57 protein-coding genes and 1 riboswitch (2 of these 58 cut by a window edge) are annotated in these 55,179 nt (G+C 72.1%); of the genes, 30 read left to right on the forward strand and 27 right to left on the reverse strand.

Annotated features, from left to right (window positions below; genetic code table 11):
- The 9 genes from allB to purM all read left to right on the forward strand — a co-directional run.
- Positions 1–187, forward strand: the 3' portion of a protein-coding gene (gene allB / locus J2W20_RS04810) for an allantoinase AllB (RefSeq protein ID WP_307005073.1). It extends 1,157 nt beyond the left edge of the window; the window shows 187 of its 1,344 coding nt (coding positions 1,158–1,344); its start codon lies beyond the left edge, outside the window; it ends in the stop codon at positions 185–187.
- 32 nt (positions 188–219) lie between these two features.
- Complete coding sequence (bcp, locus tag J2W20_RS04815) at positions 220–693, forward strand: thioredoxin-dependent thiol peroxidase (RefSeq protein ID WP_307005075.1); 474 nt, start codon at positions 220–222, stop codon at positions 691–693.
- 409 nt (positions 694–1,102) lie between these two features.
- Positions 1,103–1,645, forward strand: a complete 543-nt coding sequence (gene uraD / locus J2W20_RS04820; RefSeq protein ID WP_307005076.1) for a 2-oxo-4-hydroxy-4-carboxy-5-ureidoimidazoline decarboxylase — start codon at positions 1,103–1,105, stop codon at positions 1,643–1,645.
- Positions 1,642–1,983, forward strand: a complete 342-nt coding sequence (gene uraH, locus J2W20_RS04825) for a hydroxyisourate hydrolase (protein ID WP_066500213.1) — start codon at positions 1,642–1,644, stop codon at positions 1,981–1,983. The genes uraD and uraH overlap by 4 nt, the downstream gene beginning before the upstream one ends.
- Positions 1,984–1,989: 6 nt before the next feature.
- Positions 1,990–2,922 (forward strand): factor-independent urate hydroxylase, encoded by a 933-nt coding sequence (gene pucL / locus J2W20_RS04830; protein WP_307005078.1) that lies wholly within the window; start codon positions 1,990–1,992, stop codon positions 2,920–2,922.
- A gap of 243 nt (positions 2,923–3,165) precedes the next feature.
- Positions 3,166–4,659, forward strand: coding sequence for a nucleobase:cation symporter-2 family protein (locus tag J2W20_RS04835; protein WP_307005080.1), 1,494 nt, complete (start codon positions 3,166–3,168; stop codon positions 4,657–4,659).
- Between the two features lie 105 nt (positions 4,660–4,764).
- Positions 4,765–5,181, forward strand: a complete 417-nt coding sequence (locus tag J2W20_RS04840; protein ID WP_307005081.1) for a hypothetical protein — start codon at positions 4,765–4,767, stop codon at positions 5,179–5,181.
- A 12-nt stretch (positions 5,182–5,193) separates the two neighbouring features.
- Positions 5,194–6,786 carry an amidophosphoribosyltransferase gene (gene purF / locus J2W20_RS04845; RefSeq protein WP_307005082.1) on the forward strand — a complete coding sequence of 531 codons (1,593 nt, stop codon included), beginning with the start codon at positions 5,194–5,196 and terminating at the stop codon, positions 6,784–6,786.
- On the forward strand, positions 6,783–7,955 hold the full coding sequence (gene purM / locus J2W20_RS04850) for a phosphoribosylformylglycinamidine cyclo-ligase (RefSeq protein ID WP_307005084.1): 1,173 nt from the start codon (positions 6,783–6,785) through the stop codon (positions 7,953–7,955). Before purF ends, purM begins: the two co-directional genes overlap by 4 nt.
- Before the next feature lie 213 nt (positions 7,956–8,168).
- Here purM and J2W20_RS04855 read toward each other — a convergent pair whose 3' ends face one another.
- Together J2W20_RS04855 and J2W20_RS04860 are read right to left on the reverse strand one after the other, a co-directional pair.
- Positions 8,169–9,098 (reverse strand): NAD-dependent protein deacetylase, encoded by a 930-nt coding sequence (locus J2W20_RS04855; protein ID WP_307005453.1) that lies wholly within the window; start codon positions 9,096–9,098, stop codon positions 8,169–8,171.
- A 4-nt stretch (positions 9,099–9,102) separates the two neighbouring features.
- Positions 9,103–9,333, reverse strand: coding sequence for a DUF3073 domain-containing protein (locus tag J2W20_RS04860; protein ID WP_307005085.1), 231 nt, complete (start codon positions 9,331–9,333; stop codon positions 9,103–9,105).
- Positions 9,334–9,508: 175 nt separating this feature from the next.
- On the opposite strand from J2W20_RS04860, the gene J2W20_RS04865 reads away from it, so the two are divergent.
- A complete protein-coding gene (locus J2W20_RS04865; protein WP_307005088.1) occupies positions 9,509–10,129 on the forward strand; it encodes a septum formation family protein in 621 nt (206 codons plus the stop codon).
- A gap of 48 nt (positions 10,130–10,177) precedes the next feature.
- Here the strand turns inward: J2W20_RS04865 and clpB are convergent, their stop codons facing one another.
- Positions 10,178–12,811, reverse strand: a complete 2,634-nt coding sequence (clpB, locus tag J2W20_RS04870; protein ID WP_307005090.1) for an ATP-dependent chaperone ClpB — start codon at positions 12,809–12,811, stop codon at positions 10,178–10,180.
- Between the two features lie 161 nt (positions 12,812–12,972).
- Here clpB and J2W20_RS04875 point away from each other — a divergent pair, with 161 nt between their 5' ends.
- A complete protein-coding gene (locus tag J2W20_RS04875; protein WP_307005092.1) occupies positions 12,973–13,881 on the forward strand; it encodes a DUF4031 domain-containing protein in 909 nt (302 codons plus the stop codon).
- Positions 13,882–13,926: 45 nt separating this feature from the next.
- On the opposite strand, the gene J2W20_RS04880 is transcribed toward J2W20_RS04875, so the two are convergent.
- The 3 genes from J2W20_RS04880 to J2W20_RS04890 form a co-directional block, all read right to left on the reverse strand.
- Positions 13,927–14,439, reverse strand: coding sequence for a 2'-5' RNA ligase family protein (locus J2W20_RS04880; protein ID WP_307005093.1), 513 nt, complete (start codon positions 14,437–14,439; stop codon positions 13,927–13,929).
- Positions 14,440–14,458: 19 nt separating this feature from the next.
- On the reverse strand, positions 14,459–15,043 hold the full coding sequence (locus tag J2W20_RS04885; RefSeq protein ID WP_307005095.1) for a YceI family protein: 585 nt from the start codon (positions 15,041–15,043) through the stop codon (positions 14,459–14,461).
- 78 nt (positions 15,044–15,121) lie between these two features.
- Positions 15,122–15,520 carry a YccF domain-containing protein gene (locus tag J2W20_RS04890; RefSeq protein WP_307005096.1) on the reverse strand — a complete coding sequence of 133 codons (399 nt, stop codon included), beginning with the start codon at positions 15,518–15,520 and terminating at the stop codon, positions 15,122–15,124.
- A gap of 191 nt (positions 15,521–15,711) precedes the next feature.
- Positions 15,712–15,778, forward strand: a riboswitch (guanidine-III (ykkC-III) riboswitch).
- Between the two features lie 10 nt (positions 15,779–15,788).
- Between J2W20_RS04890 and J2W20_RS04895 the strand changes: the two genes are divergently transcribed.
- Both J2W20_RS04895 and J2W20_RS04900 read left to right on the forward strand, forming a co-directional pair.
- The gene (locus J2W20_RS04895) at positions 15,789–16,118 is read left to right on the forward strand and encodes a DMT family transporter (RefSeq protein WP_307005098.1); all 330 of its coding nucleotides are present in this window, start codon (positions 15,789–15,791) and stop codon (positions 16,116–16,118) included.
- A gap of 2 nt (positions 16,119–16,120) precedes the next feature.
- The gene (locus tag J2W20_RS04900; protein ID WP_307005100.1) at positions 16,121–16,471 is read left to right on the forward strand and encodes a DMT family transporter; all 351 of its coding nucleotides are present in this window, start codon (positions 16,121–16,123) and stop codon (positions 16,469–16,471) included.
- On the opposite strand, the gene J2W20_RS04905 is transcribed toward J2W20_RS04900, so the two are convergent.
- The 3 genes from J2W20_RS04905 to J2W20_RS04915 all read right to left on the reverse strand — a co-directional run bounded on the left by J2W20_RS04905 (position 16,440) and on the right by J2W20_RS04915 (position 19,982).
- On the reverse strand, positions 16,440–16,919 hold the full coding sequence (locus J2W20_RS04905) for a pyridoxamine 5'-phosphate oxidase family protein (RefSeq protein ID WP_307005102.1): 480 nt from the start codon (positions 16,917–16,919) through the stop codon (positions 16,440–16,442). The two genes, J2W20_RS04900 and J2W20_RS04905, sit on opposite strands and share 32 nt — an antisense overlap.
- A gap of 127 nt (positions 16,920–17,046) precedes the next feature.
- On the reverse strand, positions 17,047–18,708 hold the full coding sequence (locus J2W20_RS04910) for a DEAD/DEAH box helicase (RefSeq protein WP_307005104.1): 1,662 nt from the start codon (positions 18,706–18,708) through the stop codon (positions 17,047–17,049).
- 209 nt (positions 18,709–18,917) lie between these two features.
- Positions 18,918–19,982, reverse strand: coding sequence for an Lrp/AsnC family transcriptional regulator (locus J2W20_RS04915; protein ID WP_307005105.1), 1,065 nt, complete (start codon positions 19,980–19,982; stop codon positions 18,918–18,920).
- A gap of 90 nt (positions 19,983–20,072) precedes the next feature.
- Between J2W20_RS04915 and J2W20_RS04920 the strand changes: the two genes are divergently transcribed.
- The 3 genes from J2W20_RS04920 (at position 20,073) to trmB (ending at position 23,566) form a co-directional block, all read left to right on the forward strand.
- Positions 20,073–21,296 (forward strand): M20 metallopeptidase family protein, encoded by a 1,224-nt coding sequence (locus J2W20_RS04920; RefSeq protein ID WP_307005106.1) that lies wholly within the window; start codon positions 20,073–20,075, stop codon positions 21,294–21,296.
- Between the two features lie 25 nt (positions 21,297–21,321).
- Complete coding sequence (locus J2W20_RS04925) at positions 21,322–22,623, forward strand: MFS transporter (RefSeq protein ID WP_307005108.1); 1,302 nt, start codon at positions 21,322–21,324, stop codon at positions 22,621–22,623.
- Positions 22,624–22,702: 79 nt separating this feature from the next.
- The gene (gene trmB, locus J2W20_RS04930; RefSeq protein ID WP_307005110.1) at positions 22,703–23,566 is read left to right on the forward strand and encodes a tRNA (guanosine(46)-N7)-methyltransferase TrmB; all 864 of its coding nucleotides are present in this window, start codon (positions 22,703–22,705) and stop codon (positions 23,564–23,566) included.
- A gap of 9 nt (positions 23,567–23,575) precedes the next feature.
- Here trmB and J2W20_RS04935 read toward each other — a convergent pair whose 3' ends face one another.
- The 5 genes from J2W20_RS04935 to J2W20_RS04955 form a co-directional block, all read right to left on the reverse strand.
- Complete coding sequence (locus J2W20_RS04935) at positions 23,576–24,016, reverse strand: ATP-binding protein (RefSeq protein ID WP_307005112.1); 441 nt, start codon at positions 24,014–24,016, stop codon at positions 23,576–23,578.
- The gene (locus J2W20_RS04940; protein ID WP_307005113.1) at positions 24,009–24,341 is read right to left on the reverse strand and encodes an STAS domain-containing protein; all 333 of its coding nucleotides are present in this window, start codon (positions 24,339–24,341) and stop codon (positions 24,009–24,011) included. The genes J2W20_RS04935 and J2W20_RS04940 overlap by 8 nt, the downstream gene beginning before the upstream one ends.
- Entirely contained in the window at positions 24,338–26,281 is a 1,944-nt protein-coding gene (locus J2W20_RS04945) for a glycosyltransferase (RefSeq protein WP_307005115.1), read from the reverse strand. The genes J2W20_RS04940 and J2W20_RS04945 overlap by 4 nt, the downstream gene beginning before the upstream one ends.
- On the reverse strand, positions 26,278–26,883 hold the full coding sequence (locus tag J2W20_RS04950; protein ID WP_307005116.1) for a PP2C family protein-serine/threonine phosphatase: 606 nt from the start codon (positions 26,881–26,883) through the stop codon (positions 26,278–26,280). Before J2W20_RS04950 ends, J2W20_RS04945 begins: the two co-directional genes overlap by 4 nt.
- Before the next feature lie 117 nt (positions 26,884–27,000).
- A complete protein-coding gene (locus tag J2W20_RS04955) occupies positions 27,001–27,387 on the reverse strand; it encodes a response regulator transcription factor (protein ID WP_307005117.1) in 387 nt (128 codons plus the stop codon).
- Positions 27,388–27,494: 107 nt separating this feature from the next.
- On the opposite strand from J2W20_RS04955, the gene J2W20_RS04960 reads away from it, so the two are divergent.
- Complete coding sequence (locus J2W20_RS04960; protein WP_307005119.1) at positions 27,495–29,135, forward strand: sensor histidine kinase; 1,641 nt, start codon at positions 27,495–27,497, stop codon at positions 29,133–29,135.
- A 12-nt stretch (positions 29,136–29,147) separates the two neighbouring features.
- On the opposite strand, the gene J2W20_RS04965 is transcribed toward J2W20_RS04960, so the two are convergent.
- Together J2W20_RS04965 and J2W20_RS04970 are read right to left on the reverse strand one after the other, a co-directional pair.
- Positions 29,148–29,864 (reverse strand): anti-sigma factor family protein, encoded by a 717-nt coding sequence (locus tag J2W20_RS04965; RefSeq protein ID WP_307005120.1) that lies wholly within the window; start codon positions 29,862–29,864, stop codon positions 29,148–29,150.
- Positions 29,861–30,370 (reverse strand): sigma-70 family RNA polymerase sigma factor, encoded by a 510-nt coding sequence (locus J2W20_RS04970; RefSeq protein WP_307005121.1) that lies wholly within the window; start codon positions 30,368–30,370, stop codon positions 29,861–29,863. Before J2W20_RS04970 ends, J2W20_RS04965 begins: the two co-directional genes overlap by 4 nt.
- A 156-nt stretch (positions 30,371–30,526) precedes the next feature.
- Between J2W20_RS04970 and J2W20_RS04975 the strand changes: the two genes are divergently transcribed.
- Positions 30,527–30,694, forward strand: a complete 168-nt coding sequence (locus J2W20_RS04975; protein WP_307005123.1) for a hypothetical protein — start codon at positions 30,527–30,529, stop codon at positions 30,692–30,694.
- A gap of 78 nt (positions 30,695–30,772) precedes the next feature.
- Here J2W20_RS04975 and J2W20_RS04980 read toward each other — a convergent pair whose 3' ends face one another.
- The 6 genes from J2W20_RS04980 to dnaK all read right to left on the reverse strand — a co-directional run bounded on the left by J2W20_RS04980 (position 30,773) and on the right by dnaK (position 37,270).
- On the reverse strand, positions 30,773–32,062 hold the full coding sequence (locus tag J2W20_RS04980) for an alpha/beta hydrolase (protein ID WP_307005124.1): 1,290 nt from the start codon (positions 32,060–32,062) through the stop codon (positions 30,773–30,775).
- Between the two features lie 49 nt (positions 32,063–32,111).
- Positions 32,112–33,035: a DMP19 family protein gene (locus J2W20_RS04985; RefSeq protein ID WP_307005125.1), complete on the reverse strand. Its 924-nt coding sequence runs from the start codon at positions 33,033–33,035 to the stop codon at positions 32,112–32,114.
- A gap of 126 nt (positions 33,036–33,161) precedes the next feature.
- Entirely contained in the window at positions 33,162–33,581 is a 420-nt protein-coding gene (locus tag J2W20_RS04990; protein ID WP_307005126.1) for a heat shock protein transcriptional repressor HspR, read from the reverse strand.
- A 3-nt stretch (positions 33,582–33,584) separates the two neighbouring features.
- Entirely contained in the window at positions 33,585–34,568 is a 984-nt protein-coding gene (locus tag J2W20_RS04995) for a DnaJ C-terminal domain-containing protein (protein WP_307005128.1), read from the reverse strand.
- Positions 34,569–34,721: 153 nt separating this feature from the next.
- Positions 34,722–35,396 carry a nucleotide exchange factor GrpE gene (locus J2W20_RS05000; protein ID WP_307005130.1) on the reverse strand — a complete coding sequence of 225 codons (675 nt, stop codon included), beginning with the start codon at positions 35,394–35,396 and terminating at the stop codon, positions 34,722–34,724.
- 2 nt (positions 35,397–35,398) lie between these two features.
- A complete protein-coding gene (gene dnaK, locus J2W20_RS05005; RefSeq protein WP_307005131.1) occupies positions 35,399–37,270 on the reverse strand; it encodes a molecular chaperone DnaK in 1,872 nt (623 codons plus the stop codon).
- A 185-nt stretch (positions 37,271–37,455) separates the two neighbouring features.
- On the opposite strand from dnaK, the gene J2W20_RS05010 reads away from it, so the two are divergent.
- Entirely contained in the window at positions 37,456–38,340 is an 885-nt protein-coding gene (locus tag J2W20_RS05010; protein WP_307005133.1) for a fumarylacetoacetate hydrolase family protein, read from the forward strand.
- On the opposite strand, the gene J2W20_RS05015 is transcribed toward J2W20_RS05010, so the two are convergent.
- Positions 38,321–39,733, reverse strand: a complete 1,413-nt coding sequence (locus J2W20_RS05015) for an MFS transporter (protein ID WP_307005135.1) — start codon at positions 39,731–39,733, stop codon at positions 38,321–38,323. The two genes, J2W20_RS05010 and J2W20_RS05015, sit on opposite strands and share 20 nt — an antisense overlap.
- A gap of 89 nt (positions 39,734–39,822) precedes the next feature.
- Positions 39,823–40,230: a hypothetical protein gene (locus J2W20_RS05020; RefSeq protein ID WP_307005137.1), complete on the reverse strand. Its 408-nt coding sequence runs from the start codon at positions 40,228–40,230 to the stop codon at positions 39,823–39,825.
- A 154-nt stretch (positions 40,231–40,384) separates the two neighbouring features.
- On the opposite strand from J2W20_RS05020, the gene J2W20_RS05025 reads away from it, so the two are divergent.
- The 4 genes from J2W20_RS05025 (at position 40,385) to J2W20_RS05040 (ending at position 44,682) form a co-directional block, all read left to right on the forward strand.
- Positions 40,385–41,215, forward strand: a complete 831-nt coding sequence (locus J2W20_RS05025) for a methyltransferase domain-containing protein (RefSeq protein WP_307005138.1) — start codon at positions 40,385–40,387, stop codon at positions 41,213–41,215.
- An 84-nt stretch (positions 41,216–41,299) separates the two neighbouring features.
- On the forward strand, positions 41,300–41,920 hold the full coding sequence (locus tag J2W20_RS05030) for a LysE family transporter (protein ID WP_307005140.1): 621 nt from the start codon (positions 41,300–41,302) through the stop codon (positions 41,918–41,920).
- Between the two features lie 85 nt (positions 41,921–42,005).
- Positions 42,006–42,536: a low molecular weight protein-tyrosine-phosphatase gene (locus J2W20_RS05035; protein WP_307005142.1), complete on the forward strand. Its 531-nt coding sequence runs from the start codon at positions 42,006–42,008 to the stop codon at positions 42,534–42,536.
- Between the two features lie 4 nt (positions 42,537–42,540).
- The gene (locus J2W20_RS05040; protein ID WP_307005144.1) at positions 42,541–44,682 is read left to right on the forward strand and encodes a chorismate-binding protein; all 2,142 of its coding nucleotides are present in this window, start codon (positions 42,541–42,543) and stop codon (positions 44,680–44,682) included.
- A gap of 22 nt (positions 44,683–44,704) precedes the next feature.
- On the opposite strand, the gene cls is transcribed toward J2W20_RS05040, so the two are convergent.
- Positions 44,705–46,162 carry a cardiolipin synthase gene (gene cls, locus J2W20_RS05045; protein ID WP_307005146.1) on the reverse strand — a complete coding sequence of 486 codons (1,458 nt, stop codon included), beginning with the start codon at positions 46,160–46,162 and terminating at the stop codon, positions 44,705–44,707.
- A gap of 22 nt (positions 46,163–46,184) precedes the next feature.
- Between cls and J2W20_RS05050 the strand changes: the two genes are divergently transcribed.
- From J2W20_RS05050 to J2W20_RS05070, 5 genes are all read left to right on the forward strand, one after another.
- Positions 46,185–47,099 (forward strand): aminodeoxychorismate lyase, encoded by a 915-nt coding sequence (locus J2W20_RS05050; protein ID WP_307005148.1) that lies wholly within the window; start codon positions 46,185–46,187, stop codon positions 47,097–47,099.
- Between the two features lie 124 nt (positions 47,100–47,223).
- Positions 47,224–48,726 carry a CoA-acylating methylmalonate-semialdehyde dehydrogenase gene (locus J2W20_RS05055; RefSeq protein WP_307005150.1) on the forward strand — a complete coding sequence of 501 codons (1,503 nt, stop codon included), beginning with the start codon at positions 47,224–47,226 and terminating at the stop codon, positions 48,724–48,726.
- Positions 48,727–49,836, forward strand: coding sequence for an enoyl-CoA hydratase/isomerase family protein (locus J2W20_RS05060; protein WP_307005152.1), 1,110 nt, complete (start codon positions 48,727–48,729; stop codon positions 49,834–49,836). It abuts the gene before it with no gap.
- Positions 49,837–49,865: 29 nt separating this feature from the next.
- A complete protein-coding gene (mmsB, locus tag J2W20_RS05065; RefSeq protein ID WP_307005154.1) occupies positions 49,866–50,789 on the forward strand; it encodes a 3-hydroxyisobutyrate dehydrogenase in 924 nt (307 codons plus the stop codon).
- Positions 50,790–50,914: 125 nt separating this feature from the next.
- Positions 50,915–51,367: a hypothetical protein gene (locus tag J2W20_RS05070; protein WP_307005156.1), complete on the forward strand. Its 453-nt coding sequence runs from the start codon at positions 50,915–50,917 to the stop codon at positions 51,365–51,367.
- Between the two features lie 77 nt (positions 51,368–51,444).
- Here J2W20_RS05070 and J2W20_RS05075 read toward each other — a convergent pair whose 3' ends face one another.
- A complete protein-coding gene (locus J2W20_RS05075; RefSeq protein WP_307005158.1) occupies positions 51,445–51,951 on the reverse strand; it encodes a MarR family winged helix-turn-helix transcriptional regulator in 507 nt (168 codons plus the stop codon).
- A gap of 30 nt (positions 51,952–51,981) precedes the next feature.
- Entirely contained in the window at positions 51,982–53,709 is a 1,728-nt protein-coding gene (locus J2W20_RS05080) for an AMP-binding protein (protein WP_307005159.1), read from the reverse strand.
- A gap of 91 nt (positions 53,710–53,800) precedes the next feature.
- Between J2W20_RS05080 and J2W20_RS05085 the strand changes: the two genes are divergently transcribed.
- Together J2W20_RS05085 and J2W20_RS05090 are read left to right on the forward strand one after the other, a co-directional pair.
- Positions 53,801–55,003, forward strand: a complete 1,203-nt coding sequence (locus J2W20_RS05085; RefSeq protein WP_307005161.1) for an acyl-CoA dehydrogenase family protein — start codon at positions 53,801–53,803, stop codon at positions 55,001–55,003.
- A 67-nt stretch (positions 55,004–55,070) separates the two neighbouring features.
- Positions 55,071–55,179: the 5' portion of a molybdopterin oxidoreductase family protein gene (locus J2W20_RS05090; RefSeq protein ID WP_307005163.1), read on the forward strand. Its footprint extends 2,351 nt past the window's final position; the window shows 109 of its 2,460 coding nt (coding positions 1–109); its start codon is at positions 55,071–55,073; the stop codon falls past the right edge of the window.

The raw sequence follows: 55,179 nt of genomic DNA on the forward strand, positions 1-55,179 counted from the left end.
GGACCTTGCCGTGTTCGCCGCGGAGGAGACGTTCGTCGTCGACGCGGAGAAGCTGCACCACAAGAACCACATCACGCCGTACCAGGGCAAGTCCCTCTCCGGCGTGGTCCGGCGCACGTTCGTGCGCGGCACCGAGGTGGACTTCAGCGCGCCCCACGGCCAGCTGCTCCGCCGCGGCTCCGCGTGAGCCGGCTCGCCGATCTGCCTACAGGAGGAACCATGACAGGACCCACGAAGCTCAGCGCGGGGCAGCAGGCCCCCGCGTTCACCCTGCCCGACGCCACCGGCACGCCGGTCTCGCTCGAGGACTACCGCGGCGGCCGGGTCGTCGTGTACTTCTACCCCAAGGCGGCCACCCCCGGGTGCACCACCGAGGCGTGCGATTTCCGGGACAGCCTCGACGCGCTGAACGCCGGCGGGGTCAAGGTCATCGGCATCTCGCCCGATCCCGTCGAGGACATCGCGAAGTTCGCCGAGGACTATTCGCTCACCTTCCCGCTCCTTGCGGACGACGGCGCGGCCGTCGCCAGGGCGTGGGGGGCCTGGGGGGAGAAGATCGTCAACGGCGAGGTCCGCGAGGGCATTCTCCGGTCCACGGCCGTGGTGTCCCCCGGGGGCGAGATCGAGTCCGTCGACTACAACGTGCAGGCCGACGGCCACGTGGCCGCGCTGCGCACTCGCCTCGGCCTCTGAGCCGGCGGACCGCGCGGGCGCTGAGCCGCTGAACCACGAGGGAGGGCCCCGGACCGGCAGCAGCTGGTCCGGGGCCCTCCCGCGTCCCGCCTACACCCCCTCCCCTCGCCGAGGCCACCCGCAGGAGCGCCGAGGTCACCCGCAGGAGCGCCAGATCACGCCGCCGGGGCGCGAGCTCGCCCCTGGCGGCCTGGAGTCATCAGCGGTCTCGCGGAGCCGGCTCGCCGGCCCCTCGGCCGCCCGCCCCCGCTGTGGCAGAATTCTGTATCCCAGATCACCCCGACGTGTTGACAGTCACATCGTCCATGGGTGAGAATAATTGCACATGCTGAAATAACAGTTCCACGATGCGAAACCTAAGAAACCGACGTTCCGCATAGCCGTCACCGTGGATGCCAGCATTGAGCAGTTGAGGACCCGACAAGCCATGTTGCTTGAACAGTTCAATGCCGCCCCCGCCCCCGAGGCACGAGAGCTCCTGAAGCCCTGCCTCGACATCGACCGCTGGGTCGAGGAGATCACCGAAGCACGCCCGTTCGCGGGCGTCGGGGAGCTCCTGGCAGCAGCGCGCCGCGCGGCGGACCCCTTCACCCCCGAGGAGCTGGAGGGCGCACTGTCCCACCACCCCCGCATCGGGGAACGGGCGTCCGGTGCGTCGGCCGAGGCATCGATGTCGCGCAGCGAGCAGGCCGGCGTCGACCCCGGCGACCAGACCGTCGCCGCGGCCCTGGCAGAGGGGAACCGGGCCTACGAGGAGAAGTTCGGCCGGGTCTTCCTGATCCGCGCCGCCGGCCGCAGTGCCGAAGAGATGCTCTCTGCCCTCCGGGAACGCCTGGGCCACACGCCCGAGCAGGAGGAGCCCATCGTCGCCGAGCAGCTCCGCGAGATCGCGGTCCTGCGCCTGCAGCAGAGCGTGCAGGAGAGCGCGTCCCGAGAGGAGCTGAGCGCGTGAGCGTCTCACATGTGACCACCCACATTCTGGATACCGCTGCCGGGAAGCCGGCCGCAGGTGTCGCCGTCGAACTCTACGCCCGCGACGGCGAGGCATGGTCCCAGATTGGAGCGGGCATCACCGATGCTGACGGGCGGGTGAAAGAGCTTGGCCCCGAGCGGCTGGACAGCGGCGAGTACCGCCTCACGTTCGCCACGGGCGCCTACTTCGCCGGCATCGGGCAGGACACCTTCTTCCCGGAGGTATCGCTGGCCTTCACGGTCAACGCAGCCGAGGCGCACTACCACGTGCCGCTTCTGCTGAGTCCTTTCGCCTTTTCCACGTACCGAGGGAGCTAAGTACCCATGAGCACCGAGAACACCAAGATCGTCCTGGGCAAGAACCAGTACGGCAAGGCCGAGGTCCGCGTCGTCAAGATCACCCGCGACAGCGACCGCCACGAGATCGAGGACCTCAACGTCACCTCGCAGCTGCGCGGCGACTTCGAGGCCGCCCACCTCGACGGCGATAACGGCCACGTGGTCCCGACGGACACCCAGAAGAACACCGTCTACGGTTTCGCCCGCGAGGGCGTCGGCTCGCCCGAGCAGTTCCTCATCCGCCTCGCGAACCACTTCACGTCCGAGTTCGGCTGGGTGACCGGCGGCCGCTGGGAGGCCGAGCAGTACGCCTGGGAGCGCATCTCCGCCCCGGGCCAGGGCAAGGCCGAGGGCCACGACCACTCGTTCGTCCGCAAGGGCCAGGAGGTCCGGAACGCGGTCGTCGTGAAGGACGGAGACGCCATCCAGGTGATCTCCGGCCTCAACGACCTCACGGTCCTCAAGTCCACGCAGTCCGGCTTCGTGGGCTACCCGAAGGACCGCTTCACCACGCTCGCGGAGACCACGGAGCGCATCCTCGCCACCGACGTCTCGGCCCGGTGGCGCTACAGCCCGGAGGCGGTCGCCAACGGCTCGGTTGACTTCAACAAGTCCTACGACGACGTCAAGGCGCTCCTGCTCGAGGGCTTCACCGAGGGCTACTCGTACGCCCTCCAGCAGACGCTCTTCCAGATGGCCCAGAAGGTCCTGGACGCGCACGCCGAGATCGAGGAGATCCGCTTCTCGACCCCGAACAAGCACCACTTCCTCGTCGACCTGACCCCGTTCGGCCTGGACAACCCCAACGAGGTCTTCTACGCGGCCGACCGCCCGTACGGCCTGATCGAGGCCAACTTCCAGCGGGAGTCGATCTCGTCGGACAACGACGCCTGGGACGGCATCACCGGCTTCTGCTGAGCCGGCGCCGCCACCCTTCGGCGTCCGCCCTCCCACCCCCACGGCGGGAAGGACGACGGCGGTGAACTCCGGCCGCCGTCGTCCTCCCTCCGACTCGCCTCACCCGAGGCGGGACCGCCCCCGCGAGGGGGCCACAGACTGCCGCGGGCGGCCCCGCACTCCCTGGGCCGGCCGCCCGCGGCACACCACCCCACCCAAGAGAAGTTGCGCACTCGGAATATCCAGCTGACAAGGAGGTCCGCTATGTCCCGAAATCAAGCGCCCGCACCCGGCCATCACAGCGCCGAGGCGGCACGCCCGGAAGATACGAAGCTGCCCATCGGCACTGCCTTCGCCTACGGCTTCCAGCACGTCCTGACGATGTACGGCGGCATCATCGCCCCGCCGCTCATCATCGGCTCCGCCGCGGGCCTGAAGGGCCCTGACCTCGCCCTCCTGATCACGGCCTGCCTCTTCATCGGCGGCCTCGCGACGCTCCTGCAGACGCTCGGGATCAAGTGGTTCGGCTCGCAGCTGCCGCTCGTCCAGGGCACCTCGTTCGCCTCGGTGGCCACGCTGCTCGCGATCGTCAGCGGGGGCGGCGGGCTCCCCGCGGTCTTCGGCTCGGTCATGGCCGCGTCGGTGATCGGCCTCATCGTCGCCCCGTTCTTCGCCCAGATCATCCACTTCTTCCCGCCGGTGGTGACCGGCGTGGTGATCACCACGATCGGGCTCTCGCTGGTCCCGGTCGCGGCGGGCTGGGCCCTCGGCGGCAACGCCAAGGCCCCGGACTACGGCAGCATGGCCAACATCGGCCTCATGGCCCTCACCCTCGTGATCATCATGCTGCTGAGCAAGCTCGGCAGCGGCGCGATCTCCCGCCTGTCGATCCTGCTCGCGATCGTCATCGGGACCGTCATCGCGGCGATCCTCGGCAAGGCGGACTTCTCCCAGGTGGCCAACGGTCCGATCTTCGCCTTCCCGGACCCCTTCCACTTCGGCCTGCCGACGTTCCCGCCGGCAGGGATCATCTCGATGGTGATCGTGGTCCTCGTCATCCTCACCGAGACCACGGCGGACATCCTCGCCGTGGCCGAGGTCACCGGGGCCACCGTCGACTCGAAGCGCATCGCGAACGGCCTCCGCGCGGACATGCTCTCCTCCGCCGTGTCGCCCGTGTTCAACGGCTTCACCCAGAGCGCGTTCGCCCAGAACGTCGGCCTCGTGGCCGTGACCGGCATCAAGAGCCGCTTCGCGGTGGCGGCAGGCGGCGGCGTCCTGATGATCCTGGGCCTCCTGCCGGTCCTCGGCCGTGTCGTCGCCGCGATCCCGATGCCCGTCCTCGGCGGCGCCGGCATCGTCCTCTTCGGCACCGTGGCGGCCTCCGGCATCCGGACGCTCTCGAAGGTCGACTACCGGGACAACATGAACCTGATCATCGTGGCGACCTCGATCGGCTTCGGCCTCATCCCCGTGGTGAGCCCGACGTTCTACGCGAGCTTCCCCTCGTGGTTCCAGGTCATCTTCGACTCGGGCATCTCCTCCGCGGCGATCATGGCGGTCCTGCTGAACATCATCTTCAACGTCATCAAGCGGGGCACCCCGCACGACCCGTCGGTGTTCGCCGCCGCCCCGACCCGGATGATCCCGATCCAGGTCCTCGACTGCCTCGAGGAAGGCGACCGCTGCGAGAACGGCAAGGTCCTCGACAAGCACGGCAACGAGCTGCCCGTGAAGGAGACCAACGGGGCCCACTGACCCCGACCCGAGGCTCGCACACCCTCCCCGCGCCGCCCCGTCACCGCCATCCGCCGGTGACGGGGCGGCGTCGTGCGCGGGGCCGGCGGCCGATAGGCTTGTCCCATGCCCTCCCAGCGCCAGATCAGCGTCCGCCGCGCCCCCAAGTACGTGCCGTTCCTCGTGGCCGGCGGCCTGCTCGGGGCCATCGCCGCGGCGGTGACCTCCTTCGCGGAGCCCGCGCCGCAGAACTACACGCAGGGCTCGGTGTTCGGCTACTTCATGGTCCTCTTCGCCGCCGGCGGCGTGCTCCTGGGAGGCCTCACGGCCCTCATCCTCGACCGCGTCTCGCTGCGACGGGCCGAGCGCGCGACCCTCGAGGAGGTCGAGGAGCCCACGGAAGCGCCTTCGGCGCCCGCTGCCGAGGGTTCCCGGGCGCACGACGGCGGCCACTCGCCGTCGTCCGCCGACGCCCCCGCGGCGCCCGGCACGTCATCCACCGGCGAGGACGGCCCCGAGGCCGGCGCCACCCCGGCTCCGTGAGACAATCGACCAGTGGTACGTGGTGACGGACTCCTCTCTCTCGACTTAGACACAGACGACAAAGGTCCCAAGGACGCCTGTGGCGTCTTCGGGGTGTGGGCACCCGGCGAAGAAGTCGCCAAGCTCACCTATTACGGCCTCTATGCGCTCCAGCATCGCGGGCAGGAATCCGCGGGCATCGCGACGAGCGACGGCTCCCGGATCAACGTGTACAAGGACATGGGCCTCGTCTCCCAGGTGTTCGACGAGTCCACGCTCAACACGCTCACGGGCCACCTCGCGGTCGGCCACTGCCGCTACTCGACGACCGGCGCGAGCCACTGGGCCAACGCCCAGCCCACGCTCGGCGCGACCGCGAACGGCACCGTGGCCCTCGCCCACAACGGCAACCTGACCAACACCGCCGACCTGCGGGACATGCTCGAGGAGCTCACCGGCGGCGAGCTCACCGGCGAGATGAAGCAGGGCAACACCTCGGACACGGCCCTCGTCACCGCGCTCCTGCAGGGCCAGAAGGGCCAGACCCTGGAGCAGACCGCGGTCGAGCTGCTGCCGAAGATCCGCGGCGGCTTCTGCTTCGTCTTCATGGACGAGGGCACGCTCTACGCCGCGCGCGACACCTACGGCGTGCGCCCGCTGTGCCTGGGCCGGCTCGAGCGCGGCTGGGTGGTCGCGTCCGAGCAGTCCGCCCTCGCCACCGTCGGCGCGAGCTTCATCCGCGAGATCGAGCCCGGCGAGTTCATCGCCATCGACGAGAAGGGCGTCCGCTCCCAGCGCTTCGGCGCGGCCACCCCCGCGGGCTGCGTCTTCGAGTACGTGTACCTCGCCCGCCCGGACGCCTCGATCGCGGGCCGCTCGGTCTACGAGTCCCGGGTCGAGATGGGCCGCCAGCTGGCGCGCGAGAACACGCACGAGGCGGACATCGTGATCCCGGTCCCCGAGTCGGGGACCCCGGCCGCGGTCGGGTACGCCGAAGAGTCGGGCATCCCGTTCGCGCACGGCTTCGTCAAGAACTCCTACGTGGGCCGCACCTTCATCCAGCCGTCCCAGACGCTGCGCCAGCTCGGCATCCGGCTCAAGCTCAACGCACTCGAGTCAGTGATCCGTGGCAAGCGCGTGGTCGTGGTGGACGACTCGATCGTGCGCGGCAACACGCAGCGGGCGATCGTGCGCATGCTGCGCGAGGCCGGGGCCAAGGAGGTCCACATCAAGATCTCGTCGCCTCCGGTGAAGTGGCCGTGCTTCTACGGGATCGACTTCGCCTCCCGCGCCGAGCTCATCGCCAACGGCGCGACCATCGAGGAGATCGCCCAGGCGATCGGCGCGGACTCCCTCGGATACATCTCCGAGGACGGCATGATCGCGGCCACCCAGCAGCCGCGCGAGCGCCTCTGCACCGCCTGCTTCACAGGCACGTACCCGATCGAGCTGCCGAGCGCCGACAGGCTCGGAAAGAACCTCCTCGAGCGCGAGACCGCCGCGGCCACCGCGGACGGCGCCACCGCCGACCCGGCCGAACGCCCCGGCGCCGCCGGCTGCGACCCGGGCCCCGGATCCGAACTCGAGTCCCTGCTGACCCCGGCCGACAGGAATGAAACCGCATGAGCGCCAGCACCCCTGAGCAGTCCCAGCCCGCACCGGGCGCCACCGGCATCACGTATGCCGCCGCCGGTGTCGACGTCGAGGCCGGGGACCGCGCCGTCGAGCTCATGAAGGACGCCGTCAAGGCCACGCACACCGACTCGGTGCTCGGCGGCGTCGGCGGCTTCGCGGGCCTGTTCGACGTCTCGCGGCTGCTCACCTACCGGCGGCCGCTCCTGGCGACCTCGACCGACGGCGTCGGGACCAAGGTCGCGATCGCGCAGGCCATGGACGTGCACGACACGATCGGCTTCGACCTCGTGGGCATGGTCGTGGACGACATCGTCGTGGTCGGCGCCGAGCCGTTGTACATGACCGACTACATCGCGTGCGGCAAGGTCGTCCCCGAGCGCATCGCGGACATCGTGCGCGGCATCGCGGCTGCCTGCTCCGTGGCGGGGACCGCCCTCGTGGGCGGCGAGACCGCCGAGCACCCGGGCCTGCTGGGCGAGAACGAGTACGACGTCGCGGGCGCGGCCACCGGGGTCGTCGAGGCGGACGCCCTGCTCGGCCCCGACCGCGTGCGCGCGGGCGACGTCGTCATCGGCATGGCCTCCTCCGGCATCCACTCGAACGGCTACTCCCTCGTGCGGCGCGTCATCAACCACGCCGGCTGGGCGCTCGACCGGCAGGTCTCCGAGCTCGGCCGGACGCTCGGCGAGGAGCTGCTCGAGCCGACCCGCGTGTACGCCGCCGACTGCCTCGACCTCGTGCGGCAGCTCAACGGTGCGGCCGGCGGCGAGGAGCTCGCGCTGCGCGGCTTCTCCCACGTCACGGGCGGCGGCCTGGCCGCCAACCTCGCCCGGGTGCTGCCGAAGGGCCTCCTCGCGACCGTGGACCGCTCCACGTGGGAGCTCCCGGCGATCTTCAAGCTCGTCGCCGAGCTCGGCGGCGTGCCGCAGGCCGACCTCGAGCGGACGCTGAACCTCGGCGTGGGCATGGTCGCGATCGTCGCCCCCGACGCCGCCGACGCCGCGCTGGCGCGCCTCGCCGAGCGCGGGCTCCCCTCGTGGGTCATGGGCCAGGTCTCGGACGACGACGCGTCCCTCGCCCGGGCGGGCGGTCCCGACTACGTCCAGGGCGCCAAGGGAGTGGACGGCGGCGCCGTCCGCCTCGTCAACGCCTACGCCTGACCCGGAGCCTCACCTCCGCCCCCTCCCCCGTCCCGCACCCCTCACACGGTTTCGGGTACGCATCTCGTCGGCAAGATGGCGTTTCGGGTACGAGCTGTCGTACCCGAAACGCCGAAAGAGCGACGAGATGCGTACCCGAAACGGAAGGGGTAAGGGGGGGAAGCGGTGCGAAGGGGCAAGGGGCCGAGCGGGCGGGAGGCCGGTGCCGAGGCGTCAGAGTGCGCCGCTGAGGTCCTCGAGGGCCTGGCCGATGTCGGCGCGCCAGCGCCAGGCCGCGCGGGAGTCCCCGCGCGAGGGGCCCTGGTTGACGATCCCGACCGGCTTGTGGTCTCGGCCGGCGTCGAGCACGAACCGGAAGCCGCTCATGACGGCCAGCGACGAGCCCAGCACGAGGAGGCCCTGCGCCGCGGCGAGCATCGCCGTCGCCCGCTCCTTGCGCTCGGCGGGAACGCCCTCGCCGAAGTACACGACGTCCGGCTTGAGCATGTCGGAGCCGCAGACGAGACACGGCACCATGACGAAGCGCGCGACCCATCGGGCGTCGAGCTCGACGTCGCCGTCCGGGTTGACGGTGGCGGGATCGTGGGCGACCGCCTCGGCGTAGCCCGGGTTCGCCTGGGCGAGACGCTCGTCGAGATTGGTGCGCCCTTCGAGGTTGCCGCAGTTGAGGCACACCACCCGCTCGAGATCGCCGTGGAGCGCCACGAGGTGCTGCGTCCCGGCCGCCGCGTGCAGCCCGTCCACATTCTGCGTGACGACGCCGGCCACGTGCCCGGACGCCTCGAGACCCGCGAGGAGCCGGTGCGCCCGGTTGGGCTCGGCACGGTTCAGGTGCCGCCAGCCGATGAAGCTGCGCGCCCAGTAGCGGTGCCGCGCGGCGGGATCGTGGCGGAACTCCTGGTAGGTCATCGGCCGGTGCTTGCGCCACGACCCCTGCGGGCCGCGGTAGTCGGGGATGCCCGACGCCGTGGAGACGCCCGCTCCGGTGAGCACGAGCACGCCCCGCCCGCGCAGCATCCCGAGGATCCCCTCGCGGGCGACGTCGGGCGGCTGCGGTGTGGCGTTCTCCGTCACCTCGCGCGCTATGGACCGCAGTGCGGCGGCGTGCGCTCCGGCGACGGCCGGATGCTCGAAGGGGTTCAGGGCCTCAACCGATCCGGCGAGAGTCCTCGTCGTCGTCCTCGTCGGCAAACTGATCCGCGTACTTGTCCTCGTAGTCCGAGTAGTCCGGCTCGGGGTTGTCCGCGTAACGGTGAGACGAGTGGCCGCCCTGCGAGCCGAGTTCCCGCTCGAGAGCTGCGTAGTCAGTGCTGGGACTGTAGTACTTGATGTCCCGGGCCTGCTTGGTTGCCTTAGCCTTTTGACGGCCGCGCCCCATGGCGTGACCCCCTCTTTTGCGTCGTCCCGGAGGTTGTCGCGAAGGCACGTTCGCGAGGCCCCGGAGTGTCTGATCAATTTGTCGTAGGTCTAGACTACAGGCAATTGCGCCGTTCCGCGTATTCGATCGGCGCTGGCCACTGGCCGTGTGAGCTACAAGGAAGCGAGCCCAGTGCATGAGCACGTCCAACGTCCCCGATGCCCCGCGCCGCGAGGATTTCCCGCCCCCTCCCCCGCGCCCCGCGCGGTCCCCGAGGACCGCGGCGTTCCCGTCCCTGGGGGCGGAGCCGGCAGCGGAAGGACGGCCCCTCGAACCGGTGGGGACGAGGCGCCAGGGGCGTCAAGGACGCCCTCGGCGGAAGCGCCCCTCGGGCTGGGTCCTCCTCGCGGCCGTCGCGGCCGTGGGCCTGATCATCTGGGGCATCGCCGCTCTCGCCGGGATCGGCAGGCCCGCCTCCGTCGAGGCGAGCGCGTACGCCAAGGGCGACTGCTTCGCCGACTTCGACGCCGCTGCCGCCTCCGGCAACAGGGTCCCGTGCACCGAGCCCCACTCGGCCCAGCTGGTAGGGGTCGAGAAGGCGGCCGACGGCGGGTCCTACCCGGGCCGCGACGCGCTCGAGCAGCGGGCCGGGCAGCTGTGCGAGGCCTCGGACGTGAAGCTGCCGCAGGACGTCAGCTCCCTGAAGCAGCGCTCCGCCTACCCGAACGAGGACGGCTGGAAGTCCGGCGACCGCAGGATGGACTGCTACATCGTGAGCACGAACGGCAACACGCTGACCTCGTCCTTCCTCCCCTGATCGCCGGACCCGCCGCGCCCTGCGGCCGAACCGCGGGGCTCGGCTCCCCTACTGGACGGCCGGCTCCTTGCGCCTGACGCTCAGCCCGCTCGTGGCCCCGGTGAGGTCCTTGAGGTCCACCTCCACGTCGGCCACGTCCACGAGGACGGTGTCGCCGTCGGAGATCTCGCCGGCCAGGATCTCGCGCGCGAGCCGGTCCCCGATCTCCCGCTGCACGAGGCGGCGGAGCGGCCGGGCGCCGTACGCGGGGTCGTAGCCGGTCATCGCGAGCCAGGCGCGGGCGCCGTCGGTCACCTCGAGGGTCAGACGCCGCTCGGTGAGCCGGGCCTGGAGCGAGTCCACCTGCAGCTCGACGATCCGCGACAGCTCGTCGACGGAGAGGGCGTCGAACATGATCACGTCGTCGAGCCGGTTGAGGAACTCCGGCTTGAACGAGGCGTTGACCACGCCCATGACGGCCTCGCGCTTGGACCCCTCGCTGAGGTCTGGGTCCACGAGGAACTGGCTGCCGAGGTTCGAGGTGAGCACGAGGATCACGTTCCGGAAGTCCACGGTGCGGCCCTGGCCGTCGGTCAGGCGCCCGTCGTCGAGGACCTGCAGGAGGATGTCGAACACCTCGGGGTGGGCCTTCTCGACCTCGTCGAGGAGGATCACCGAGTAGGGGCGCCGCCGCACGGCCTCGGTGAGCTGTCCGCCCTCCTCGTAGCCGACGTACCCCGGGGGCGCGCCGACGAGGCGTGCGACGGCGTGCTTCTCCGAGTACTCGCTCATGTCGATCCGGACCATGGCGCGCTCGTCGTCGAACAGGAAGTCCGCGAGGGCCTTGGCGAGCTCGGTCTTGCCGACGCCGGTGGGGCCGAGGAACAGGAACGAGCCGGTGGGCCGGTTGGGGTCGCTGATCCCGGCCCGGGCCCGGCGCACGGCGTCGGAGACGGCCTGCACGGCCCGGCTCTGGCCGATGAGCCGCTTGCCGAGCTCCTCCTCCATGCGCAGCAGCTTCTGGCTCTCGCCCTGGAGCATGCGCCCGGCGGGGATGCCCGTCCATGCGGAGATGACCTCGGCGATGTCGTCGGCCGTGACCTCCTCCGCCACCATCTTCGCGCTGCCAAGCCCAGCGGCCTCCTCGGCGGAGGCCTCGGAGAGCTCGCGCTCGAAGGTCGGGATCTCCCCGTAGAGGATGCGGGAGGCCTCCGCGAGGTCGCCCTCGCGCTGCGCCTTGTCCGCGAGCCCGCGCAGCTCGTCGATCTTCGCCTTGAGGTCGCCGACCCGGTTCAGGCCCGCCTTCTCGGCGTCCCACCGGGCGTTCAGCGCGGCGAGCTCCTCCTTCCTGTCCGCCATGTCCTCCCGCAGGGCGGCGAGCCGCTCGACGCTCGCGGCATCCGTCTCGCCCTCGAGGGCGAGCTCCTCCATGGTCAGACGGTCGACGGCGCGGCGCAGCTGGTCGATCTCCTCCGGCGCGGAGTCGATCTCCATCCGCAGCCGGGACGCCGCCTCGTCGACGAGGTCGATGGCCTTGTCCGGGAGCTGCCGGCCGGAGATGTAGCGGTTGGACAGGGTGGCTGCGGCCACGAGTGCCGAGTCCGCGATGGCCACCTTGTGGTGGGCCTCGTAGCGCTCCTTGAGGCCGCGGAGGATCGCGATGGTGTCGTCCACGCTCGGCTCGCCCACGAACACCTGCTGGAACCGGCGCTCGAGCGCGGCGTCCTTCTCGATGTTCTCGCGGTACTCGTCGAGCGTCGTGGCGCCGATGAGCCGCAGCTCGCCGCGGGCGAGCATGGGCTTGAGCATGTTGCCGGCGTCCATCGAGGAGTCGCCGGTGGCGCCGGCGCCGACCACGGTGTGGATCTCGTCGATGAAGGTGACGATCTGCCCCTCGGAGGCCTTGATCTCCTCGAGGACGGCCTTGAGCCGCTCCTCGAACTCGCCGCGGTACTTCGCGCCGGCCACCATGGAGCCGAGGTCGAGGGAGATGAGGGTCTTGCCGCGCAGGCTCTCGGGGACGTCCCCGGCCACCATGCGCTGGGCAAGGCCCTCGACGACGGCGGTCTTGCCCACGCCAGGCTCGCCGATCAGGACCGGGTTGTTCTTGGTGCGCCGCGAGAGGACCTGGATCACGCGGCGGATCTCGGAGTCGCGGCCGATCACGGGGTCGAGCTTGCCGGAGCGGGCCACGGCCGTGAGGTCGGTCCCGTACTTCTCGAGCGCCTGGAACGTGTTCTCGGGGTCCGGGGAGTCCACCTTCCGGTCCCCGCGGACCCCCGGGAGGGCGGCCTTGAGCGACTCGAGCTGGGCACCGCTGTCCCGCAGCGCCTTGCCGGCGGCGCCGCCGTCGGCCGCCAGCCCGAGCAGGAGGTGCTCGGTCGAGACAAAGGTGTCCCCCAGCTGCTCGGCCTGCTGCTGGGCCGCCTGGACGACCTGGAGGGCCTGCCGGCTCAGCTGGGCCTGGGCGACCGTGCTGCCGGAGCTCGAGGGCAGCGCCTTGATGGCGGTGCTCGCGGCGACGCTGACAGCATCCGGGTCTGCGCCCGTGGCCCTCAGGAGTGCGACGGCGACGCCCTCGCGCTGGTCCATGAGCGCCTTGAGGAGGTGTGCCGGCTCCACCTGCGGGTTGCCGGCGGTCGAGGCGTTCATCGCCGCCGCGGAGAGCGCCTCCTGGCTCTTGGTGGTGAATTTGACGTCCAAAGCGAGCTCCCTTCCCACAGCTTCCGGATCCATCCAACCTCGCCGACCTCATGAAGGTCAACGCATCTAACTTGAGTGTAATCAACTCAAGTCTTGCGGGCAACCCGGCAGCGGCCCGCGAGCGGCGACACGGATGCCTCCACGGGTGGATGCTGGTGCCCATGGCAATCCTCATCGACTCGCCCATGTGGCCGGCCCACGGGACGGTCTTCGCACATCTGGTCTCCGATGCCTCGCTTGCGGAGCTGCACGTCTTCGCTGCGGCGGCGGGAATCCCCGAGCGCGCCTTCGACGAGGACCACTACGACGTCCCCGAGCGCCGCCACGCGGACCTCGTGGCCCTCGGCGCCCGCGAGGTCACCGGCAGGGACCTGGCCCGCGCCCTCATCGCCTCCGGCCTGCGGGTCCCGGCCCGCGAGCGGTCCAAGGCCTTGGAGCGTCCGCTCGCCCACCGCTGGGAGGCGCTCCTCCCGGGCCGCGGGGAGCTCGGCCGGGAGCTGCTGGCGCGCTGGGCCGAGCCGCATCGGCGCTACCACACGCGCGCGCACCTCTTCGCGGTCCTGGGGGCCCTCGAGACGATTGCCGACGGCGGCACCCCGCCGCGCGCCGTCGTCCTCGCCGCGTGGTTCCACGACGCGGTGTACGGCGCCCCCGCAGCGGGCGGCGCCGAGCCCGGCCGGGACGAGGAGGAGTCGGCGGCCCTAGCCGAGGCCCGCCTCGCCGATGCCGGGCTCCCCGGCACGGAGGTGGAGGAGGTCGGGCGGCTCGTGCGGCTCACCGCGGAGCACGCGCCGGCGGCGTCCGACACAGCGGGGCAGCTCCTGTGCGACGCGGACCTCGCGGTGCTGGGCCGGGACCGCCGCGGGTACCGGCGGTATGCGGCGCAGGTCCGCGCCGAGTTCGCGCACGTGCCGGACGAGGCGTTCCGCGCCGGCCGGGCCGCGGTCCTCGAACAGCTGCTCGGGCTCGATCCGCTCTTCCACACGGAGCCCGCTCGCGGCCTCTGGGCCGCGAGGGCCCGGCACAACCTGCGCGCCGAGCTCGACGCCGGCTCGTGGCTGGCGCCCTGAGCCCGGGCCCCAGCGCGGGGCCGGCACCGCTGGGCGGCGGCGCGGTCAGGGCCAGGCGGCCAGCGTAACGCGCCAGTCGGTGTCGCCGTCCGGGGCCATGTCGACCAGGGCCACCCTGCCGAGCGTGACGACCTGCCCCGCGTGCACCCGGCGCTCGCCCTGCACCGAGACGTGCGGCCTGAACCCGTGCCCGGTGTGCTGGGGGCTGTGGATGCGGCCTCCCGCGGCCGCCACGGCCTCCCGGAGGCGGTCATGGAGGGTCTGGAGGCCCGCGTCCGGCTCCACGAGGGAGACCCGGACCCGGGCGCGGTAGCCGAAGTCTGCGTCCTCGCCGATCCGCACCCGCAGCGGCAGGGCCACCCCGGACGCCGCGACGGCCCCGGCGACCGCCGCGCGGGCGGTCTCCGGGGCCGTGTCGAAGCGGAGCAGGGTCACATGGAGGGGCCAGTGCCGCTTGCCGAAGCGCTGGCCGATCCCTGTGGGCTCGACGAACGCGACGGCGACGAAGGGGTGGGCCGGGCTCTCGGACTCCCCGTCCGGGCCTCCGTCAGTGCCCACGCCAGCCTCCCGGGGCCAGTCAGTCCTGCTGGGCCTGCGTCTGCCCGGTGCCCGCCGCGGACTTGATCGCGGAGATCTCGAACTCGAGCAGGATCCGGTCGGAGACGAGGACGCCGCCCGAGTCGAGCGCGGCGTTCCAGTTGACGCCGAAGTCCTTGCGGTCGATCCGGCGCGAGCCCTCGAAGCCGGCCCGCATGTTCCCGAACGGGTCAGTCTCGATGCCGATGAACTCGATGGGCACGGCGATCTCCTTCGTGACCCCGCGGATCGTGAGGTCGCCGTTGATGATGAAGCTGTTCTCCTCGACCTGGTCGATGCGCTTGGAGACGAAGGTGATCTCCGGGTAGTGCGGGGCGTCGAAGAAGTCGTTGGTGCGCAGGTGCTCGTCGCGCTGGGCATTGCGCGTGTCGATGCTCGCGACCTTGATGGTCACGCTCACGGACGAGTTGGTCGGCTCGTCGGCGTCAACGTTGATGACCCCGTCGACGTCGTTGAACGCCCCGCGTACCTTGGTGACCATCGCGTGGCGGGTCGAGAACCCCAGCCGGGTGTGGGCCGGGTCGATGCGCCACTCGCCGGCGAGGGAGCTGTCGAGTTCGGGCATGGGTGCCTCCTTGTCGGATACAACTTATAGTGCGCTCCCCCCGGATTCCAGATGAGAATACCCCGGCTGGGCCGCCGCTCAGCGGGTGTAGCTCGCGAGCAGCCTCCTGCTCGGGACGATCTCCTTGCCCAGCGGCATGAGCGAGACCGGGATGAGCTTGAGGTTCGCGATCGCCAGGGGGATGCCGACGATGGTCGCCGCCATCGCGAGGGCGGTCGCCACGTGCCCGATCGCGATCCATATCCCGGCCACGAGGAGCCAGATGATGTTGCCGAGCGCGGACGCGGCGCCGCCGCGGCCGGTGTCCACGACGGTGCGCCCGAACGGCCACAGCGCGTAGGAGGCGATCCGGAAGGAGGCGATGCCCCACGGGATGGTCACGATCAGCGCGCAGCAGACCACGCCCGCGAGGAAGTAGCCCAGCGCCAGGGCGAAGCCGCCGAAGATGAACCAGATGAGATTCAGGATGGTCTTCATGGGTACCAGTCTGCCCTGCCGGGGCGGCGGCGGCTCCCGTCTGCCGGCAGGAGCGCGACGGGAGGCGGCGGCCGCGGCGACCCTTGGACCTCCGGCGCCTCCGGACGGGGCCACGATTCCTGTGGTCCTCCCGCCCGGCGCCGTGGCCGTGGTCGGCGCGCCGCGCCCCCTCACTCGTTGCTACCCTGACGTCCAGGGGCCGCAGCGGCCCCCCGGACGAGGGAGCCCAGTACCCGGAACGCGACAAGACTGGCCGGAAGGCACTCCCATGCTCTGGCTCGTCCTCATCCTCTCCGGCGCACTCGAGGCCGTCTGGGCCGCCGCCCTCGAACGGTCCGAGGGCTTCCGCCGGCCGCTCCCGGCCCTCGTATTCGTGCTCGCCCTGGCTGCGAGCATGGGCGGCCTCGCCCTCTCGCTCACCGCGATCCCCGTGGGGACCGCGTACGCGGTGTGGGTCGGGGTCGGCGTGGTCCTCACCGTCGTGTACGCCATGGCCGCCCGCGTGGAGCCCCAGGCCAGCCGACGCACGACGGCGGCCCGGACGGTCCTGCTCCTCGGCATCGCCGGGTGCGTGGCCGGGCTCAAGGCGGTGGCGTAGCGATGGCCTGGGCTGTGCTCCTGGCCTCCGCCGTGCTCGAGGCCGTGTGGGCCACGGCGCTCGCGGCCTCTGCGGGCTTCACCCGGCCCGGCCCCACCGCACTGTTCCTCGTGGCGACGGCCGCGAGCATGGCAGGGCTCGCGTGGAGCGTGCGGCGGATTCCGCTCGCGACGGCCTACGCCGTCTGGGTCGGCGTCGGCGCCTCGCTGACGGTCGGCTGGGCGATGCTGACCGGTGCCGAGGCCTTCAGCTGGGCCAAGCTCGCGTTCATCGCCGGGATCGTCGGCTGCTCCGCGGGGCTCAAGGCCCTCGGCGGCCGTGCTACTCCGACTGGGCGCGCCGCACGCCGGTGAACTGGGAGACCCACCGCGAGGGGTCCGCCACCTCGAACTGGCGGCCGGTGACCTGGGACGGCACGATCCGGACGAAGAAGGCCTTCTCGCCCGACTGCCACGGGAACAGCGGCAGCGCGACGGCCTCGACGATCTCGGCGGTGTCCAGCACCGGCTCGAGCGTCCCGTGCATCACCACGGACCAGGCCTCGTTGATGTCCGGCTCGTAGCCGTCCACCTCGAACACGACCTGCAGCCGCCCCAGCGACGCGGCGAGCTTGGTGCCCGGCGCCGTCCGGAACAGCACCGTCCCGCGGTCCACGAGGTAGTTGACGGGGAACAGCTCGAGGCGCTCGCCGGAACTGAACGCGATCCGTCCCACCACCATGGTGCGGGCCCGCTCCCACGCATCCTCCGGGGAGAGGCTGCGGACGCCCTCGGACGGGGCGGAGGTCTCGTGGCTGCTCATGCGGCCAGTCTACGCACGCCGCAACAGCCGGGGTCAGTGCCCAAGGGCCCCCGCGTCGCGGGGCGCTGCGGGCGCCCCGCGACGCATGTCCAGCTGCTGGAGCGTGGTGCCCGGCGGCCCGAGCAGCTCAGCGGCTGTTCGACGCCGGTGCGCTCGCACGGCGGGGAGCGCGGCGCCCGCGGCCCTGGCTTCCCTGGGCTCCGCCCCGCTGGCCGGAGGACCCGGAGCCGCCGCCGTAGCTTCCGCCCGACGTGCCGCCCGTGGTCGAGCTCCACACGGGGGCGCTGCCCCCGGACGACTGCTCGGAGCGCTTCTGCCCGCGGCCCTGCTGGCTGCGGGCACGGCCGGCGCCCTCGCCACCGCGCGAGCGCTGGCCGCGCCCGGACTGGCTTCCGCCGGCCTGGCCCTGTGCGGCCGGAACGTCGTTGCGATGGCTGCCGCCGCCGGTTCCCCGGCCGCCGCGGCGGGCGACGTCGTCGTGCGCGGAGGACGCCGCGGCGCCCTGACCCGAGCCGCGGCGCGACCGCTTGCGCTGCGCATTCGAACCGGTGGACCGGCCGCCGCCCTGCTGCGGCATCTTCGCGGCCACCGCGGCGGCGCGCTCGGCCGGGTCGACGTACTCGGCGCGCTCCCCGACGAGGGCGAGCACCTGGGGGGAGGAGGACGTCACCGGGGTGACCTCGACCTTGACGCCCGCATCCTTGAGGAGCTTGCGCACATCCTGCTTCTGCTCAGGCAGGACGATGGTCACGACGATGCCCTCCGAGCCCGCGCGGGCCGTGCGCCCCGAGCGGTGCAGGTAGGCCTTGTGCTCGGCGGGCGGGTCGACGTGGACCACGAGCTCGACGTCGTCCACATGGACGCCGCGGGCGGCGACGTCCGTGGCGACCAGCACGCTGACCGCGCCCGAGGAGAAGTCCGCCAGGTTGCGGTCACGGGCGTTCTGGGACAGGTTTCCGTGCAGGTCCACAGCGGGGATCCCGGACTTGGTCAGCTGCTGGGCGAGCCGCTTGGCGTGGTGCTTGGTGCGCATGAACAGCACGCGGCGGCCCTTGCCGGAGGCGAGGACCTCGATGAGGTTCTTCTTGCTCGCGGCATCGGCCGTGAGGAGGACGTGGTGCTCCATCGTGCTCACCGCAGCCTGGGGCGCGTCCACGGAATGCGTGAGCGGGTCCTGCAGGTAGCGCTTGACGATCTTGTCCACGCCGTTGTCCAGGGTGGCGGAGAACAGGAGCCGCTGGCCGCCCTGGGGAGTCTGGTCGAGCAGTCGCTTGACCACCGGCAGGAAGCCGAGGTCTGCCATGTGGTCCGCCTCGTCGAGGACGGTCACGTCCACGTCCGCGAGGGACACGAGGCCCTGCCGGCCGAGGTCCTCGAGCCGGCCGGGGCAGGCGATGACGATGTCGACGCCGGCCTTGAGCGCACGCTCCTGCCGAGCCTGGGAGACGCCGCCGTAGATCACGGTCGTGTTCAGCCCCGCGGCCTGGGCCAGGGGTTCGACGGTCGCGTTGATCTGGGTCGCGAGCTCCCTCGTGGGGGCGAGGACGAGCCCGCGCGGGCGTCCGGCGGCCCGGCGGCCGCCGGCCTCCGCGAGACGCGCCACGAGCGGCAGTGCGAAGGCGATGGTCTTGCCCGAGCCGGTGCGGCCGCGTCCGAGGACGTCCCGGCCGGCGAGCGTGTCGGGAAGGGTCTTGGTCTGGATGGGGAACGGCGTCTCGATGCCCTGCTCCGCGAGCACGCGGGTCAGGGCGGTGGGCACGCCAAGGGAAACGAAGGTGGTGTCAGCCATAGCTGTCAGAACACTCCAGCGTCGGATCGGCCCCACGAGCCAAGCCGGCACGCGGGGTTCGCCGAGGAAAGGGAGCCTGGCCTCGCCGCGGTTCCGGGCGGCACCCTCCGAGGGGCGCTCGCGTCCGGGCGCGGGGCCTGTCAACGCGTTCATCGACGCAGGTGCGTCATGCGCACCGACCTACCAGTCTACCCTGTCCGGCGCCTCCCTCAGTCCAGCCCCGCCGGCATGGCCGCCCGCGGCATGGCCACACGCCCCTCGGCACGCCCATCGGCCCCGAGCAGGACGCCCATCCTCTTGGTCACGCGGAGGAGCACGAGGCTCTCGAGGAGCTCGATCCCGGGGACCTTCTCCTGCAGTGCCAGTTCGGCGGTCATGACGTCGGCGACCGAGCGCAGCCACATGGTCACGAGGAAGTTGGCCTGGCCGGTGATCGACGCCGCGAGGCGGACGGAGCGCAGCGACCGCACGGCGGCGGCGGCGGCCGCGTGGTGGCCGGGCGGGACCCGCGCGTACCAGGTGCACGTCACGGGGAAGCCGACCGCGTTCTGCGCGACATCGCACCGGAACGCGACGAGCCCCGACCCGAGGACGCGCGCGAGCTGCCGCTGCACGGTGGACGGCGTCCGCCCGAGGTCCTTGGCCATCTGGGCCGCCGTCGCCCGGCCGTCCCGTGCGAGGAGCGGGAGGAGGTCGCGGGCCGCCGGTGAAAGCGGGCCCTCGACGGCCCCGCGCCCGGCGAGCGCCGCGAACGCGGCCGACTTCTTCGGGCCCAGCGCGGCGATGCGCCACGAGTGGCCGGCCTGGTGCAGCCGGCTCCCGAGCGCGGTCTGGACCCGCTCCACGCCCGGGATGGCCAGGATCGCCGGGGCGACGCGCCGGGCGTAGTCCGTGAGGGTGGCGGTGAAGACCGTGAGGACGCAGTCGTGGTGGCCGGCGGGCAGCTCGACCGTCTGGACCTCGGGGATCGCGTTGAGCGCTTCGGCGACGTCCGCCGTGCTGCCGGGGGCACAGTCGACGTCGACGAACGCGAGCGTCATCTCCGTGGGATCACCGACCCCGTAGCAGGTGATCCACGCCAGGCCCTGGGACTCGATGCGCTCCCACCGCGCCGCGAGCGTGGCCGGGCGCACCCCGAGGATCCGTCCGGCGTCCTGCCAGGTGACCCGGGGCGCGATCTGCAGGGCGTTGATGAGCTCGAGGTCGGCCTCCGAGAGCTGGTCCGTCGCCGGAGGCGCTGCATGTTTCTGACTGTCGCGGGAGGACTTCTGCATGATGCTGCCGAATCTAGTCCCCTAGGCCGCCCAGAGCGACACACTGGTCTGCATCGACCGCCACGTGGCGCACGTCACAGGAAAGGAACCATGGATCTCATCGCGGACGCCCGCAGCCTCCAGGACACGCTGACCGAGTGGCGGCACGCCCTCCACGAGGAGCCCGAGATCGGGCTCGACCTCCCCCGCACGCAGGAGAAGGTCCTCTCGGTGCTCGAGGGCCTCGGCCTCGAGGTGTCGACCGGCACGGACACCACCTCGGTCACCGCCGTCCTGCGCGGCACGGCCCGGGAGTCGGCGGATCCGGCGCCCACCGTCCTGCTGCGCGCGGACATGGACGCCCTCCCGGTCCAGGAGCGCACCGGAGCCGCGTTCTCCTCCCGGATCGACGGCGCGATGCATGCGTGCGGCCACGACCTGCACACCTCGATGCTGCTCGGCGCGGCCACGCTGCTCGCCGACGCCCGCCACCGCCTCGCCGGGGACGTCCTCTTCATGTTCCAGCCGGGCGAGGAGGGCTTCGACGGGGCCGGGGTGATGATCCGCGAGGGCGTGCTGGACGCCGCGGGCCGCCGCCCCGACGCCGCCTTCGGCATGCACGTCTTCTCCTCGATGGCCCCGCACGGGACCTTCGTCACCCGCCCGGGCGTCATGATGAGCGCCTCCGACGGCCTGTTCGTCCGCGTCCTCGGCGCCGGCGGCCACGGGTCGGCGCCGCACACGGCCAAGGACCCGGTGACGGTCGCGGCGGAGATGGTCCTCGCGCTCCAGACCATGGTCACGCGCCAGTTCGACATGTTCGATCCGACCGTCGTCACGGTCGGCCGGCTCGCCGCCGGGACCAAGCGCAACGTCATCCCCGACACCGCGGAGTTCGACGCCACGATCCGCACCTTCTCCGACGCGCACCGCGAGCGCATGCAGACGGCCATCCCGCGCCTGCTGACGGGAATCGCCCACGCCCACGGCCTCGACGTCGAGGTCCGCTACGAGGCCGAGTACCCGCTCACCATCACGGACACCGCGCAGACCGAATTCGCGGAGGCCGCGGTGGCCGAGCTCTTCGGCGGCGCCGCGGGCCGGCATGCGCGGCTCGCGCAGCCGCTGAGCGGCTCGGAGGACTTCTCCCGCGTCCTGGCGGAGGTCCCCGGCAGCTTCATCGGCCTGAGCGCCGTCCCGGCAGGCGTCGACCACGGCACCGCCGCATTCAACCACTCCCCGTACGCGACGTTCGACGACGCCGTCCTCGCCGACGGCGCGGCCCTGTACGCGCACCTCGCATTCACCAAGACCGCCCAGCTCGCTGGCCGCTGACCCACCCCACCCGGAGGCCCTCCCCATGTCCACCAACGCCGCTGTTGCCGGACGCGTCCGCAAGGCGCCCTCGACCCGGCAGACCCTCATGAGCACCGGGGTCGGCAACGCCGTCGAATGGTTCGACTGGAACGTCTACGCGACCTTCGCACCGTTCTTCTCGAAGCAGCTGTTCAACGGCGCCGACCCCACGTCCGCGATCCTCTCGACCCTCGCCGTCTTCGCGGTCGGCTTCCTGGCCCGGCCCTTCGGCGGGCTCGTGTTCGGCTGGATCGGCGACCGGATCGGCCGCCGGACGTCGATGACGCTGGCCGTGGCCCTCGCGGCCTTCGGGAGCCTGCTCATCGCCCTCGCCCCGACCTTCACCTCGGTGGGCGCCCTGGCCTCCCTCGTCCTCCTCGTGGCCCGGCTCATCCAGGGCCTGGCCCACGGCGGCGAGCTGCCCTCGTCCCAGACCTACCTCTCCGAGGTCGCGCCCCGCGAGAAGCGCGGGCTCTGGTCCTCGCTGATCTACGTCTCCGGCACCATGGGCGTCCTCTTCGGCACGTTCCTCGGCGTGGTCCTCACGAGCGTGCTCAGCAAGGCGCAGATGGACTCCTTCGGCTGGCGCATCCCGTTCTTCCTCGGCGCCGTGCTCGGCCTGTACGGGCTCATCATGCGGGCCCGCATGCCCGAGACCGAGGCGTTCGAGCGCCTCACGGACGGGGCCAAGAAGCCGAGGCACCCGCTCTGGCGCTCCATCGTCGAGCACCGGAAGCAGGCCCTGCAGGTCATCGGCATGACCGTCGGCCTGACGATCATCTACTACGTGTGGGGCGTGGTCGCCCCCGCCTTCGCCATCTCCAGCCTGCACATCGACCCCACCCAGGCGCTCTGGGCGGGCGTGGGCGCCAACGTGGTGTTCCTCATCGCCCTGCCGCTCTGGGGCAGGGTCAGCGACCGGATCGGGCGCAAGAAGGTCCTGATCATCGGCGGCGTGGGGGTCGCGGTCCTGCACTTCCCGATGACGTGGCTCCTCCACAACGCCGCGTGGCAGCTGTTCATCTCGATGTCCGTCATGCTGGTCTTCATCGCCTGCTCCGCGGCGATCGTCCCGGCGGCCTACGCGGAGATGTTCCCGGCGCACATCCGCACCGTCGGCGTGGGCGTCCCGTACTCGATCTGCGTCGCACTGTTCGGCGGCACCGCCCCCTACCTGCAGCAGCTCTTCTCCGACGTGTTCCACCAGTCGTGGATGTTCAACGTCTACGCGGTGCTCATGGTCGTGGTCTCGATCCTGACCGTGCTCGGCCTTCCCGAGACGAAGGGCAAGGACCTGCGGCGCTGAACCGACCGCCGCGGACGGCGCCCCGCCAGCGCAAGCCGGCGGGGCGCCGTCGTGCGTGCCCCGGTACCCTTGGAGGGCAATGAGCGAGCACCCCGAATCCCCCGCAACCACCCCGGCCAACCCCGTCACCCCGGGCAGCCAGGCCTCTTTCGACACCTACCGCCGCCAGCCCCTCAGCTTCGTCCGGCGCGGCACCCGCCTCCAGGGCCGCCGACAGGCCGCCTGGGACGAGCACGCGGACGCGTACGTGGTGGACGTCCCCCGGCACGTGGCGGACACCTCGGTCCACCCCGACTACGTGTTCGACGCCGCGACCGAGTTCGGGCGCCGGGCGCCGCTCGTCGTGGAGATCGGCTCGGGACTCGGCGAGGCCATCGTCGCCGCCGCGGAGGCCGACCCGGAGCGGGATTTCCTCGCCGTCGAGGTCTACCGGCCCGGCCTGGCGAACACGCTGCTGCGGATCGGCCAGCGCGGACTCACGAACGTCCGGGTGGCCCAGGCCAACGCCCCCGAGGTGCTCGGATCAATGCTCCCCGCCGGCTCGGTGGACGAGCTGTGGGTGTTCTTCCCGGATCCCTGGCACAAGACGCGCCACCACAAGCGGCGCATGGTGAAGGACTCCTTCGCCGCGCTCGCCGCCCGGGTCCTCGCCCCGGGGGGCGTCTGGCGGCTCGCCACGGACTGGTCCGGCTACGCCCAGCAGATGCGGGACGTCGTGGCCGCCTCGCCGGACTTCCGCAACGCGCACGACGGCGAGCTGGCCGGCTCCGCGAGCCCGCTCACCGCGGCCTGGGCCTCCGGGGTGGACTGCGAGCCCACCGGGGAGGCCGACGCCCTGGGCGGGTGGGCCCCACGGTTCGAGGGGCGGATCCTGACGAGTTTCGAGAACAAGGCCCTCAAGGCCGGACGCGTCGTCTTCGACCTCACGGCCGTCCGGGCCTGAGGCGCAGGCTTAGGGGGCGGCGCCGCCGTCGCCCGAGGTGCGCGTGAGCGTCCAGACGTTCGCCTCGCCCTGGCGTTCGCAGCTGACGGTGCTCAGGAGCTGGCGCACCATCTGCAGGCCCCGCCCGCTGTCCGCCTCCGGGCCGGGCATGGAGTCGGGGACGTCGAGTTCGCCCATCGGGACGGCGCCGAGCTCGTAGAGCCTCGCCAGGAGCAGGTACGGGCGCACCTCCACGTCGACCTGCAGCTCCACGGAGCCGTCGTCCGGCGCCTTGGCGTGCCGCACCGCGTTGGTGGCGACCTCCACCACGGCCAGCTCGAACGGCATGCGGTCCTCGGGGCCGAGGGTGAGGACGTCGTCCCAGAGCCGCTCGAACGTCTCGTGGAGGGCGTCGATGACGGGGGGCTCGGCCGGCCCGCGAACCGTCGCCGAAGCGAGGATCTCAGCCACGGCTGAACGCCTCCTCGGCGGTCGGGTAGGGGGTGAGGATGCGGTCCATGCTCGTGAGCTTGAGGACCATCTCCAGCTGCGGGCCGATGTTCGCGATGCGGAGGTCTCCGCCCGCCTGCCGCGCCGCCTTGAGGCAGCCCACGAGGGCGCCGAGGCCCGAGGAGTCCATGAAGTCGGTCTCACCGAGGTTCAGGACGATGTTGCGGTGGCCGGACTCGAGGGCAGCTGCCACCGCCTCCCTCAGCTCCGGCGCCCCGACCATGTTCAGCCGGCCGCTGCCGGCCAGTTCCGCGTAGTCGCCGCGCGGCTGAAGATCGAACTTCACGTCCTGCTCCTCTCCGAGGGGAATCCCCTGTAACGGGCGGCCTTGACGAGCACGCTGAGCGCGAGCAGGTCGTAGGCCGTCCAGATGACGTTCACGAGCGTACCGAGCGGCTCCCCGATCCCCAGCACGAGGCGCACCGTGCCGATCACGGCCGAGAGCACCAGGAGCGCGGCGACGACCGCCTGGGGCCGCAGCAGGAGCAGGGCGTCGCCGCCGTCCTGGCGGGCCTTGGGCGTCACCGCGAAGCCGAGCGGACGCCCGAACCAGACGTTGGCGGCCGCCGTGGTGCACGCCTTGATCCAGGTGGGGAACAGGGCGAGGCTGTACTGCTGGCCGCGCCACGTCTTCGCCCCTCGCGCCGCGAGGAGGAACAGCGACTGGTTCAGGACCATGAACGGCACGAACCGCGCGAAGAAGTCCGGGCTGAGGGAGTGCACGGGGAGGATCCCGAAGGTGAGGAAGATGACCGGGGCCGCGAAGTAGGCGATGGCGGCGAAGCCGGACAGGTAGCTCCACATCGTGGCGAAGTACATGAGCCGCTGCGGCAGCCGCAGCCCCTTGAGCGTCAGGGGGCTCTCCCGCAGCATGACCTGGATGGTGCCTTGGGCCCAGCGCAGACGCTGCGTGAGCATGCTCTTGAGGTCCTCGGGGGCAAGCCCCGCGGCCAGGACCTCATGGTGGTAGACGCTGCGCCACCCCGTCGCGTGCAGGCGCATGGACGTGGACATGTCCTCGGTGACCGAGATGGTGGACAGCGGCATCACCGGCTGGGCCTCGTGGGCGCGCTCGACGGTGACCTCGTCCAGCACCGCGCGGACGGACTCGAGCGCCGCGAGCGGCGAGAGCTCGCGCGTGGACAGCGCGGCGACCGCCTCGTCGAACCAGGGTCCGGCGGGGAGGCCGCCGTCCTGGTCCTCGGGCACGAGCGAGGCGATCTGGCTGAGGTCCTCCGAGACGCCGCGGACGTTCGCGGACACGAGGGTCCGGACGGCGTCGTCGACCTCGGCCTGGACGGTGAACGTGATCTCGGCGATCGAGCCGCCCTCGGCGAGCGCGCGCCGGCCCCGGCCCAGGGAGGCGCCGACGGTGTCCAGCAGTCCGCTGATGCCCGGGTCCGCGGCCTCGGGGCGGCGCCGTGCGCGGCGGATGGCGCTTGCCCCCGCCTCCAGGGCCCTCCGCACGCGCTGCTCGGTGTCCCGCACGTACCCGGCCAGGCCCAGCTGCATGAGGGCCTCGCGGCGCAGGATCGCGTTGGAGCCGCAGAAGAAGGCCGCGTTCCAGGCGTCCTTCCCCTGCTGGATGGGCCCGTAGAAGAGCGGCGCCTGGCTTCCGAGCGGGTCGTCGTCGGGGACGTTCCAGAACCACTGCGGGGTCTGGACCAGTGCGACCCGGCGGTCGGAGAAGTAGCCCAGCGTGCGATCGAGGATCTCCGAAGCGGGGACCTGGTCAGCGTCGAGCACGAGGAAGAACTCGCCCTCGGTGAGCTGCAGCGCGTTGTTGAGGTTGCCCGCCTTGGCGTGGCGCGGCTTGCCCGCCCACTCGGCGCCCCGGGTCAGGTACCCGACCCCGATGCGGGCGGCCTCCTCGCGCAGGTCCTCGCGCGAGCCGTCGTCGAGGATCCAGGTCCGGTGCGGATAGCGGATGTCCCGGGCCGCCCGGGCGGTCTCGAGCACCAGATCGTTCGGCTCGTTGTACGTGGTGATCAGCACGTCGACGGTGAGGCCCTCGGGCGCCGCCGTCGGCTCGCCCCGGCCGCGGAGCCGCCACGCCGTGAGCGCGAACAGGCTCACGTCGATGAGGGAGTAGGTCTCGGCGATGACGAGCGGCACCGCGATCCACCAGGCGTCCCAGTTCAGCGACGCGGCCCACCGCCACGCCACGTAGTTGATGCCGGTGAGCACGGCGAGCGCGGCCACGAGCCGGAGCCAGAACAGCCTCACGCGACCATCGCCCCCTCCAGCGCCAGCTCGCGGCGGAGCACGACCGCCGTCACGTCGTCCTCGGCGTGGACGGCGAGCGCCAGCACCGCGTCCACGGCCTCGCGCGCGGACCCGGCCGCGTGCACGGCCGAGGCCACGGCATCGAGCGCAGGCTCCGCGGCGTCGAACGCGTCGAGGAGCCCGTCGCTCACGGCTACGAGCTGCGCCCCCGGCGGGACCCAGACCGTCTCGCCGCGCCACTGGGCGCCGGGCAGCAGCCCCAGCGGCGGCCCGGAGCTGCCCAGCCGCTCCCAGAGGCCATCCGGATGGACCAGGATCCCGAGGCCGTGCCCGGCGTCGACGTACTCGACCTCCCCCGCCATGCCGTCGAGGCGCCAGTGCATGAGCGTGACGAAGGAGGACAGCTTGGTCAGATCCGGCTCCAGCGCCGCTGCCGCGCGCCCCACGAGGGACTCGGCCGAGCGCTGCAGGCGCCCCGGCCGCAGCACGGCGCGGGCCGTCGCCGCCACGAGGGCGGCGCCCATGCCCTTGCCCATCGCATCCGCGAGCGTCACGGCCAGGCGGGAGCCGTCTGCCTCCCAGTCGAAGAAGTCCCCGCCCACGCTCCGCGACGGCCGGCAGGCGCCCGCGAGGTCGTACCCGGGCAGCGCCGGCGAGCTGTCCGGCAGGAGTCCGCGCTGGACCCTCGCGGCGGTCTGGAGCTCGCTCTCGGAGGGCTGCTAGCTCCCCCGGGGACGGCGCAGGAGCGCCTCGACGCGGAGCCTGAGCTCGCGCGGGCTGAACGGCTTGCCCAGATAGTCGTCGGCACCGAGCTCGAGGGCCGTCAGCCGGTCGGCCTCGTCGGCGCGGGCCGAGATCACCAGGATGTAGGCCTCGGTGAAGGCACGCAGCGCCTTGCAGACCTCGAGCCCGTCGAGGTCGGGCAGGCCGAGGTCGAGGGTGATCAGGTCGGGGCGGATGCTCCGCGCGGTCTCGAGCGCCGCGTAGCCGCCTGCCGAGGCGCTCGTCTGGAAGCCCTGCCGCTCGAGCGACGTCTCCAGGAGTCCACGGATATCGGCATTGTCCTCGATGACCAGGGCTTTCCTGCCCCCGCTCACTTCACCCATGGTCACCATTAAGCCAGTTCGCCATCGGATCCGCGACGGGACGGTCACATAGGATGAACGTGCCTGTCATGAGGGGCGGCCCGAGCGCCGTCTGGGAAGGAGCCTCCATGGAGAAGCTGCTCGACGCGCTCCTTCTCGGGCGCGCGAAGTTCCACGAGCTGCCCATGACCGGCCGGGTGGTCCTGAGCCAGCTGCCGCTGAACATCACCCTCCTCCTCGTGCTCCTCATCGTCCTCATGGTCGACGCGCCCGTGGCGGCCACTGCCGGCTTCCTCTGGGGCCAGGCTGCCGCTGCGGCCCTCCTGCTGGCCTGCTTGGCGGTACCCTGGGACCGCCTCCCCTACGGCTCGTTCCTCGTCATCCCGCTGCTGGACTTCATCCCGGTCGGAATCCTGCGCCCCTCGGCGGGGGACACCCTCGGCGGCCTGGGCCTCCTCGCGGTCTTCCCGGTGATGTGGATCGCGGGCTCGGGGCTGTGGCCCAAGGCCGGACTGGCCGCGGGCACCGCTGCCACACTGGCCGTGGTCTGGTGGCCCCTGTTCAGCACCGGCGCCCCCTCCCCGCAGCAGCTCGTGTCGCAGCTGCTCGTGCCCATCATGATGTTCGCCATCGGCGTCGCCGTGAGCGTCATGACGCGCAGCGGCATGGCCCAGCAGCGCCAGGTCGAGGACCTGCTCGCCAGGAGCGAGCTGCGGCAGGAGATGCTGGACACCGTCCTGGACGCCGTCGACGTCGGGGTCGTCGTCATCGACGCGGACGGCAATGATCTGCTCATGAACCGCCGCCAGCGCGAGCTGCACGCGGCGGCGCTGCCCTACGGCACCCAAGACGCGCCCGAGCAGAGGCTCCTCGTCCTCGACCCCGAGACCGGTGCCCTTGTGGACCCCGAGCGGCGCCCCGCACGCCGGGCCATCGATGGGGAGACCTTCTCGCACGAGGTCTACATCCTCGGCGAGGGACCGGATGCCAGGACGGTCTCCGCGTCCGCGCGGCCGCTGCGGGGGCCCCAGGGAAGCCGCGCCGGCTCCGTGCTGGTCTTCTCCGACATCACCGAGATCCTCGAGGCCGTCAAGGCCAAGGACAGCTTCCTCGGGAGCATGTCGCACGAGTTCCGCACCCCGCTCACGAGCATCCGCGGCTACGCGGAACTGCTCATGGACGACGACGGACTCCCCGCCTACGCGCGCGCCGACCTGCAGATCATGGAGCGCAATGCACGGCACCTGCAGCAGATGGTCGACGACGTCCTCGCGGCGGCCACCGGAACGGCCGCCCAGACGCTGCGCTCACCCCTGGACCTCGCCGAGCTCGCCGCCCACGCCGCCCAGTCCGCCGAGCGGGATGCCGCCTCGCGCTCGATCCGCCTCGTCGCCGACGCCGGCGGCCCCCTGCCGGTCATGGGCGACCGCACCGCCGTGGTGCGGGTCCTGGACAACCTCATCTCCAACGCCCTCAAGTACTCCGGCAGCGGCGCGACCGTGACCGTCACGGCGCGCGACGAGGACGGCATGGCCGTTGCCGAGGTCGCGGACCAGGGCATCGGCATGTCCGAGGAGGACGTCTCGAAGGCGTTCGTCCGGTTCCACCGCAGCGACGCGGCACGAAGGTCCGGGATCCCGGGGGTGGGCCTCGGCCTCGCCCTGGCCCACGACGTCGCCCGCGAGCACGGGGGCACCCTCGAGTGCCGCAGCGTGCTCGGCGAGGGCAGCGTGTTCACCCTGCGCCTCCCGCTCAGTGTCGCGGCCTGAGCCTCCGGCGCCTCAGCCGAGCGACGTCCTCGCCACGGTCTTCTGGGCGGCGTCCCGAACTTCCACCGCCCGGATGGCCGAGAGCTCGAAGGAGGTGGCCCCCGTCAGGACGGCGCGGCCGGAGTAGCCGGTCGAGCTCCACGCGGCCGCCTGCTGCGCTCCGCCCTGGGCCGAGACGACCCAGACGGTGTAGGCGCCCCCGTTCGGCATGCCCCGGCAGGTGAGGTCGAGCTCGGTGCCCCACGCCCGGGTCACGAGCGCGAGGTCGATGTGCGCGCCGTCGGCCGACCTGAGGGTGACCGTCGTCGCGGGGGACGGTGCCGTGGCGCTCGGCGCGGGCGGGGCGGCCTGCTCCTGGCGGGCGCCGAGCGCGGGCCCGAGGGCGATCCCCGCGGCGAAGAAGGCCGCCGCGGCGGCGGCCAGGGAGGCGGCCCACCCCGCGGCCCGCGCACGACGGCGCCGCGTCACCCTGGCGAGCAGCTCGCGCGGCGCGGTGCCCGGCTCGGGCGCGCGGGCGGCGTCGTCCGCGATCTGCGCGGCACGCTCGGGCGGCACCGCGTCGAGCAGCGCGGGGAGCGTCTCGAGCCCCGCGAGCTCGGCGCGGCACGCGGCGCACTCTGCGAGGTGCTCCTCGACGGCCTCCCGCTCGGCCGGGCTGAGGGCCCCGAGCACGTAGGCGCCGAGGTCCGCCCGCTGCTCGTGCCCCGGCCGGAACGCTCCGGTGCTCATCGGTCCACCCCCATTTCGTCGAGCGCGGCGCGGAGGGCCTTGAGCGCATAGAAGCAGCGGGACTTCACCGTGCCCGCCGGGACCCCGAGCTCGGCGGCCGCCTCCGCGACGGTGAGCCTGCGGTAGTGGACGGCCACGAGCGCCCGGCGGTGCTCGGGGGTGAGCCTGGCGAGCGCTTCCTCCATGACCACCCGGTCCAGGAGCTCGTCAATGCGCTCGGCGTCCACCGCCACGGCGAAGCCGTCGCCCCCCTCGTCCACGGACGCGACCGTGCGGGGACGGCGGGACGCGAGGCGGTGCTGGTCGACGATGAGATTCCGCACCGTGCGGTACAGGTAGGGACGTAGGCCCTGGGTCGCGGGAGGGGCCTGCCGCCACACCCTGATAATGGCCTCCTGCACGATGTCCTCCGCCTTCTCGCTGCCCACCGCGCCACGGGCGAAGCGGCGCAGGGCCGCGCCGTGCTCGCGGTACAGCGCCGCGACCGCCTCCTCGTCCATGGGCATGGGGACCTCCTCGTCCCTTCACACGTCCTCCTCGCCGATGCGGTTCACCGCATGCCGCGCGCAGGATCATTCTGCGGCCGGTGCCCGGGCGGCGGGAGCTCTGGAACCGCCCCCGTGCCACGGGTAGTGTGGGGAGCCCCACGTGGAGGAGGAACCATGTCAGACTTCCGCACCTACACGGAAGATGAGAAGCACAGTTTCGTCGCGCCGTCGTGCGAGCTCTGCGGGCAGCACCGGCACATCGTGTGGCAGCAGGACGGGGAGCGGTGGATCCCCCGCGACAAGGGCTGCTCCAACGAGGCCTGTCCGCAGTACAACGGCTGACATACAGCGGCTGACGGCCTGCGCGGCCGCCCGCAGGCGCACCCCTGAGGGGGAGCGCCTGCGGGTGGCCTGCTTCTGTCAGCCCAGGCCGAGGACCGGGAAGAGGACCTCGAAGGCCTCGCGGAACCCGCCTCCGATCGCTCCGTGAACGTGGCCCGCGCCGGGGACGGTGCGGATGGACGCGATCATGCCGGCTGCCTTGGCCGCCTGCTCGGCCCGCCGCACCCCGGGCGTGAACGTGGGATCGCCCGAGCCGACCGTGAAGACCGCCGTGATGTGCGAGTACGCGCCGCGGTGGCGGGCGAGGATGGCGGCGGGCTTGGCGGCGTCGAAGGCCTTCACGTCGCCGTGGAAGACGTTGGTGATGGCGGCCTGGGACGACTCCGCGCCGGGGTACTCCTCCCCCGAAGCAGAGAACATGGCGCCGAACAGCGCGGGCCGCTCGGCAGCGAGCTTGAAGGCGCACGCCCCGCCGTTCGAGTACCCGCCGATCGCGGTGTGGGCTGCGTCCGCGACGACGTTGAAGGTGCGCCTGGCCCAGGGGACGACGTCGTTCAGAATGTAGCTCTCCGCCGGGCCGTAGGTTGTCGAGTCGGCACAGGCCGGATCGCCCTTGGTGCCGATCTGGTCCGCGACGACCACGATCGGCGCCAGGCCGCGGTGAGTGGCGGCGAAGGCGTCGAGGACGTTGGCGACGGCGCCGGGGTCCGGGGTTCCGGGGTCGCCCATCATCAGGATGACGAGCGGCAGCCGGACCGGGTGGGCGGTCAGGGCCGCGGGCGGGAGGTAGACGCCGGCGCGGCGCGCGGGGAAGCCGTTCGAGGGGATCTGCACGGTACCCCGGCGTCCCACCGCGGGCATTCCGGCAGGCGGGGTCCATCCCGACAGGAGCTTCCCCGCCGAGGCGCCCCTGGCGGGCCCGACGTCCTTGGCCAGCGCGCCGAGGTCGATCGGCGCCCCGGTCGACACCCCGACGAGGGCTCCCAGGGTCCGGTCGTAGCCGAAGTAGGCGTTGATGGCAGTCCCGCCGGAGACCGCGACCACGAGGACGCCCGCCGCAGCCAGCGCCCTGCGCCAGGCCGGCCGGTCCCACAGGCAGGCCATGGAGACTGCGCCGGCCGCGCAGGTTGCCATCAGGAGGCGGCCGACGTCCTCCGGGAGGTAGAGGCCGAGGAAGTCGGCGGCATCCCACACGGCATAGAACGTGAGCCCCACGAGGGTCCCGGCCGCCGAGGCGAGGAGGAGCCTCTGGACCCGCCAGCGGTCCGACCGCGCCGCGACGAGCACCACAAGCACCGCGACGCCGGCGGCGACCGCGCCGCCCACGAAGGCCCCGTCGAGGATGTCGAGGCTGTAGAGCCAGTCCATGCCGCCTCCCGGCCGACCTCAGGGCGCGCGGCCGGCGCTGGCCGACGGTTCAGGGAGCCGTCGGCGCTGCGTGCCCGTCCTCGGGGGCGCCCCGCCGGGAGGCCTCGGCCGCACCATGCCCATCGGCATCATCATCGGCCGTCCAGTCGTCCTCGTCCAGCTCCACGAACTCGACGGTGGCGAGGACAGTCCCGTCTTCGGCGTCGATCATGGCGGCCTCGTCGCCTTCCTCGACCATCACGTACTCCCCCAGGTCCGTGGTGAAGCGCCAGGCGAAGGACTCGGCCCCGTCGCGGACGAAGTGCGGGTCGGCCGTGGTGACGGCCACGAGCTCGTGGCCGGCCGCGTCGCACAGCTCGCGGATCACGAGTTCGAAGTCGGGCATGTCCTCCAGCCCGCGCCCGTCCGCCGCCGCCCGGCGCTCCTCGAGGTCGCCGATGAGGCCCACACGTCGGGCTATCTCGTCTTCGAGGCCGTCCTCGTCGAGGGCGAGCAGGCCCTCCTGGCCCTTGAGCCAGGCCCCGTTGAGCGCCAGGAGGTCCTCCTCCTCGAGGAGGCCCTCGAACCTGTCGTCCAGGTCCTCGAGGCGGGCCACGGCCACCGAGGCCTCGGGGTCGCCGTCGAGGTACGCCTCGGTCTCCTCCACGGTGAGGGCCGCGGCCGCGGCGGTCAGCTCGTCGAAGAGGGCCAGGTGCCCGGTCGCGCCCATCTCGTGCAGGCCCTCGCGCACCAGGCTGTCGACGCGTCCCCGTTCGTGGGCCGCGAGCGCGTACTGGGCGAAGCCGCCGTCGAGCATCTGCGCGAGGTAGAAGTCGACGTAGTAGCTGCGCAGGGCGTTCGGGGCGATCTCGCGCTCGTCGAGCAGCTCCTCGTACATGGCGTTGACGACGTCGATGTTCGCGTCCACGACGGCCTCGTCACCGGCCCTCAGGGCCTCGGCCGGGAGGACGACGGGGTGCTGGGTGGTGCTCATGCGGGGCTCCTCGCTCGTGCGGTCACTCACGCATCGAACGTACGACGCCGCCGGCACCTCGCGCGGGCGGGCCCGGCCGCCGCCGGGTGAACGTTGGGCGAACCTTGGGGTGCGGGAGCGATGAGTTCAGCGCTGGGGGCGCCAGACCACGAGGGCCTGGGAGCGTGCCTCGGGCCGCTGCCCGCGCGCGAGGCTCACGACGTCGCCGGCCATCCCGGCCGCGAACACGCGCCGGGCCTCGCTGGTGCGCTGGGTGTTGGCGAGCTCCGCCTGGAGCTCGGTCACGCGGGCGCGGAGGGCCGCGACCTGGTTCTCGAGCTCGAGGATGCGCCGGATCCCCTCGAGGGACACGCCGTCCTTCGAGAGCCGCTGGACCTCCCGGAGCATCTCGACGTCGCGCTGGGAGTAGCGCCGCTGGCGGCCGCCCTGGCGGGACGGCGAGACGATCCCCAGGCGGTCGTACTGGCGCAGGGTCTGGGGGTGCATCTCGGCCAGCTCCGCCGCCACGGAGATCACGAAGATCGGAGCGTACGGGTCGATGGCCATGGCCTAGAGCCTCGCTTTCTCCGCAAGGTGTGCGCGCGGATCCGACTGGCCGTTCTTGGAGGTCGCCTCCGCGAAGGCTCGGATGGCCTGTTCGGCGTCCTTCGAGAGGTTCTTCGGGACCACGACGTCGACGGTCACGAGGAGGTCGCCCGAGGCCTTGGAGGTCTTGACGCCGCGGCCCTTCACGCGGAGCGTCCGGCCGGAGCTCGTGCCGGCGGGGACCTTCATCTTCACGGTCGCGCCGTCCGCCGTGGGCACCTCGATCTGGGCGCCGAGGGCGGCCTCGTCGAAGGTCACGGGCACGTGGATGCGGAGGTTGTCGCCCTCGCGGGTGAAGAAGTCGTGCGGACGGACGTGGACGGTGACCATGAGGTCGCCGGGGCCGGCCGAGCCGGGGCCGCCCTTGCCGCGGACACGGACCTTCTGCCCGTCGCGGATGCCCGCGGGGATGCGGACCTCGATGACCTCGCCGTCCCGCTCGCGCAGGCCAACCGTGGTGCCACGGATGGACCCCGCGAAGGAAATCGTGGTGCTGGCCTGGCGGTCGGCGCCGCGCTGGGGCGGGGGCTGGAAGCCGGCGCCGCCGAACCCGCCTCCGCCGCCGAAGAGGTCGGCGAACTCGGGCGGGAGGTTCCCGGTGTTGAAGCCGCGCGAATGCCGGCCCGCGCCGCCGCCGAACAGGCCGCCGAAGAGGTCCTCGAAGCCCGCCGCGCCGGCTCCCCCGCCCGGGCCGCCCGCGGAGAAGCGGGCGCCCCCCATGGCGCGGATCGCGTCGTACTGCTGGCGCTGCTCGGGGTCGGACAGGACGGAGTTGGCCTCCGTGATGTCCTTGAACTTCTTCTCAGACTCGGCGTCGCCCGGGTTCTGGTCCGGGTGGTACTTGCGGGCGAGCTTGCGGTAGGCCTTCTTGATGTCGGCCTCGGAGGCGTCCTTGGACACGCCGAGAATGGCGTAGAAGTCCTTCTCCACCCAGTCCTGACTTGCCACGAACGCTCCTTAGGTCAACTGCTGCTTCAAGTGTGCACGGTTTCGGGTACGGATCTCGTCACGGATCTCCCGTTTCGGGTACGCGGGCCTGGGAGCCCGCGTACCCGAGATGCCCGGAGGGCGACGAGATGCGTACCCGAAACGGGGGGTGGGTCAGCCCTGCGGCGTCGCCACGATGACCTGGGCCGCGCGCAGCACGCGCGCCGAGGTGCGGTAGCCCGTGCGGAGCACCTGCTGGACCGTGTCCACCTCGATGCCCTCCCCCGGCTGCTGGATGAGGGCCTCGTGGATGTTCGGGTCGAACTCGACGCCGGCCTGGTCGATCCGCTCGAGCCCCTGGCTGGCCACGATCGACTCGAGCTTGCCGGCGATCGAGGCGAACGGGCCGCCCTCGAGGTCGCCGTGGGCCCGTGCCGCGTCGATGTCGTCCAGGACCGGCAGCAGCGAGCTCAGGACGCCCATCGTGGCAGCCTCCCCGGCGACCGCGCGGTCGCGGTCCACCCGGCGGCGGTAGTTCACGTACTCGGCCTGGAGGCGCAGCAGGTCGTTGCGCAGCTCCTCCACGACGGCCGCGTGGCCCTCCTGCTCGCCGGCCTCGGCCTCGTTGAGGATCTGCTCGGCCTGGGCCAGGGCGTCGCCCGAGTCGTGGGCCTCGTCCACGGGGCGCATCTCCTCGTGGCCGTCGTCGTGCGGGGCGGCCTCGGGGGCCCCCGCGCCCTCCGGGTGCCTCGCCTCGCCGGTCACCGGGTCCACCTTGCGGTTGTCCCGGATCACCGGCTCGGGGCGCTCGGAGCCGTGCTCGTTCTCGTTTCCGTGGTGGGGGGCCATGGCTACTTCTTCTCGTCCTCGTCCACGATCTCGGCGTCGACGATGTCCTCGTCGGCACCCGAGGTCGAGCCGGCGTCGTGCGTGCCCGCCTGCGCGCCGTCGCCCGCGGCGGCACCGGCCTGCGACTGCGAGTAGATCGCCTCGCCGAGCTTGGTCTGCGACTGCTGGAGCTTCTCGAACGCGGCCTTCACCTCGTCGTCGTTGTCCGTGCCCTCGAGCGCCTTCTTGAGGGCGTCGACGTCGGCCTGCACCTCGGTGCGGACCTCCTCGGGCAGCTTGTCCTTGTTGTCGTCGATGAGCTTGTCCACGGAGTAGGCGAGCTGCTCGGCGGAGTTGCGGCGGTCGGCGGCCTCGCGGCGCTGCTTGTCTTCGGCGGCGTGGGCCTCGGCCTCGGCGACCATGCGGTCGATGTCGTCCTTGGACAGCGCGGTGCCGCCCGTGATCGTCATCGACTGCTCCTTGCCGGTGCCCTTGTCCTTCGCGGAGACGTGGACGATGCCGTTCGCGTCGATGTCGAAGGTGACCTCGATCTGCGGGATGCCGCGCGGGGCCGGGGCGATGCCGGTCAGCTCGAACGTGCCGAGCGGCTTGTTGTCGCGGGTGAACTCGCGCTCGCCCTGGAACACCTGGATCGACACCGAGGGCTGGTTGTCGTCCGCCGTCGTGAACGTCTCGGAGCGCTTGGTCGGGATGGCCGTGTTGCGCTCGATGAGCTTGGTCATCACGCCGCCCTTGGTCTCGATGCCCAGGGAGAGCGGGGTGACGTCGATCAGGAGGACGTCCTTGCGCTCGCCCTTGAGGACGCCGGCCTGGAGCGCGGCGCCGACGGCCACGACCTCGTCCGGGTTCACGCCCTTGTTCGGCTCCTTGCCGCCCGTGAGCTCCTTGACGAGCTCGGACACGGCAGGCATGCGGGTCGAGCCGCCCACGAGGACCACGTGGTCGATGTCCGCGACCTTGATGCCGGCCTCGGAGATGACGTCGTGGAACGGCTTCTTGGTGCGCTCGAGCAGGTCCTTGGTGAGGTCCTGGAACTTGGCGCGGGAGAGGGACTCGTCGAGGTGGACCGGGCCGTCGGGGGTGACGGAGAGGTACTGGAGCGAGATGTTGGTGCTCGTCGAGGACGAGAGCTCCTTCTTGGCCTGCTCGGCGGCCTCGCGGAGGCGCTGGAGGGCGATCTTGTCCTTGGACAGGTCGATGCCCTTGACCTTGAGCTGGCCGAGGAGGTACTCGACGACGCGCTGGTCCCAGTCGTCGCCGCCGAGGCGGTTGTCGCCGGCGGTCGCGCGGACCTGGATGGTCGAGAAGCCGTCCTCGTCCTTGCCGACCTCGAGGAGGGAGACGTCGAAGGTGCCGCCGCCGAGGTCGAAGACGAGGATGAGCTCGTCCTCCTTGCCCTTGTCGAGGCCGTAGGCGAGCGCGGCCGCGGTGGGCTCGTTGATGATGCGCAGGACATTCATGCCCGCGATCTCGCCGGCCTCCTTGGTGGCCTGGCGCTCGGCGTCGTTGAAGTACGCCGGGACCGTGATCACAGCATCGGTGACCTTCTCGCCCAGGTACGACTCGGCGTCGTTCTTGAGCTTCATGAGGATGCGCGCGGAGATCTCCTGCGGCGTGTACTTCTTGTCATCGATGTTGACCGTCCAGTCGGTGCCCATGTGGCGCTTGACGGACGCGATGGTGCGCTCGATGTTGTTCACCGCCTGGCGCTTCGCGATCTCGCCGACCAGCACCTCGCCGGTCTTGGAGAAGGCGACGACCGACGGCGTGGTGCGGCCGCCCTCGGCATTCGCGATGACGGTCGGCTCGCCGCCCTCCAGGACGGAGACGACGGAGTTGGTGGTGCCCAGGTCGATGCCGACTGCACGGGACATAGGTTCCTCCTGCTGGTTTCTGGTCTGGACCAAGTTGAGCGGTCTGCACTCAACTCTACGCCGCGGGCGCAGGATGTCAAATGAACTTGAGTGGACGACGCTCAAGTTCACGGTCGGCGAACTGCAAGCACGGGGCGGTAGTATCGGGCGATATTGGAAATTGTTTTCCACATAACGGAGGATCGATGAAGTTCCTGAGACTCGGCGACGCCGGCGCGGAACAGCCGGCCGTCCTCGCGGCCAGCCCCGACGGCACCGAACGCGCCTACAGCCTGCTCCCTCTCACCCGGGACATCGACGGCGCCTTCCTCGCGGACGACGGCGCCGCCCGGGTCCGCGCGGCACTCGCCGCCGGGGAGCTTCCGGCCCTCGACCCGGCCGGGCTGAGGATCGGTGCGCCGGTGGCGCGCCCGCGGTCGGTGATCGGGATCGGCCTGAACTACGCGGACCACGCAGCCGAGGCAGGCGCGGAGGTCCCGACCGTCCCGGTCGTCTTCCTCAAGCCCACGAGCACCGTCGCGGGCCCCTTCGATCCGGCCCCGCACCCCGCCCCGGGCGGGAAGTACGACTGGGAGGCGGAGCTCGCCGTCGTGGTGGGCCGAGACGCCCACCTGCTGCCCACCGTGGCGGCCGCCGCCGAGTGCATCGCCGGCTACGCGTGCGCCAACGACCTCTCCGAGCGCGAGTGGCAGATGGGCGCGGCCGGGCAGTGGACCAAGGGCAAGTCGGCCCCGGGCTCCACCCCGCTCGGGCCGTGGCTCGTCCCCGCCGACGAGGCCGATCCGGCAGACCTGCGCGTGCGCAGCTGGGTCAACGGCGAGGCGCGCCAGGACTCGCGCACCGCGGACCTCGTCTTCTCCCCGGCCGAGCTCGTCCACCACGTGAGCCAGTACATGCTGCTCGAGGCCGGCGACGTGATCCTGACCGGGACCCCGGCCGGAGTGGCGCTCTCGGGACGTTTCCCCTACCTCGCGCCCGGCGACACGGTCGAGGTCGAGGTGGAGGGCCTCGGCAGGCAGCGCTGCACCCTCGCCGCCGAGCGCGCCGAGGTCACCTCCGGCGCCCGCTGACCTCGGTCCCCGCGTGGCGCGGGAGCAGTGCGCTGTCCACGACGGAGGCGAGCATGAGCACCGCGATCGCCGCGAAGGCGAACCGGTAGGGCAGGGCCGCGGCCCCTGCGTGGCCGCCGACGGCGGGGAGCCACGCCGTCCCTGCCCGGATCAGCAGGGCGCCGACGGCGACGCCGAGGGCCGCGGCGAGCTGGACGAGGGTGTTGGCGATCGCGTTCGCGCTGGGCAGCTGCCCGGCCGAGACGTCGGCGTACTGGACGTTCATGTAGGCGGAGAAGCCGATGGAGCGGAACGCGCCCGAGGCCACGAGCAGCACCGCGATGAGGGCCTCGGGGGACTCGGGGGCGAGCAGCGCGCACCCAGCGAAGGTCGCCGCGGACGCCGCCGCGGCGGCCACGAGCACCGGCTTGAAGCCGAAGCGCCGGATGAGCGGCGTCGTCGCCGGCTTGACGCCGATGTTGCCGACGAACACGGCCGCGACCAGCAGCCCCGAGTGCACCGGGTCCCAGCCGAAGCCGTCTTGGAAGAGCAGCGGCAGGAGGAAGGGCACGGCCTGGATCGTGAGCCGGTAGACGAACCCGCCGGTCTGGGTCGCGCGGAACGTCCGCACGCGCAGCACGGAGAAGTCGAAGAGGGGGTGCGGGGTCCGGCGCATCCAGGCCACGGCGGCGGCCAGGGCCGCCGCGCCGAGGGCGAGGGTGGCCGCAGCCCAGCCGGCCGGACGGCCCTCGCTGAAGAGCTCGAGGCCCACCACCACGGCAGCGACGCCGAGGGTCGTCAGCCCGAGTCCGGGCCAGTCGAGCCGCCGGCCTGCGTCGGCGCCCCCCGCTGGCACGAGCCGCAGCGCGGCCACGAGCGCGGCGGCGCCGAGGGGGAGGTTGACGAGGAAGATCCAGTGCCAGGAGAGGTACTGGGTGAGCGCACCGCCCACGAGGGGGGCGAGGACCGGGGCGAGCAGGCCCGGCCAGACGAGGAACGCCGTGGCCTTCAGGAGCTCGTCCTTGGGCGTGCCGCGCAGCACCACGAGCGAGCCGACGGGGACCATCATCGCCCCGCCGAAGCCCTGGACCGCGCGGAAGGCCGTGAGGGCCGCGAGGCCGGGGCTGAGCGCGCACGCGAGCGAGGCGAGGGTGAAGACCAGGATCGCCGAGGTGAAGACGCGCCGCGGGCCGAAGCGCTCGGCGAGCCAGGAGCTGAACGGGATGCCCATCGCGACGGCGACGAGGTAGGCGGTCATGGCCACGTTGACGTCGGCCGGGGGCACGCCGAAGTCCGCGCCGATGGCCGGCAGGGCCGTCGCGAGGGCCGTGCCGTCGAGGAACTCCATGAAGTACGTCGCCGCGACGAGCAGCGCGAGGCGGGGGTTCCAGACGGCGGGGGCGGGTGAGGTCACCGGCTCAGGGTAGCGAGGGCACGGCCCCGGCGGCAGGAGGGTCTCGCCCGGCGGGCCGGCCACGGAGGCAGGCCAGCCGGCGTCGTGCGTCAGTAGGCGGGGTACATGAGGGCGCTGTTGACCATCTCGGAGTTGCCCGAGGCGGTCACGGCCCAGATCACTCCGACCGTGAGGACGGCGCTGATGAGCAGCCAGACGAGGCTGAACTTGATGAGGGTGCGAGCGTCGGAGTGGCTGACCGAGGCGGTGTCGGTGCGGACAGCGTGGAGCTGCGCGCCCAGACGGGCCATCGGCGAGGGGACCGCCGCGAGGACCGAGTTGGAGGCGCAGTCGATGCTGCCGTCGCGCAGGGTCGCGACCATCCGGTTGGCCCGGCGGTCCAGGCGCAGGCTCGCGATGTTGTCGCCGTGGCGGGCGAGGAGGATGTCCTCGCCGAGGCGCATGCGTCCGTGCCGGCGGATCCCGTGGGCGCTGTTGGGGCTGTGGGTCAGGGACATCTGTGCTCCTCTCGGATGAGGGGCACCATTGCCCGTCAGGTCGTATATGATTCGCCCTCAATTTTACGGGCCCGGGTCCCGCCGCCCGCGCGAAACCGTGCTATAAGTAGCCAACTTCACACGTTCCTGTGACCCGGTCGCCTAACGTGGGGGCATGGAAGCGCCGGACAGCCCCGCCAACACCCCCAACGACGTCTACACCCACGGCCACCACGAGAGCGTAGTGCGCGCCCATGCTGCGCGGACCGCCGAGAACTCGGCCGCGTTCCTCCTCCCGCACCTCTCCCCCGGGCTGAGCGTCCTCGACGTCGGCTGCGGGCCGGGGAGCATCACGTGCGACTTCGCCCGGCTCGTCGACCCGGGCCAGGTGACGGGCCTGGACCGCTCGGAGGACGTCGTGGCCCAGGCCCGGGCGCTCGCCGAGGAGCGCGGGATCGGCAACGCCTCCTTCGTCGCGGGCAACGTGTACGACCTCGAGCTCGAGGACGAGTCGTTCGACGTGGTCCACGCCCACCAGGTCCTGCAGCACCTCACCGATCCCGTCGCAGCGCTGCGGGAGATGCGGCGCGTGGCCAAGCCGGGCGGGCTCGTGGCGGTCCGGGACGCGGACTTCCACGGCATGAGCTGGTACCCCGAGCTGGACGAGCTCGACGAATGGATGGACCTCTACCAGCGCATCGCGCGGCGCAACGGCGCCGAGCCGGACGCCGGGCGGCGGCTGGTGAGCTGGATGCAGGAGGCGGGCTTCGCCGACGTCTCCCCCAGCAGCAGCAACTGGCTGTACGCGACCCCGCAGCAGCGGGCCTGGCAGGCGCGCGTGTGGAGCGAGCGGGTGCTGCACTCGGCGTTCGCCGAGCAGGCCCTCGAGTACGGCTTCACCGAGCAGGCGGGCCTCGAGCGCATCGCGGCGGGCTGGCACCGGTGGGGCTCCTCCTCGGACGGCTGGTTCCTCATCCCCAACGGGGAGGTCATCGGCCGGGCGTAGGGATCGGGGTGCCGGGCGAACGGCAGCCGGGTCCCGGCCCGGCTGCTGGCAGGGAGCGCCCCGCCGCGGCCCTACGCTGGTGGGGTGCCACTTTCCCTCTGGGGCGCCCTCGTGGGCGCCTGCCTGCTCATCAGCTTCACCCCGGGTGCCGGTGCCATCAACACCATGAGCAACTCGCTCACCTCCGGGTTCCGCCGCGCCATCTGGGGGGTGCTCGGACAGCAGGCCGCCCTGGTGGTGCACCTCGCCGTGGTCGCCGCCGGGCTCGGGGTGCTCGTGGCCGGCTCACCGCTCGCCTTCAACGTGATCCGCTATCTGGGCGCGGCCTACCTCGCCTACCTCGGCGTGCGGCAGTTCTTCAGCAGGCCGGACACGTCCGCCGAGACGACCGAGGCCCTCGCCAACGAGCCCGCGTGGTCCATGTTCCAGCGCGGGCTCTGGGTCAACCTGCTCAACCCCAAGGCGATCGTCTTCTTCCTCGCCTTCATCCCAGGGTTCGTGCGCCCCGAGTCCCCGCTGTGGAGCCAGTATCTGGTCATCGGGGCCACGATCGTGGTGGTGGACATCCTCGTGATGTGGTTCTTCTTCGCGCTCGCGGCCAAGAGCTTCCGGCGGTTCACGCGCAGCGAGCGGGGGCAGCGCACGCTCAACCGCGTGTTCGGCGTGCTGTTCGTCGGGGTGGGCGTGCTCCTCGCGGTCGTCTGACCGCCGGCCGCGCGGCCCGTCACGCACCGGCGCCGAGGCGCCTGGGATGCGGAGCGGACCCGCCGCAAACCCTATGCTTGGTCGCATGAACTCGACGGCGAGCCCCTACCGGATCATCACGGTCTGCACCGGGAACATCTGCCGTTCCCCCATGGCCGAGTTCATGCTCGCCGACGCCCTGCGCACAGCAGGCCTCGCCGAGCACGTCCTCGTCGATTCGGCGGGCACCACCAGCTATGAAGTCGGCCGGCCCATCGATCCGCGGGCCGCGCGCGTCCTCGACGCCCACGGGCTGCGCGCCCACACCCATGTGGCCCGCCAGTTCGAGCCCGCCTGGTACAGCGAGCGCGAGCTGATCCTCGCCCTCGACGTGGACCACTACGGGCACCTGCGCGAGCACGCCCCGCTGGGGACCGCCGAGAAGGTGCGCATGCTGCGCGGGTTCGACCCCGCCGTGGCCCATCTGGACCACCTCGACCAGGGGATCGAGGACCCGTGGTTCGGCGACCAGAGCGACTTCGAGACCACGTGGCGCCTCATCGCGGCCTCGGTGCCCGGGATCATCGCCCACGTGCGGCGCGAGCTCGCCACGCTCGGCCTGGCCGTCGACGCCTGAGCCCGTGGCGCACTCCGCCGCGGCGCCTGCGCCGTACGTGATCCTGCTCGACGGGAGGTCCGGCGCAGGGAAGACGTCCCTCGCCGTCGAGCTCGCGGCCGCGCTGCGCGAGCACCGCACCGTCACCCTGATCCACCTCGAGGACCTCTACCCCGGATGGGACGGCCTCGCCGAGGGTATCGACCGGTGCGCCGCCCGCGTGCTCGGACCCCTGCGCCGGGGCGGCGAGGCGCGCTGGCGCCCGTGGGACTGGGCCCGCGGCGCGGAGGGGCCCGAGCGCGTGAGCGAGGCCGCCGAGGTGGTGATCCTCGAGGGCGTCGGCGCGGGTGCCGCGCCCCTGCGCGCCCTCGCCGACGCCGTGGTGTGGGTGGACGCCCCCGCCGAGGAGCGCAGGCGCCGCGCCCTCGCGCGCGACGGGGACGTCTACGCGCCGCACTGGGACCGCTGGGCCGCCCAGGAGGAGGCCTGGCTCGCGCACGACGACGTCCCCGCGGCCGCCGCCGTCACCGTCGCCTCCCCCTCGGGTGCCGACCGCCCCGAGGGGCTCGCGGACCGGGTGCTCGCCGCGCTCGCCTGGCTGCCGTCGCTGCGGGGGCTCCTCGCCCCCGAACGCTCCGAGCGCGAGTCCGCGCCCGTCGTCGTCCGCCGCCTCGGCGCGGCGCCGGACCCCGAGCGGCTGTTCCGCGAGCTCTTCGGCACGTCCGCGGCAGCGGTCTGGCTCGACTCCTCCGACGCCGAGGTCACCCCGGGGAACCGCCAGGTCACCCCGCGGAACCGCTTCAGCATCATGGCGGACCACGGCGGCCTGCTCGGGCGGCGCATGGCCCACCGCCGCGGGCGGACCGAGGTGGTCCACGGGCCGACGACCGACGCGCCGGTCTCCGTGCGCTCGGGCGCCCCGTTCTTCCGCTGGCTCGACGCCGCATGGGGGCACGGGCAGGCGGACCCGGTGCAGGGGCTCGGCTGCGGGTTCGGGCTCGGATGGCTCGGGTACCTCGGCTACGAGCTGAAGCGGGAGTGCGGCGGGTCCGACGTCGACCCCGGGGTTCCCGACGCCCAGCTCGTGTTCGCGGCCCGCGCGGTGGTCCTCGACCACGCGGCAGGAGAGGTCTGGCTGCTGGCCCTCGATGCCGCGGACGCCCCGTCGTGGCTCGACCGGGCGGAAGCCGCCGTCCGGGAGCATCCGTCCGCAGGCGAGCAGAGGGGTGTGTCCCCCGAAACCCTGCCCTCGAGCTCGCACGCGGTGGCCTCGGCGGGGCCCGCCTTCACCGCAAGGGAGACCGCCGCGGAGTACAGGGAGAAGGTGCGCGCCGCCCAGGCGGAGATCGCCGAGGGGAACACCTACGAGGCCTGCCTCACCACGACGCTCGAGGCCGCGGTCCCCGCGCACGGCGACCGGCCCGGCGTCGTGCCCCTCGATGTCTACGCCGCGCTCCGCCGCCGCAGCCCGGCGCCGTTCGCGGCGTTCGCGCGCTTCGGGCCCCTCGCGATCGCGAGCACGTCCCCCGAGCGCTTCCTCGCCCTCGCGGCCGACGGCGCGCTGCGCGCCGAGCCGATCAAGGGCACGCGCCGCCGCTCCCCCGGTGCATCGCCGACGGACGCCGCGGCGGACGAGCGGGTGCGCGCCGAGCTCGCCGCGGACCCCAAGGACCGGGCCGAGAACCTCATGATTGTGGACCTGCTGCGCAACGACCTGAGCCACCATGCGGTTCCGGGGTCGGTGCGCGTGTCGCGGCTGTTCGCCGTCGAGACCTACGCGACGGTCCACCAGCTCGTGAGCACCGTCGACGCGCGCCTGCGCCCCGGGGCCTCCCGCGCGGAGGCCGTCGCGGCAGCCTTCCCGCCCGGCTCCATGACTGGCGCGCCGAAGATCAGCACGATGGCGATCCTGGACCGGCTCGAGGCTGGCCCGCGCGGCGTCTACTCCGGGGTCATCGGCTACTTCTCCCGCACCGGGGCCGCGGACCTCTCGGTGGTGATCCGCACCCTCGTGATGGAGACCGCGGACGACGCCGCCACGCGCCTCACGCTCGGAGTGGGCGGGGCCGTCGTGGCCGACTCCGATCCCGCCGCCGAGCACGACGAGATCCGCGCCAAGGCGTTCGCCGTGCTCAGCGCCCTCGGCTCGGAATTCCCCGAGGACTGAGGCCGGGTCTGGCTCCGTCCGGCTACTGGAGCGTGGCGGTGAGCCGGGCGACGTTGTCCACGTAGCGGCGCAGCATCGGCCGGCGCCGCCATTCCTGCAGGTCGAGGCGCTTGCTGACCTCGCGGTACATGTCCTCGACCCGGCGCATCTGGTCCACGATCTCGCCGCCGGGGAGCATGAGGGAGACCTCCATGTTGAGCGAGAAGGAGCGCATGTCCATGTTCGAGGAGCCCAGGACGGCCACCTCGTGGTCCACGGTGAAGTGCTTGGCGTGCAGGACGTACGGCTTGGGGTACCGGTAGATCTTCACCCCCGCCGTGAGCAGCTGCTCGTAGTAGGACTGCTGGGCGTGGTGGACGAGGAACTGGTCGCCCTGCTCGGAGACGAACAACTCGACGTCGACGCCGCGCTGGGCGGCCGTCGTGACGGCGTAGAGGAGCGAGTCGTCGGGGACGAAGTAGGGGCTGCAGATCGAGAGCCGGTGCTGCGCCGAGTAGATGAGGGTGTTGAAGAGGCGCAGGTTGTTCTCGTTGGCGAACGCGGGGCCGCTGGGGACCACCTGCGCCGGCACATCCCCCGCCTGCTCCGCAGCCTCGAGCTGGTCCTCGAGGAGCACGTCCGTCTCGGAGAGCCAGTCGGTGGCGAAGACGATGTTGAGGGTCGTGACCACCGGGCCCTCGAGGCGCGCCATGAGCTCCACCCACTTGCGCTTGGCCCGCCGGTGGTACGAGCGCTCGATCAGGTTCAGCGAGCCGGTGAAGGCCAGCTCGCCGTCGACGACCAGGATCTTGCGGTGGTTGCGCAGGTCCACGCGGCGCCACTGGCCGTGGACGGGCAGGACGGGAAGCATCCGCCGCCACTGCACCTTCGTGGCCTTGAGCCGCTTGAGGAACGTGCGGTAGCCGGGGATCCGCAGCGTGCCGATGTGGTCGAAGAGGAAGCGGACCTCGACGCCGCGCTCGGCGGCCTCGGTGAGCGCCGTGAAGAAGTCCTCGGTGACCTCGTCCCAGCTGACGATGTAGAACTCGGCGTTGACGAACCGTTTCGCCCCGCGCACCGCCTCCGCCATCTCGGCGATCGCGTCCTCGTAGCCGGGGATGAGGCGGACCTGGTTGCCGTTGACCATCGGCAGCGAGCCGAGCCCCCGGTTCAGCTCGGCGGCGGAGTGCAGCCACTCGGGGCCCGGGAAGGTGGTGTCGACGTCGTGCGACTCCGCGAGCGCGGCCCGGACCCGCGCGTTCACCTCCTGCTGCTGGTCCCGCCGGCGTCCCGAGAAGCGGAAGTTGCCGAACAGGAGGAACACGAGCAGCCCGATGGTGGGGATGAAGAAGATGGCCAGGAGCCACGCCATCGCCGTCGTGGGCCGGCGGTTGCCGGGGATGATGCCGAGCACGGCGACGCGGATCACGAGGTCCACCACCGAGATCAGCAGCGTGAGCCAGTCCGGCAGGAGGCCCACGAGGGGGAGCTGGAAGACCATGGGCACAGCCTAAGCTGTCCCCATGACTCACACCGTCCTGACGTTCCTCGACCGCGCGTTCCCCGACGGACGGATCGAGGACGCCACGAAGCCGCAGCTGTTCGCCACCGATCTGGGGGCCACGCGCGGCGACGGGGTGTTCGAGACGCTCCTCGTCCTGGACGGGCACGTGCGCAAGCTCCCCGCCCACCTGGCCAGGATGACCAAGAGCGCGGCGCTGCTCGAGCTCGAGGTCCCGGGCCACGAGGCGTGGGAGCGTGCCATCGTGACCGCCCTCGACGAGTACCAGCGGGTGGTGGGCCCGCTCACCGAGGTGGTCGTGAAGCTCGTGGCGACCCGCGGGGTCGAGGGCGCGCACGAGGCCACGTGCTGGGTCGCCGCCTCGGCGCCGGCGCCGGCGGCGAAGCGGCAGCGCGAGGAGGGCATCGACGTCCTCCTCCTGGACCGCGGCTACGACTCCGACCTCGCCGAGCGGGCGCCGTGGCTCCTCCTCGGCGCGAAGACGCTCTCCTACGCGGTGAACATGGCCGCGCTGCGCTACGCCCACGCCCACGCGGCGGACGACGTCATCTTCACCTCCGCCGACGGCAAGGTCCTCGAAGGGCCCACCTCCACGGTGCTCATTGCGCACGCCGAGAAGGACGACGCCGGCCACCTCACCCTCAAGAGGCTCGTCACCCCCCAGCTCGACTCCGGCATCCTCCCCGGCACGTCCCAGGGGGCGCTGTTCGCCGCCGCCAAGGAGGCAGGCTGGGAACTCGGCTACGGCCCGCTCGAGCCGGAGGACCTGTTCGACGCCGACGCGGTGTGGCTCATCTCCTCGGTGCGCCTGCTCACCCCGGTGAACCACGTGGACGGCAAGGCGATCGGCACCGACCCCGAGCTCGCCCGGGCCCTGACCGCCGAGCTCGCCGGGCTGTTCGACACGATCGCCTAGCCTCCCGCGCCTTCCTTTCGCTGCATGGCCGCCCGGCGGGACCGAAGCCTCTGGCAATTACTTGGAAGTCCGAGTATCTTCGGTCACAGATGACCTGGGTCACACACGAGCAAAGGAGCTTTCCATGGTCCACGACCTCTACCACTACGTCGGCGGCGCGCGCGTCGACGGGACCTCCGGCCGCTTCGGCGACGTCTACAACCCGTGCACCGGCGAGGTCCAGGCCCGGCTCCCGCTCGCCAGCCGCGACGAGGTCAGCGAGGCCGTCGCCGCCGCCGAGAAGGGCCAGGCCGAGTGGGCCGCCATGAACCCGCAGCGCCGCGGCCGGATCCTTCTCAAGTTCGTGGACCTCGCCAACGAGCACATGGACGAGCTCGCCGAACTCCTGTCCTCCGAGCACGGCAAGACGTTCGCCGACTCGAAGGGCGACGTGCAGCGCGGCCTCGAGGTCGTCGAGTTCTCCGCTGGCGCGGCCCCGCACCTGCTCAAGGGCGAGTTCTCGGACAGCGTGGGCACGGGCATCGACGTGCACTCGCTGCGCAAGCCCCTCGGCGTGGTCGCCGGGATCAGCCCGTTCAACTTCCCGGCGATGATCCCGCTGTGGCAGGCGGGCCCGGCCCTGGCCGCGGGCAACGCGTTCATCTGCAAGCCGAGCGAGCGCGACCCCTCCGTCCCGCTCCGCCTCGCCGAGCTCCTCACCGAGGCCGGCCTGCCCGACGGCGTGTTCAGTGTGGTCAACGGCGACAAGGAGGCCGTGGACGCCCTCATCGAGGACCCGCGGGTCAAGGCCATCGGGTTCGTCGGGAGCACGCCCATCGCCCAGGCGATCTACGCGGGCGCCGCAGCCCACGGCAAGCGCGCCCAGTGCTTCGGCGGCGCCAAGAACCACATGGTCATCCTCCCGGACGCTGACCTGGACATGGCCGCAGACGCCCTCATCGGCGCCGGCTATGGCTCCGCCGGCGAGCGCTGCATGGCCATCTCGGTGGCCGTGCCCGTGGGCGAGGAGACCGCGGACGCGCTCGTGGCCAAGCTCCAGGAGCGGATCAAGGGCCTGCGCGTCGGCGCGAGCATGGACAAGGACGTCGACTTCGGCCCGGTCGTGGCCGCCTCGGCCAAGGAGCGGATCGAGGGCTACATCGCCCAGGGCGCCGAGGAGGGCGCCGAGCTGCTCGTGGACGGCCGCGGCCACACGGTGGACGGCTACGACGGCGGCTTCTGGGTGGGCCCCACCCTGTTCGACCGGGTCACCGAGGACATGTCGATCTACCGGGAGGAGATCTTCGGCCCCGTGCTCAGCGTGGTCCGCGCCGCAGACTACGACGAGGCCCTGCGCCTGTGCAGCGAGCACGAGTTCGGCAACGGGGTCGCGATCTTCACCCGCGACGGCGACGCCGCCCGTGACTTCGCCAGCCGGGTCGAGGTGGGCATGGTCGGCGTCAACGTGCCGATCCCGGTGCCGATCGCCTACTACACGTTCGGCGGCTGGAAGGCCTCGGGCTTCGGCGACCTCAACCAGCACGGCCCGGACGCGTTCCGCTTCTTCACCAAGACCAAGACCGTCACCACCCGGTGGCCCTCCGGCGTGCGGCAGGGCGCCAGCTTCGTCATGCCGGCGGGCAGCTGAATGGCCGGGACGAGTGCGGCACCGGACCCGGCGGCCCCCGGCGCAGCCGAGCCGGAGGTCCTGTTCGAGCGGCGGGGACGGCTCGCCGTCGTCGTGCTCAACCGGCCCCGCGCGGTCAACGCGCTCACGGTGGGCATGGCGGAGGCCATGCTCGCCCGGCTCACCGCGTGGGCGGCGGACGACGCCGTCGACACCGTCCTCGTGCGCGGCGCCGGCGAGCGCGGACTGTGCGCGGGCGGGGACATCGTGGCGATCTACCGGGACATGCAGGCCGGCGGCCACGCCACCGAGGACTTCTGGGCCACCGAGTACCGCCTCAACTCGCTCATCAGCCGCTACCCGAAGCCCTACGTGGCCCTCATGGACGGACTCGTGCTGGGCGGAGGCGTGGGCGTCTCGGTGCACGGCTCGCACCGGGTCGTGACGGACCGGACGCGGATGGGCATGCCGGAGACCACGATCGGGTTCGTGCCCGACGTGGGCGGAACGCTCCTCCTCGCCAACGCGCCCGGCGAGTCCGGCACGCACGCGGCGCTGACGGGCGCCCACCTCGACGGCGCCGACGCACTCCACCTCGGCCTCGCCGACTTCTTCGTCCCGGCCGCCCAGCTGGGCGAGCTCGCCGAGGCGCTCGAGACGGAGACTGCGGACGACGCCGTGGCGCGCCTCGCCGTCGAGCCTCCCCTCTCGGAGCTCGCGGAACAGCGGGGATGGATCGACGAGGCCTACGCGTCGGACGACGCCGAGGAGATCGTGCGCCGGCTCAAGGCCAGCCCCGCGCCGGCGGCCTGGGAGACGGCGGCCTCGATCGAGACGAAGTCGCCGCTGGCCGTGAAGGTCACGCTCGCGGCGCTGCGCCGGGCCCGGGCCCGCGGCCCCGTCCCCGGGGCGCTCGAGGAGGCCCTCGACACGGAGTACCGGATCGGCCTGCGCCTGCTCGCCGGACACGACTTCCGCGAGGGCATCCGCGCCCAGGTCATCGACAAGGACCGCGCGCCCCGCTGGATCCCGCCCACCCTCGCTGAAGTGGGCCCGGATGACGTCGAGGCCTGCTTCGCCCCGCTCGAAGCGGACGAGCTGGGCCTCGCCGCAGGGGTGGCGACCCTGTGACCTCGCAGCACGAGACAGAAGGAGACACCATGAGTGAGCCGTCCGTGTCCGGAACCATCGCCTTCCTCGGCCTCGGCCACATGGGCGGCCCTATGGCGGCGAACCTCATCAAGGCCGGCTACACGGTTCTGGGCTACGACCCCGTCCCGGCCGCCGCGGACGCCGCGCGGGCCCATGGCATCCCCCTCGCGGAGTCCGCCGCCGAAGCGGTCGAGGGCGCGGCGATCGTCCTGACCATGCTCCCGAGCGGGCGCCACGTCCTCGACGCCTACCGCGGCGCCGAGGGCCAGCGGGGCCTGCTCGCCGCGGCCCAGCCGGGCACCCTCTTCCTCGACTGCTCCACGATCAACGTCACGGAGGCGCAGGAGGCGGCCGAGGCGGCGGTCGCCGCCGGCCACCGCTCGGTGGACGCCCCCGTCTCCGGCGGGGTGGTGGGCGCCGAGGCGGCCACCCTGACGTTCATGGTGGGCGGGGAGGACGACGACGTCGCGGTGGTCCGGCCGATCCTGGAGACCATGGGCAAGCGCGTGGTCCACTGCGGCGCCCACGGTCTGGGCCAGGCCGCGAAGGTGTGCAACAACATGATCCTGGGCGTGTCCATGATCGCCGTGAGCGAGGCATTCGTGCTCGGCGAGAAGCTCGGGCTCACGCACGAGGCCCTCTTCGACGTCGCCGCGCACGCCTCGGGCCAGTGCTGGGCGCTCACCACCAACTGCCCCGTTCCGGGCCCGGTGCCCACGAGCCCGGCGAACCGCGACTACCAGCCCGGATTCGCCGGGGCGCTCATGGCCAAGGACCTCCGCCTCGCCGTGAACGCGCTCGAGCACACCGGGGTGGCCGCCGAGATGGGCCAGCTTGCGTCCCGGATCTACGACTCCTTCGTCGCCCAGGGCGGCGCGGGCACCGACTTCTCGGGCATCATCAACACGATCCGGGAGCAGTCCGAGGCCTGAGGCCTCCCCGCCGGACCGCGGTGACCAAATGCCCTGTCCGCCCAGCTGTCCTGGGAGGACCGTGGACGCAGTGGCTGCGGGCGGACGCGCGACGGCCCGCCCGCACAGTGCGGGAGGAGCCTGCCATGACCAAGGGAATCATCACCAGGACCTGGATCTGGGGCATCATCGGCATGGTGATCGGCCTCGTGGTCGCCGGGGTGGCCACGGCCATCATGCTCACCTACGGCGGGACGTATGTGAGCGCGCGCAGCGGCAACGGCTACGACTTCGTGCCGACGCCCGGCGGCACCTTCTGGTCCACGGTCGTGTTCATCTGCGTGGGCGGCCTCATCGCGCTGGGCGGCATCATCGCCCAGTTCGTGGCCTGGGTCGGGGCGCTCGTGAACTCGTACCAGCTGCCGGACAAGATGTGGTTCCTGCTGACCCTGCTCCTGGGCCTGATCGGCTTCGGGCTCGTCGTGATGATCGTGTACCTCATCGCGGCACCTGAGGGCTACCCGGAGAAGGCCCGGCCCGGGGCCGCCCGGGCCGGGTACCCCGCCCCGCCCGAGGACCCGTTCCCCCGCACCGCCTGAAGCTGACCTCCAGGAGGTGACCTTCAGGAGCTGCCCTTCAGAAGGCGGCATCGGGGGTCATCCGGCGCCGCCGTGGCTCACCCGGCGAAGTCGCCGGCCTGGCGGCGGAAGTCCCCGAGGATGCGCAGGAGCGCGTCGACGTCGTCGCCGGTGAAGCCGGACCGGCCGAACACCTCGGCATTGAGCGCCACGGTGGCCTTCTCCGCGAGCGCGCGGCCGCTGTCCGTGAGCTCGATCAGCGTGGTGCGCCCGTCAGTGGGGTGCGGCGTGCGCGTGACATAGCCGGCACCCTCGAGCCGGTCCACGGCGTTGGTCACCGAGGTGGGGTGCACCTGCAGGAGGGCGCTGGCCTTGCTCATCGGCAGCGCGCCGGTGCGGGCGAAGCTGAGCAGCGCGAGCATCTCGTACCGCGCGAACGTGAGCCCGAGGGGCTTGAGCACGTCCTCGATGCGCGCGATGAGGATCTGCTGGGTGCGCATGATGGCCGTGATGGCGGCCATGGGCGCCGCGACCTCCGCCCATCCGTTGCGTTCCCAGTTGCGCCGGGCATCGGCGATCGGGTCGCGGGGAAGCGGGGCGCCCATGGTCCTCCTGTCACAGCGTGGATGTGCTGGCTAGTCTCTCAGACCGGGGAAGTCGGCCTCTGCGTACTCGATGCCGTACCCGCCGGCGGCCGTCGCGGAGTGCCGCGCCTGCTCGGTGTGCCGCAGCTCGACCCGGCGGATCTTGCCCGAGATGGTCTTGGGAAGCTCGCTGAACTCGATGCGGCGGATGCGCTTGAACGGGGCGAGCTGGCTGCGGCAGTAGCGCAGGATCTCCTCGGCGATCTCGGGCCCGGGCTCGTACCCTCCGGCGAGCACGACGAACGCCTTGGGCACCGAGAGCCGCACCTCGTCGGGGGACGGCACCACGGCGGCCTCGGCAACGGCCGGATGCTCGATCAGCACGCTCTCGAGCTCGAACGGGGAGAGCCGGTAGTCGGAGGACTTGAACACGTCGTCGCCGCGGCCCACGTAGGTGATGACGCCGCTGGCATCCCGCGTGGCCATGTCGCCCGTGTGGTAGTAGCCGCCGCGGAAGGCGTCGGCGGTCTTCTCGGGGTCGCCGTAGTAGCCCTTCATGAGGCCCACCGGGCGAGGGTCGAGGCGGAGGCAGAGCTCGCCGTCGTCCCCCTCCTCGCCGGTGGCGGGGTCCACGAGCACGACGTCGTAGCCCGGCAGCGGGCGTCCCATCGCACCGACGGTGACGGGCTGGCCCGGGGTGTTGGCGACCTGGACGGTGGTCTCGGTCTGGCCGAAGCCGTCGCGGATGGTCACGCCCCAGGCCTTCTGCACCTGCCCGATGACCTCGGCGTTGAGCGGCTCGCCGGCGGAGACGGCCTTCCGCGGCGGGGTCTCCAGCTGGGTCAGGTCGGACTGGATGAGCATGCGCCACACGGTGGGCGGGGCGCAGAAGCTCGTGACGCCCTCGCGGCCCATCTGCTCCAGGAGGGCGGAGGCGTCGAAGCGCTCGTAGTTGTAGATGAACACGGTGGCCTCGGCGATCCACGGCGTGAAGACATTGGACCACGCGTGCTTGGCCCAGCCGGGCGAGGCGACGTTGAGGTGGACGTCGCCGGGCTCGAGGCCGATCCAGTACATCGTGGAGAGGTGCCCCACCGGGTAGGACACGTGGGTGTGCTCCACGAGCTTGGCCCGCGAGGTGGTGCCGGAGGTGAAGTAGAGCAGGAGCGTCTCGTCCGCCCGGGTCGGCGCGTCCGGGGCGAAGTCGGCGCGGGCCTGGGCCGAGGCCGCGTAGTCGATGGCCTCGCGCGCGGGGGCCGGGTCCGCCCCGGCGCCCCCGACGACGATGACGCGGTAGTCGCCGGGCACGTCGTCGAACTTGTGCGCGTTGGCCCCGCCGACGACCACCCAATGGGCACCGCCTCGCTCCACGCGGTCCTCGAGGTCCCAGCGGCCCATGAGCGTGGTGGTCGGGATCATGACGACGCCGAGCTTGATCCCGGCGAGCATGAGCTCCCACAGCTCGACCTGGTTGCCAAGCATGATGATCATGCGGTCGCCGCGCCGGACGCCCTGGTCGCGGAGCCAGCCGGCCACCTGCGACGAGCGGGCGGAGAGTTCGGCGAACGTGCGGCGGGTCGAGCTGCCGTCCTGCTCCACGATGACGAGGGCTGGCTGGCTCCCGCGCACGGGGTCGGAGCCGAGCGCGTCGAACCAGTCCAGGGCGAAGTTGAACTCCGCGAAGCGGGGCCAGGCGAACTCGTCGTGGGCCCGGGCGTAGTCCTCGCGGAGCTCGAGCAGCCTGTCGCGGGCAGCCCTGAAGTCGTCGGTGACAGTCATCGCCTCGCCTTTCCGTCCTAGTGATCTCCGTCACGATGAAATATAGTTGGACTTCCTAGGGTTTGAACAGCGCCGCGATGAAGAGGTCCCCATGCTCCACGCACCAGCCACGCTCCGCCCGGCCGCCGCGCCCGCAGTCCCCTTCCCGGACGCGGACCTCATGCGCGTCGCGGACCTGCTCTCCGCCGCGGAGCGGGAGCGCTTCGCCGAGCTGCGGGAGGTCCTCCAGGAGCAGGTCCGGCCCCTGGCCGTGCCGTTCTGGAACCGCGAGGAGTTCCCCTTCGCGCTCCTGCCGAAGCTCGCGTCCCTGGGGCTCGGGCGGCTGCAGACGGACGGGTCCTCGCGGCTATTCCAGGGACTTGCCTACATGGAGACCGCTCGGGCCGACGTCTCCCTGTCGGCGCTCGTCGGGATCCACAACGAGCTCGTCGTGGGCATGGTCCACGACCTCGGCTCCGAGGAGCAGAAGCGGCGCTGGCTGCCGGGCCTCGAGGCGTTCACGTCCCTCGGCGCCTTCGCGCTCACCGAGCCGGAGCACGGTTCGGACATCGCCGGCGGCCTCGCCACGACCGCGACGCGCGACGGCGACGGCTGGGTCCTGCACGGAGCGAAGCGCTGGATCGGGGCCGGCACCATCGCCGACTTCGTCCTCGTCTGGGCGCGGGACACGGAGGACGGCGCGGTCAAGGCCTTCATCGTCGAGACGGACCGGCCCGGCTTCACGGCCACGAAGATCGCGAACAAGATCGGGCTGCGCATCATGCAGAACGCGGACCTCGTGCTCGACGGCGTCCGGGTGCCCGGGGCGAACCTGCTGCCCGGGGCCACGGCGTTCGACCGTGCCAACGATCTGCTGCGGGACTCCCGCGCGTGGGTCGGCTGGCAGGCGGCGGGGATCCAGCTCGCCGCGTTCGACATCGCCCGGGCGTACGCGCTCGAGAGGATGCAGTTCGGCAGGCCGCTCGCCGGCTTCCAGCTCGTCCAGCAGCAGCTGTCCGAGATCCTCGGCAACGCCCAGGCGTCCCTGTCCCTCATGGTCGAGCTCGCCCGCATCCAGGAGGCCGGCGGCCTCGAGATGGCGCAGTCGGCGATGGCGAAGGCGACCACCACCCGACTGGCCCGCTCCTCGGTGGCCATGGGCCGGTCCCTGCTGGGCGGCAACGGCATCACGACCGACTACGAGATGGCGAAGCTGTTCGGCGACGCCGAGGTCCTCTACACGTACGAGGGAACCTACGAGATCAACTCGCTCATTGTGGGCCGGGCCGTGACGGGGGCCTCCGCGTTCGTCTGACGGTTGCGCGCGGCGAAAGCGGGTATGCCGAAGGCGTCCGAACCGTCACCAGACCCCGGAGGAAGCCATGACGCGCGTGGACCGGATCGCCGAGCCCTGGGGAGCCAGGACCCCGTACGGAGAGGGCGAGCCGTGGCCCGTGCGGGTCGACACCCACCTCGACGGCAGCCTCAGTC

This window comes from Sinomonas atrocyanea (assembly GCF_030812675.1).
Classification (GTDB): Bacteria; Actinomycetota; Actinomycetes; order Actinomycetales; family Micrococcaceae; genus Sinomonas; species Sinomonas atrocyanea_B.

Coding starts and splice junctions, on each gene's coding strand:
- J2W20_RS05060 (WP_307005152.1), top strand. CDS start 48,727: ATGGCCGGGACGAGTGCGGCACCGGACCCGGCGGCCCCCGGCGCAGCC.
- J2W20_RS04840 (WP_307005081.1), top strand. CDS start 4,765: ATGCCCTCCCAGCGCCAGATCAGCGTCCGCCGCGCCCCCAAGTACGTG.
- J2W20_RS04920 (WP_307005106.1), top strand. CDS start 20,073: ATGGATCTCATCGCGGACGCCCGCAGCCTCCAGGACACGCTGACCGAG.
- pucL (WP_307005078.1), top strand. CDS start 1,990: ATGAGCACCGAGAACACCAAGATCGTCCTGGGCAAGAACCAGTACGGC.
- J2W20_RS04875 (WP_307005092.1), top strand. CDS start 12,973: ATGGCAATCCTCATCGACTCGCCCATGTGGCCGGCCCACGGGACGGTC.
- J2W20_RS05050 (WP_307005148.1), top strand. CDS start 46,185: ATGACTCACACCGTCCTGACGTTCCTCGACCGCGCGTTCCCCGACGGA.
- J2W20_RS05055 (WP_307005150.1), top strand. CDS start 47,224: ATGGTCCACGACCTCTACCACTACGTCGGCGGCGCGCGCGTCGACGGG.
- bcp (WP_307005075.1), top strand. CDS start 220: ATGACAGGACCCACGAAGCTCAGCGCGGGGCAGCAGGCCCCCGCGTTC.
- cls (WP_307005146.1), bottom strand. CDS start 46,162: ATGGTCTTCCAGCTCCCCCTCGTGGGCCTCCTGCCGGACTGGCTCACG.
- J2W20_RS05035 (WP_307005142.1), top strand. CDS start 42,006: ATGAACTCGACGGCGAGCCCCTACCGGATCATCACGGTCTGCACCGGG.
- J2W20_RS04925 (WP_307005108.1), top strand. CDS start 21,322: ATGTCCACCAACGCCGCTGTTGCCGGACGCGTCCGCAAGGCGCCCTCG.
- J2W20_RS04905 (WP_307005102.1), bottom strand. CDS start 16,919: ATGAGCAGCCACGAGACCTCCGCCCCGTCCGAGGGCGTCCGCAGCCTC.
- J2W20_RS04975 (WP_307005123.1), top strand. CDS start 30,527: ATGTCAGACTTCCGCACCTACACGGAAGATGAGAAGCACAGTTTCGTC.
- purM (WP_307005084.1), top strand. CDS start 6,783: ATGAGCGCCAGCACCCCTGAGCAGTCCCAGCCCGCACCGGGCGCCACC.
- J2W20_RS04970 (WP_307005121.1), bottom strand. CDS start 30,370: ATGCCCATGGACGAGGAGGCGGTCGCGGCGCTGTACCGCGAGCACGGC.
- J2W20_RS04990 (WP_307005126.1), bottom strand. CDS start 33,581: ATGGCCATCGACCCGTACGCTCCGATCTTCGTGATCTCCGTGGCGGCG.
- J2W20_RS04890 (WP_307005096.1), bottom strand. CDS start 15,520: ATGAAGACCATCCTGAATCTCATCTGGTTCATCTTCGGCGGCTTCGCC.
- J2W20_RS04955 (WP_307005117.1), bottom strand. CDS start 27,387: ATGGGTGAAGTGAGCGGGGGCAGGAAAGCCCTGGTCATCGAGGACAAT.
- J2W20_RS04865 (WP_307005088.1), top strand. CDS start 9,509: ATGAGCACGTCCAACGTCCCCGATGCCCCGCGCCGCGAGGATTTCCCG.
- J2W20_RS04900 (WP_307005100.1), top strand. CDS start 16,121: ATGGCCTGGGCTGTGCTCCTGGCCTCCGCCGTGCTCGAGGCCGTGTGG.
- J2W20_RS04915 (WP_307005105.1), bottom strand. CDS start 19,982: ATGCAGAAGTCCTCCCGCGACAGTCAGAAACATGCAGCGCCTCCGGCG.
- J2W20_RS04910 (WP_307005104.1), bottom strand. CDS start 18,708: ATGGCTGACACCACCTTCGTTTCCCTTGGCGTGCCCACCGCCCTGACC.
- J2W20_RS04835 (WP_307005080.1), top strand. CDS start 3,166: ATGTCCCGAAATCAAGCGCCCGCACCCGGCCATCACAGCGCCGAGGCG.
- J2W20_RS04860 (WP_307005085.1), bottom strand. CDS start 9,333: ATGGGGCGCGGCCGTCAAAAGGCTAAGGCAACCAAGCAGGCCCGGGAC.
- J2W20_RS04895 (WP_307005098.1), top strand. CDS start 15,789: ATGCTCTGGCTCGTCCTCATCCTCTCCGGCGCACTCGAGGCCGTCTGG.
- J2W20_RS05080 (WP_307005159.1), bottom strand. CDS start 53,709: ATGACTGTCACCGACGACTTCAGGGCTGCCCGCGACAGGCTGCTCGAG.
- J2W20_RS04885 (WP_307005095.1), bottom strand. CDS start 15,043: ATGCCCGAACTCGACAGCTCCCTCGCCGGCGAGTGGCGCATCGACCCG.
- J2W20_RS05000 (WP_307005130.1), bottom strand. CDS start 35,396: ATGGCCCCCCACCACGGAAACGAGAACGAGCACGGCTCCGAGCGCCCC.
- J2W20_RS05025 (WP_307005138.1), top strand. CDS start 40,385: ATGGAAGCGCCGGACAGCCCCGCCAACACCCCCAACGACGTCTACACC.
- J2W20_RS04965 (WP_307005120.1), bottom strand. CDS start 29,864: ATGAGCACCGGAGCGTTCCGGCCGGGGCACGAGCAGCGGGCGGACCTC.
- J2W20_RS05020 (WP_307005137.1), bottom strand. CDS start 40,230: ATGTCCCTGACCCACAGCCCCAACAGCGCCCACGGGATCCGCCGGCAC.
- J2W20_RS05070 (WP_307005156.1), top strand. CDS start 50,915: ATGACCAAGGGAATCATCACCAGGACCTGGATCTGGGGCATCATCGGC.
- J2W20_RS04980 (WP_307005124.1), bottom strand. CDS start 32,062: ATGGACTGGCTCTACAGCCTCGACATCCTCGACGGGGCCTTCGTGGGC.
- J2W20_RS05075 (WP_307005158.1), bottom strand. CDS start 51,951: ATGGGCGCCCCGCTTCCCCGCGACCCGATCGCCGATGCCCGGCGCAAC.
- J2W20_RS04985 (WP_307005125.1), bottom strand. CDS start 33,035: ATGAGCACCACCCAGCACCCCGTCGTCCTCCCGGCCGAGGCCCTGAGG.
- trmB (WP_307005110.1), top strand. CDS start 22,703: ATGAGCGAGCACCCCGAATCCCCCGCAACCACCCCGGCCAACCCCGTC.
- mmsB (WP_307005154.1), top strand. CDS start 49,866: ATGAGTGAGCCGTCCGTGTCCGGAACCATCGCCTTCCTCGGCCTCGGC.
- J2W20_RS04960 (WP_307005119.1), top strand. CDS start 27,495: ATGGAGAAGCTGCTCGACGCGCTCCTTCTCGGGCGCGCGAAGTTCCAC.
- J2W20_RS05085 (WP_307005161.1), top strand. CDS start 53,801: ATGCTCCACGCACCAGCCACGCTCCGCCCGGCCGCCGCGCCCGCAGTC.
- J2W20_RS05010 (WP_307005133.1), top strand. CDS start 37,456: ATGAAGTTCCTGAGACTCGGCGACGCCGGCGCGGAACAGCCGGCCGTC.
- dnaK (WP_307005131.1), bottom strand. CDS start 37,270: ATGTCCCGTGCAGTCGGCATCGACCTGGGCACCACCAACTCCGTCGTC.